Source organism: Microbacterium gawkjiense, assembly GCF_031932225.1.
In the GTDB taxonomy this organism is placed as follows: Bacteria; Actinomycetota; Actinomycetes; order Actinomycetales; family Microbacteriaceae; genus Microbacterium; species Microbacterium gawkjiense.
The window spans coordinates 1,518,399-1,575,569 of sequence record NZ_JAUZVV010000001.1; the positions used below are offsets into that span (position 1 = coordinate 1,518,399).

General features: G+C 67.3%; 54 protein-coding genes (2 of these 54 running past the window's edge). 46 read left to right on the forward strand and 8 right to left on the reverse strand.

What is annotated here, in order from left to right:
* The 3 genes from rpoB to Q9S71_RS07345 form a co-directional block, all read left to right on the forward strand.
* Nucleotides 1-3,303 carry the 3' portion of a DNA-directed RNA polymerase subunit beta gene (rpoB, locus tag Q9S71_RS07335; RefSeq protein ID WP_064003342.1) on the forward strand. Its footprint begins 195 nt before the window's first position, so only the last 3,303 of its 3,498 coding nucleotides appear in the window; its start codon lies beyond the left edge, outside the window; its stop codon occupies nt 3,301-3,303.
* A 41-nt stretch (nt 3,304-3,344) separates the two neighbouring features.
* Complete coding sequence (gene rpoC, locus Q9S71_RS07340) at nt 3,345-7,220, forward strand: DNA-directed RNA polymerase subunit beta' (protein WP_311861463.1); 3,876 nt, start codon at nt 3,345-3,347, stop codon at nt 7,218-7,220.
* 181 nt (nt 7,221-7,401) lie between these two features.
* Nucleotides 7,402-7,995 (forward strand): hypothetical protein, encoded by a 594-nt coding sequence (locus tag Q9S71_RS07345; RefSeq protein WP_311861464.1) that lies wholly within the window; start codon nt 7,402-7,404, stop codon nt 7,993-7,995.
* A 4-nt stretch (nt 7,996-7,999) separates the two neighbouring features.
* On the opposite strand, the gene Q9S71_RS07350 is transcribed toward Q9S71_RS07345, so the two are convergent.
* A complete protein-coding gene (locus tag Q9S71_RS07350; protein WP_311861466.1) occupies nt 8,000-8,608 on the reverse strand; it encodes a hypothetical protein in 609 nt (202 codons plus the stop codon).
* A 131-nt stretch (nt 8,609-8,739) separates the two neighbouring features.
* On the opposite strand from Q9S71_RS07350, the gene Q9S71_RS07355 reads away from it, so the two are divergent.
* The 11 genes from Q9S71_RS07355 to Q9S71_RS07405 all read left to right on the forward strand — a co-directional run bounded on the left by Q9S71_RS07355 (nt 8,740) and on the right by Q9S71_RS07405 (nt 19,721).
* Nucleotides 8,740-9,837 (forward strand): ABC transporter, encoded by a 1,098-nt coding sequence (locus tag Q9S71_RS07355; RefSeq protein ID WP_311861467.1) that lies wholly within the window; start codon nt 8,740-8,742, stop codon nt 9,835-9,837.
* A gap of 16 nt (nt 9,838-9,853) precedes the next feature.
* On the forward strand, nt 9,854-10,321 hold the full coding sequence (locus Q9S71_RS07360) for a DUF6121 family protein (RefSeq protein WP_311861468.1): 468 nt from the start codon (nt 9,854-9,856) through the stop codon (nt 10,319-10,321).
* Between the two features lie 65 nt (nt 10,322-10,386).
* Nucleotides 10,387-11,046: a hypothetical protein gene (locus Q9S71_RS07365; RefSeq protein ID WP_064003465.1), complete on the forward strand. Its 660-nt coding sequence runs from the start codon at nt 10,387-10,389 to the stop codon at nt 11,044-11,046.
* 53 nt (nt 11,047-11,099) lie between these two features.
* Complete coding sequence (locus Q9S71_RS07370; protein ID WP_311861470.1) at nt 11,100-12,503, forward strand: DUF5684 domain-containing protein; 1,404 nt, start codon at nt 11,100-11,102, stop codon at nt 12,501-12,503.
* A 305-nt stretch (nt 12,504-12,808) separates the two neighbouring features.
* Nucleotides 12,809-13,177, forward strand: coding sequence for a 30S ribosomal protein S12 (gene rpsL, locus Q9S71_RS07375; RefSeq protein ID WP_018171438.1), 369 nt, complete (start codon nt 12,809-12,811; stop codon nt 13,175-13,177).
* A 5-nt stretch (nt 13,178-13,182) separates the two neighbouring features.
* The gene (gene rpsG, locus Q9S71_RS07380; protein WP_018187368.1) at nt 13,183-13,653 is read left to right on the forward strand and encodes a 30S ribosomal protein S7; all 471 of its coding nucleotides are present in this window, start codon (nt 13,183-13,185) and stop codon (nt 13,651-13,653) included.
* Between the two features lie 77 nt (nt 13,654-13,730).
* Entirely contained in the window at nt 13,731-15,845 is a 2,115-nt protein-coding gene (gene fusA, locus Q9S71_RS07385; protein ID WP_064003335.1) for an elongation factor G, read from the forward strand.
* 147 nt (nt 15,846-15,992) lie between these two features.
* Nucleotides 15,993-17,186: an elongation factor Tu gene (gene tuf / locus Q9S71_RS07390; RefSeq protein WP_064003334.1), complete on the forward strand. Its 1,194-nt coding sequence runs from the start codon at nt 15,993-15,995 to the stop codon at nt 17,184-17,186.
* Nucleotides 17,187-17,323: 137 nt separating this feature from the next.
* Entirely contained in the window at nt 17,324-17,539 is a 216-nt protein-coding gene (locus Q9S71_RS07395) for an Rv0909 family putative TA system antitoxin (RefSeq protein WP_248170028.1), read from the forward strand.
* A gap of 125 nt (nt 17,540-17,664) precedes the next feature.
* Complete coding sequence (locus tag Q9S71_RS07400; protein ID WP_311861473.1) at nt 17,665-18,756, forward strand: glycosyltransferase; 1,092 nt, start codon at nt 17,665-17,667, stop codon at nt 18,754-18,756.
* Nucleotides 18,753-19,721: a glycosyltransferase gene (locus tag Q9S71_RS07405; protein ID WP_311861475.1), complete on the forward strand. Its 969-nt coding sequence runs from the start codon at nt 18,753-18,755 to the stop codon at nt 19,719-19,721. The genes Q9S71_RS07400 and Q9S71_RS07405 overlap by 4 nt, the downstream gene beginning before the upstream one ends.
* 6 nt (nt 19,722-19,727) lie before the next feature.
* On the opposite strand, the gene Q9S71_RS07410 is transcribed toward Q9S71_RS07405, so the two are convergent.
* From Q9S71_RS07410 to Q9S71_RS07430, 5 genes are all read right to left on the reverse strand, one after another.
* Nucleotides 19,728-20,801 carry a glycosyltransferase gene (locus Q9S71_RS07410; protein WP_311861477.1) on the reverse strand — a complete coding sequence of 358 codons (1,074 nt, stop codon included), beginning with the start codon at nt 20,799-20,801 and terminating at the stop codon, nt 19,728-19,730.
* On the reverse strand, nt 20,798-21,883 hold the full coding sequence (locus Q9S71_RS07415) for a hypothetical protein (protein WP_311861478.1): 1,086 nt from the start codon (nt 21,881-21,883) through the stop codon (nt 20,798-20,800). The genes Q9S71_RS07410 and Q9S71_RS07415 overlap by 4 nt, the downstream gene beginning before the upstream one ends.
* 59 nt (nt 21,884-21,942) lie before the next feature.
* Nucleotides 21,943-23,688, reverse strand: a complete 1,746-nt coding sequence (locus tag Q9S71_RS07420) for a glycosyltransferase family 61 protein (RefSeq protein ID WP_311861480.1) — start codon at nt 23,686-23,688, stop codon at nt 21,943-21,945.
* A gap of 164 nt (nt 23,689-23,852) precedes the next feature.
* Nucleotides 23,853-24,632, reverse strand: coding sequence for a CatB-related O-acetyltransferase (locus tag Q9S71_RS07425; RefSeq protein ID WP_311861482.1), 780 nt, complete (start codon nt 24,630-24,632; stop codon nt 23,853-23,855).
* A 120-nt stretch (nt 24,633-24,752) separates the two neighbouring features.
* Nucleotides 24,753-25,478: an LbetaH domain-containing protein gene (locus tag Q9S71_RS07430; RefSeq protein ID WP_311861484.1), complete on the reverse strand. Its 726-nt coding sequence runs from the start codon at nt 25,476-25,478 to the stop codon at nt 24,753-24,755.
* Between the two features lie 35 nt (nt 25,479-25,513).
* Here Q9S71_RS07430 and glf point away from each other — a divergent pair, with 35 nt between their 5' ends.
* The gene (gene glf / locus Q9S71_RS07435; protein WP_311861485.1) at nt 25,514-26,650 is read left to right on the forward strand and encodes a UDP-galactopyranose mutase; all 1,137 of its coding nucleotides are present in this window, start codon (nt 25,514-25,516) and stop codon (nt 26,648-26,650) included.
* A 22-nt stretch (nt 26,651-26,672) separates the two neighbouring features.
* Here the strand turns inward: glf and Q9S71_RS07440 are convergent, their stop codons facing one another.
* Complete coding sequence (locus Q9S71_RS07440; protein ID WP_311861486.1) at nt 26,673-27,665, reverse strand: glycosyltransferase family 2 protein; 993 nt, start codon at nt 27,663-27,665, stop codon at nt 26,673-26,675.
* Between the two features lie 545 nt (nt 27,666-28,210).
* On the opposite strand from Q9S71_RS07440, the gene Q9S71_RS07445 reads away from it, so the two are divergent.
* From Q9S71_RS07445 to Q9S71_RS07455, 3 genes are all read left to right on the forward strand, one after another.
* Nucleotides 28,211-32,644 carry a glycosyltransferase family 2 protein gene (locus Q9S71_RS07445; protein WP_311861488.1) on the forward strand — a complete coding sequence of 1,478 codons (4,434 nt, stop codon included), beginning with the start codon at nt 28,211-28,213 and terminating at the stop codon, nt 32,642-32,644.
* 61 nt (nt 32,645-32,705) lie between these two features.
* Nucleotides 32,706-33,641, forward strand: coding sequence for an ABC transporter permease (locus Q9S71_RS07450; protein WP_311861490.1), 936 nt, complete (start codon nt 32,706-32,708; stop codon nt 33,639-33,641).
* The gene (locus tag Q9S71_RS07455; protein WP_311861492.1) at nt 33,634-35,409 is read left to right on the forward strand and encodes an ABC transporter ATP-binding protein; all 1,776 of its coding nucleotides are present in this window, start codon (nt 33,634-33,636) and stop codon (nt 35,407-35,409) included. The genes Q9S71_RS07450 and Q9S71_RS07455 overlap by 8 nt, the downstream gene beginning before the upstream one ends.
* Nucleotides 35,410-35,412: 3 nt before the next feature.
* On the opposite strand, the gene Q9S71_RS07460 is transcribed toward Q9S71_RS07455, so the two are convergent.
* Nucleotides 35,413-37,752 (reverse strand): glycosyltransferase, encoded by a 2,340-nt coding sequence (locus Q9S71_RS07460; RefSeq protein ID WP_311861493.1) that lies wholly within the window; start codon nt 37,750-37,752, stop codon nt 35,413-35,415.
* A gap of 143 nt (nt 37,753-37,895) precedes the next feature.
* Between Q9S71_RS07460 and Q9S71_RS07465 the strand changes: the two genes are divergently transcribed.
* From Q9S71_RS07465 to infA, 28 genes are all read left to right on the forward strand, one after another.
* Complete coding sequence (locus tag Q9S71_RS07465) at nt 37,896-40,010, forward strand: cellulase family glycosylhydrolase (protein ID WP_311861495.1); 2,115 nt, start codon at nt 37,896-37,898, stop codon at nt 40,008-40,010.
* A 10-nt stretch (nt 40,011-40,020) separates the two neighbouring features.
* On the forward strand, nt 40,021-41,808 hold the full coding sequence (locus tag Q9S71_RS07470) for a DUF4012 domain-containing protein (RefSeq protein ID WP_311861496.1): 1,788 nt from the start codon (nt 40,021-40,023) through the stop codon (nt 41,806-41,808).
* Nucleotides 41,809-42,069: 261 nt separating this feature from the next.
* Nucleotides 42,070-43,527, forward strand: coding sequence for a sugar transferase (locus Q9S71_RS07475; RefSeq protein WP_311861498.1), 1,458 nt, complete (start codon nt 42,070-42,072; stop codon nt 43,525-43,527).
* Nucleotides 43,528-43,886: 359 nt separating this feature from the next.
* Nucleotides 43,887-44,195, forward strand: coding sequence for a 30S ribosomal protein S10 (rpsJ, locus tag Q9S71_RS07480; protein ID WP_018171443.1), 309 nt, complete (start codon nt 43,887-43,889; stop codon nt 44,193-44,195).
* 11 nt (nt 44,196-44,206) lie between these two features.
* Entirely contained in the window at nt 44,207-44,866 is a 660-nt protein-coding gene (gene rplC, locus Q9S71_RS07485) for a 50S ribosomal protein L3 (protein WP_064003332.1), read from the forward strand.
* Nucleotides 44,867-44,868: 2 nt separating this feature from the next.
* Nucleotides 44,869-45,531: a 50S ribosomal protein L4 gene (gene rplD, locus Q9S71_RS07490; protein ID WP_064003331.1), complete on the forward strand. Its 663-nt coding sequence runs from the start codon at nt 44,869-44,871 to the stop codon at nt 45,529-45,531.
* Complete coding sequence (gene rplW, locus Q9S71_RS07495; protein WP_064003330.1) at nt 45,528-45,827, forward strand: 50S ribosomal protein L23; 300 nt, start codon at nt 45,528-45,530, stop codon at nt 45,825-45,827. Before rplD ends, rplW begins: the two co-directional genes overlap by 4 nt.
* Nucleotides 45,828-45,851: 24 nt before the next feature.
* Complete coding sequence (gene rplB, locus Q9S71_RS07500; protein ID WP_036309862.1) at nt 45,852-46,691, forward strand: 50S ribosomal protein L2; 840 nt, start codon at nt 45,852-45,854, stop codon at nt 46,689-46,691.
* A 12-nt stretch (nt 46,692-46,703) separates the two neighbouring features.
* A complete protein-coding gene (gene rpsS, locus Q9S71_RS07505) occupies nt 46,704-46,985 on the forward strand; it encodes a 30S ribosomal protein S19 (protein ID WP_018187348.1) in 282 nt (93 codons plus the stop codon).
* Between the two features lie 40 nt (nt 46,986-47,025).
* Nucleotides 47,026-47,424, forward strand: coding sequence for a 50S ribosomal protein L22 (gene rplV / locus Q9S71_RS07510; protein ID WP_064003329.1), 399 nt, complete (start codon nt 47,026-47,028; stop codon nt 47,422-47,424).
* Nucleotides 47,424-48,179, forward strand: a complete 756-nt coding sequence (rpsC, locus tag Q9S71_RS07515; RefSeq protein WP_064003328.1) for a 30S ribosomal protein S3 — start codon at nt 47,424-47,426, stop codon at nt 48,177-48,179. The genes rplV and rpsC overlap by 1 nt, the downstream gene beginning before the upstream one ends.
* Nucleotides 48,179-48,598, forward strand: coding sequence for a 50S ribosomal protein L16 (gene rplP / locus Q9S71_RS07520; RefSeq protein ID WP_217528404.1), 420 nt, complete (start codon nt 48,179-48,181; stop codon nt 48,596-48,598). The genes rpsC and rplP overlap by 1 nt, the downstream gene beginning before the upstream one ends.
* Nucleotides 48,598-48,912: a 50S ribosomal protein L29 gene (rpmC, locus tag Q9S71_RS07525; protein WP_018187344.1), complete on the forward strand. Its 315-nt coding sequence runs from the start codon at nt 48,598-48,600 to the stop codon at nt 48,910-48,912. Before rplP ends, rpmC begins: the two co-directional genes overlap by 1 nt.
* Nucleotides 48,912-49,244, forward strand: coding sequence for a 30S ribosomal protein S17 (gene rpsQ, locus Q9S71_RS07530; protein ID WP_082886192.1), 333 nt, complete (start codon nt 48,912-48,914; stop codon nt 49,242-49,244). The genes rpmC and rpsQ overlap by 1 nt, the downstream gene beginning before the upstream one ends.
* 3 nt (nt 49,245-49,247) lie before the next feature.
* Complete coding sequence (gene rplN / locus Q9S71_RS07535) at nt 49,248-49,616, forward strand: 50S ribosomal protein L14 (protein WP_064003326.1); 369 nt, start codon at nt 49,248-49,250, stop codon at nt 49,614-49,616.
* A 2-nt stretch (nt 49,617-49,618) separates the two neighbouring features.
* Nucleotides 49,619-49,978 carry a 50S ribosomal protein L24 gene (gene rplX / locus Q9S71_RS07540; RefSeq protein ID WP_064003325.1) on the forward strand — a complete coding sequence of 120 codons (360 nt, stop codon included), beginning with the start codon at nt 49,619-49,621 and terminating at the stop codon, nt 49,976-49,978.
* A gap of 2 nt (nt 49,979-49,980) precedes the next feature.
* The gene (gene rplE / locus Q9S71_RS07545; protein ID WP_064003324.1) at nt 49,981-50,571 is read left to right on the forward strand and encodes a 50S ribosomal protein L5; all 591 of its coding nucleotides are present in this window, start codon (nt 49,981-49,983) and stop codon (nt 50,569-50,571) included.
* A gap of 134 nt (nt 50,572-50,705) precedes the next feature.
* Nucleotides 50,706-51,104, forward strand: coding sequence for a 30S ribosomal protein S8 (gene rpsH, locus Q9S71_RS07550; protein ID WP_064003323.1), 399 nt, complete (start codon nt 50,706-50,708; stop codon nt 51,102-51,104).
* A gap of 6 nt (nt 51,105-51,110) precedes the next feature.
* Nucleotides 51,111-51,647, forward strand: coding sequence for a 50S ribosomal protein L6 (rplF, locus tag Q9S71_RS07555; RefSeq protein ID WP_217528400.1), 537 nt, complete (start codon nt 51,111-51,113; stop codon nt 51,645-51,647).
* Nucleotides 51,648-51,649: 2 nt separating this feature from the next.
* Complete coding sequence (gene rplR, locus Q9S71_RS07560; RefSeq protein ID WP_064003321.1) at nt 51,650-52,009, forward strand: 50S ribosomal protein L18; 360 nt, start codon at nt 51,650-51,652, stop codon at nt 52,007-52,009.
* Nucleotides 52,006-52,692 carry a 30S ribosomal protein S5 gene (gene rpsE / locus Q9S71_RS07565; RefSeq protein ID WP_064003320.1) on the forward strand — a complete coding sequence of 229 codons (687 nt, stop codon included), beginning with the start codon at nt 52,006-52,008 and terminating at the stop codon, nt 52,690-52,692. Before rplR ends, rpsE begins: the two co-directional genes overlap by 4 nt.
* Nucleotides 52,692-52,877 carry a 50S ribosomal protein L30 gene (gene rpmD, locus Q9S71_RS07570; protein ID WP_020098644.1) on the forward strand — a complete coding sequence of 62 codons (186 nt, stop codon included), beginning with the start codon at nt 52,692-52,694 and terminating at the stop codon, nt 52,875-52,877. Before rpsE ends, rpmD begins: the two co-directional genes overlap by 1 nt.
* A complete protein-coding gene (gene rplO, locus Q9S71_RS07575) occupies nt 52,877-53,437 on the forward strand; it encodes a 50S ribosomal protein L15 (protein WP_311289739.1) in 561 nt (186 codons plus the stop codon). Before rpmD ends, rplO begins: the two co-directional genes overlap by 1 nt.
* Nucleotides 53,438-53,537: 100 nt before the next feature.
* Nucleotides 53,538-54,863: a preprotein translocase subunit SecY gene (gene secY / locus Q9S71_RS07580; RefSeq protein ID WP_064003319.1), complete on the forward strand. Its 1,326-nt coding sequence runs from the start codon at nt 53,538-53,540 to the stop codon at nt 54,861-54,863.
* The gene (locus Q9S71_RS07585; protein WP_311861505.1) at nt 54,860-55,453 is read left to right on the forward strand and encodes an adenylate kinase; all 594 of its coding nucleotides are present in this window, start codon (nt 54,860-54,862) and stop codon (nt 55,451-55,453) included. The genes secY and Q9S71_RS07585 overlap by 4 nt, the downstream gene beginning before the upstream one ends.
* Nucleotides 55,453-56,286, forward strand: coding sequence for a type I methionyl aminopeptidase (gene map, locus Q9S71_RS07590; RefSeq protein ID WP_311861506.1), 834 nt, complete (start codon nt 55,453-55,455; stop codon nt 56,284-56,286). Before Q9S71_RS07585 ends, map begins: the two co-directional genes overlap by 1 nt.
* A gap of 13 nt (nt 56,287-56,299) precedes the next feature.
* The gene (locus tag Q9S71_RS07595; RefSeq protein ID WP_311861507.1) at nt 56,300-56,977 is read left to right on the forward strand and encodes a DsbA family protein; all 678 of its coding nucleotides are present in this window, start codon (nt 56,300-56,302) and stop codon (nt 56,975-56,977) included.
* 139 nt (nt 56,978-57,116) lie between these two features.
* On the forward strand, nt 57,117-57,171 hold the 5' portion of the coding sequence (infA, locus tag Q9S71_RS07600) for a translation initiation factor IF-1 (protein WP_017201569.1). The gene runs 167 nt beyond the window's last position; 55 of the gene's 222 nt are visible here — the first part of the coding sequence; its start codon is at nt 57,117-57,119; its stop codon lies off the right edge, out of view.

A 57,171-nucleotide genomic window follows, 5' to 3' on the forward strand; every position in this document is an offset into this window, starting at 1 on the left:
ACCGATGTGCCCGAGATCAGCGGCCTCGAGGAGATCTTCGAGGAGATCTCGCCGATCGAGGACCTCGGCGAGACGATGCAGCTCTCGTTCACCAACCCCTACCTCGAGCCCGAGAAGTACTCCATCGAGGAGTGCAAGGAGCGCGGCAAGACCTACGCCGCCCCGCTCTACGTCGAGGCCGAGTTCATGAACCACCTCACCGGTGAGATCAAGACGCAGACGGTCTTCATGGGCGACTTCCCGCTCCAGACCGCCAAGGGCACCTTCATCATCAACGGAACCGAGCGCGTCGTCGTCTCGCAGCTCGTGCGTTCGCCGGGTGTCTACTTCGACAAGACGCCCGACAAGACCTCCGACAAGGACATCGTCTCGGCGCGCGTCATCCCGAGCCGCGGCGCCTGGCTCGAGTTCGAGATCGACAAGCGCGACCAGGTGGGCGTGCGCATCGACCGCAAGCGCAAGCAGTCCGTCACCGTCTTCCTCAAGGCCCTGGGCCTGTCGAGCGAGGACATCATGCAGGAGTTCGCGGGCTTCAGCTCGATCGAGGAGACCCTCGAGAAGGACACGATCCTCACCAAGGAGGACGCGCTCCGCGACATCTACCGCAAGCTCCGTCCGGGCGAGCAGGTCGCCGCCGAGGCCGCCCGCGCGCTGCTGGACAACTTCTACTTCAACCCGAAGCGCTACGACCTGGCCAAGGTCGGTCGGTACAAGATCAACCAGAAGCTCGGCATCGACAAGCCGCTCAGCGACTCGGTCCTGACCGTCGAGGACATCGTCGCGACGATCAAGTACCTCGTCCGCCTGCACCGCGGTGACGTCAGCTACGACGGTGTCCGCGCGGGCAAGCCCGCCGAGATCCGCCTCGACGTCGACGACATCGACAACTTCGGCAACCGTCGCATCCGCGCCGTCGGCGAGCTCATCCAGAACCAGGTCCGCACCGGTCTGTCCCGCATGGAGCGCGTCGTCCGCGAGCGCATGACCACGCAGGACATCGAGGCGATCACGCCGCAGACCCTGATCAACGTCCGCCCCGTCGTGGCCGCGATCAAGGAGTTCTTCGGAACCTCGCAGCTGTCGCAGTTCATGGACCAGAACAACCCGCTCGCGGGTCTGACCCACAAGCGTCGCCTCTCGGCGCTCGGCCCCGGCGGTCTCTCGCGTGAGCGTGCCGGCGTCGAGGTCCGCGACGTCCACCCCTCCCACTACGGCCGCATGTGCCCGATCGAGACCCCGGAAGGCCCGAACATCGGCCTGATCGGTTCGCTCGCATCGTTCGCGCGCATCAACGCGTTCGGCTTCATCGAGACGCCGTACCGCCGTGTCGTGGGCAACAAGGTCACCGACCAGATCGACTACCTGACGGCCGCCGAAGAAGCGGACTACGTCGTCGCGCAGGCCGGTGTCGAGCTCAACGCCGACGGCACGTTCGTCAACGACCGCATCCTCGCCCGTCGCGGTCAGGGTGGCGAGGTCGACCTGTTCCCGGTCGACGAGATCGGCTACATGGATGTCTCGCCGCGCCAGATGGTGTCGGTCGCGACCTCGCTCATCCCCTTCCTCGAGCACGACGACGCGAACCGCGCCCTCATGGGTGCGAACATGCAGCGTCAGGCCGTCCCGCTGCTGCGCAGCGAGTCGCCGATCGTCGGTACGGGTATGGAGGGCTACGCGGCCATCGACGCCGGTGACGTCCTCACCGCCGAGAAGGCCGGTGTCGTCTCCGAGGTCTCGGCCGACGTCGTCACCGTCCAGCTCGACGAGGGCGGCACGCAGGACTACTTCCTGCGCAAGTTCGACCGCTCCAACCAGGGCACCTCGTACAACCAGCGCGTCGTGGTCTCGGCCGGCGACCGCGTCGAGGTCGGCGAGGTCATCGCCGACGGCCCCGCCACGGAGAACGGCGAGCTCGCCCTCGGCAAGAACCTCCTCGTCGCCTTCATGACGTGGGAGGGACACAACTTCGAGGACGCCATCATCCTCAGCCAGGAGCTCGTGAAGAACGACACCCTCTCCTCGATCCACATCGAGGAGTACGAGGTCGACGCGCGCGACACCAAGCTCGGCAAGGAGGAGATCACCCGTGACCTCCCCAACGTCAGCCCCGACCTGCTGAAGGACCTCGACGAGCGCGGCATCATCCGCATCGGCGCCGAGGTGCGTCCCGGCGACATCCTCGTCGGCAAGGTCACGCCCAAGGGTGAGACCGAGCTGTCGGCTGAGGAGCGCCTGCTCCGCGCGATCTTCAACGAGAAGAGCCGCGAAGTCCGTGACACCTCGCTGAAGGTGCCCCACGGTGAGCAGGGCACGATCATCGCCGTCAAGGAGTTCAACGCCGAGGACGGCGACGACGAGCTCGGCTCGGGCGTCAACCGCCGCGTCGTGGTCTACATTGCCCAGAAGCGCAAGATCACCGCCGGTGACAAGCTCGCCGGCCGCCACGGCAACAAGGGTGTCATCGCGAAGATCCTGCCCGTCGAGGACATGCCCTTCCTCGCCGACGGCACCCCGGTCGACGTCGTCCTGAACCCCCTCGGCATCCCCGGTCGAATGAACTTCGGCCAGGTCCTCGAGACCCACCTCGGATGGGTCGCCAAGCAGGGCTGGAAGGTCGACGGTTCGCCCGAGTGGGCTGCGAAGCTGCCCGAGCAGGCCCGCGAGGCCGCGCCCGGCACGAAGGTCGCGACCCCGGTGTTCGACGGTGCGTTCGAGGAGGAGATCGCGGGTCTGCTCGACTCGACGAACCCCACCCGCGACGGCGAGCGTCTCATCGACAGCTCGGGCAAGGCGAAGCTGTTCGACGGTCGCTCCGGCGAGCCGTTCCCGGCTCCGATCTCGGTCGGCTACATGTACATCCTGAAGCTGCACCACCTCGTCGACGACAAGATCCACGCACGCTCGACGGGCCCCTACTCGATGATCACCCAGCAGCCGCTCGGCGGTAAGGCCCAGTTCGGTGGCCAGCGCTTCGGTGAGATGGAGGTCTGGGCGCTCGAGGCTTACGGTGCCGCATACGCACTGCAGGAGCTGCTGACGATCAAGTCCGACGACATCGTGGGACGCGTCAAGGTCTACGAAGCCATCGTCAAGGGCGAGAACATCCAGGAGCCCGGCATCCCGGAGTCGTTCAAGGTCCTCATGAAGGAGATGCAGTCCCTCTGCCTGAACGTCGAGGTCCTCTCGGCCGACGGCACCGAGGTCAACCTGCGCGACAGTGACGACGAGGCCTTCCGCGCAGCGGAGGAGCTCGGCATCAACATCTCCACCCGGTTCGAGTCGACGTCGATCGACGAGATCTGACCCGCACCGGCAACGAACAGAATTCCGACACAGGAGAATCAGTGCTCGAGTCACACACCTTCGATCAGCTTCGTATCGGTCTCGCCACCGCCGACGACATCCGTCGTTGGTCCTTCGGCGAGGTCAAGAAGCCCGAGACCATCAACTACCGCACGCTGAAGCCCGAGAAGGACGGCCTCTTCGGAGAGCAGATCTTCGGACCGTCCCGCGACTGGGAGTGCGCCTGCGGCAAGTACAAGCGCGTCCGCTTCAAGGGCATCGTTTGCGAGCGCTGCGGCGTGGAGGTCACCAAGTCCTCCGTCCGTCGTGAGCGCATGGGCCACATCGAGCTCGCCGCCCCCGTCACCCACATCTGGTACTTCAAGGGCGTCCCCTCGCGCCTGGGCTACCTGCTGGACATGGCGCCGAAGGACCTCGAGAAGGTCATCTACTTCGCCGCCTACATGGTGATCTCGGTCGACGAGGACGCACGCCACCGCGACCTGCCGACCCACGAGGCGAACCTCCGCCTCGAGATCAAGAACATCGCCGACCGTCGCGACGCCCGTGTCGCCGACCGCCTCCAGAAGCTGGAAGACGAGCTCGCCGCCCTCGAGGCGGAGGGCGCCAAGGCCGACCAGAAGAAGAAGGCCAAGGACGCCGCCGAGAAGGAGATGGCCACCATCCGCAAGCGCGGCGACGAGCAGGTCGCCAAGCTCGAGCGGATGTGGGACGAGTTCCGGGGCCTCGAGGTCGGTCAGCTCAAGCAGGAAGACGACATCTTCCAGGAGCTGCAGGACCGCTTCGGTCAGTACTTCGAGGCCTACATGGGCGCCGAGTCGATCAAGCGTCGCCTCGAGGCCTTCGACCTGGCCGCCGAGGCCGAGTCGCTGCACCTGCAGATCTCCGAGGGCAAGGGCCAGCGCAAGATCCGTGCGATCAAGCGCCTCAAGGTCGTCAACTCGTTCCTGTCGACCGGCATGAGCCCGGCCTCGATGGTGCTCGACGTCGTCCCGGTGATCCCGCCGGAGCTGCGTCCCATGGTCCAGCTCGACGGTGGCCGTTTCGCCACCAGCGACCTGAACGACCTGTACCGTCGCGTGATCAACCGCAACAACCGTCTCCGTCGCCTGATCGACCTCGGTGCCCCCGAGATCATCGTCAACAACGAGAAGCGGATGCTGCAGGAGGCCGTCGACGCCCTGTTCGACAACGGCCGCCGCGGTCGTCCCGTCACGGGTACCGGCAACCGCGCCCTGAAGTCCCTCAGCGACATGCTGAAGGGTAAGCAGGGTCGTTTCCGCCAGAACCTGCTCGGCAAGCGCGTCGACTACTCGGGCCGTTCGGTCATCATCGTCGGCCCGCAGCTGAAGCTGCACCAGTGCGGTCTGCCCAAGCAGATGGCGCTCGAGCTCTTCAAGCCGTTCGTGATCAAGCGCCTCATCGACCTCGGTCACTCGCAGAACATCAAGGCCGCCAAGCGTGCCGTCGAGCGCACCCGTCCCGAGGTCTGGGACGTGCTCGAGGAGATCATCCGCGAGCGTCCCGTGCTGCTGAACCGTGCGCCCACGCTGCACCGTCTCGGCATCCAGGCGTTCGAGCCGCAGCTCGTCGAGGGCAAGGCCATCCAGCTCCACCCGCTCGTCTGCGCCGCCTTCAACGCGGACTTCGACGGTGACCAGATGGCCGTGCACCTGCCGCTGTCGGTCGAGGCTCAGGCAGAGGCCCGCGTGCTGATGCTCGCCTCGAACAACATCCTCAAGCCGTCGGACGGCCGCCCGGTGACCCTGCCCTCGCAGGACATGATCATCGGTCTGCACCACCTGACGACCATCAAGGAGGGTGCTGCCGGTGAGGGCCGTGTGTTCGGCTCCGTCGGCGAGGCGATCCTGGCCAAGGACGAGGGCACCCTCGACCTGCAGGCCAAGGTCCGCATCCGCGTCCCGGGTCTGACGTTCCTCGAGGGCGAAGCGCCCGAGGGCTACGAGCGCCACGGTCTGGTGGATGCCTCGCTGGGTCAGGCGATCTTCAACGACACGCTCCCCAAGGGCTACCCGTTCGTCCGCGAGCAGGCCGACAAGGGCAAGCTGTCGCAGATCGTCAACAAGCTGGCCGAGGAGTACCCGAAGACCGAGGTCGCGGCATCCCTCGACCGGATCAAGGACGCCGGCTTCTACTGGGCCACCCGTTCGGGTGTCACCGTCGCCCTCAGCGACGTCCTCACGCCGCCGAACAAGAAGGAGATCGTCGCCGCCTACGAGAAGCAGGCCGCGAAGGTCCAGGGCCAGTTCGAGAAGGGTCTCACCACCGACGCCGAGCGTCGTCAGGAGCTCATCAAGATCTGGACCGAGGCGACCGACGAGGTCCAGAAGGCGATGCGGGACAACTTCCCGTCCGACAACACCATCAACCGCATGGTGAGCTCGGGTGCCCGTGGTAACTGGCTGCAGATCCGCAACATCGCGGGTATGCGAGGCCTGGTGAACAACCCCAAGGGTGAGATCATCCCCCGTCCGATCATCTCCTCGTACCGCGAGGGTCTGTCGGTGGCGGAGTACTTCATCGCGACGCACGGTGCCCGTAAGGGTCTGGCCGACACGGCCCTCCGTACCGCCGACTCGGGGTACCTCACCCGTCGTCTCGTCGACGTCTCGCAGGATGTCATCATCCGCGAGGAGGACTGCGGCACGACCAAGGGTCTCGAGTTCACGATCGCCGCTCCCGGCGCCGACGGCACGCTCGTGCGTGACGCCAACGTCGAGAACTCGGTGTTCGCCCGTACCCTCGCCGCCGACGTCGTCGACGCGCAGGGCACCGTCCTGGCCGAGGCCGGCGACGACGTGGGCGACGTCCTCATCGACAAGCTGGTCGCCGGTGGCATCGAGAGCATCAAGGTGCGCTCGGTCCTCACCTGTGACTCCGCTGTCGGTGTGTGCGCCAAGTGCTACGGCCGTTCGCTGGCCAGCGGCAAGCTCGTCGACATCGGCGAGGCCGTCGGCATCATCGCGGCCCAGTCGATCGGTGAGCCCGGTACCCAGCTGACGATGCGTACGTTCCACACCGGTGGTTCGGCATCGGCGGACGACATCACCCAGGGTCTGCCCCGTGTCCAGGAGCTGTTCGAGGCGCGTACCCCCAAGGGTGCGTCCCCGATCGCCGAGGCCGACGGTGTCATCAAGATCGATGAGACCGAGAAGGCCAAGAAGGTCATCCTGACCCCGGACAACGGTGACGAGCCGCACGTCTACCCGGTCCTCAAGCGCGCCACCCTCCTCGTCGAGGACGGCCAGCGTGTCGTGGTCGGTCAGCCGCTGCAGGTCGGAACGCTCGACCCCAAGGAGGTCATGCGCGTGCAGGGTGCCCGCGAGGTGCAGAAGTACCTCGTCGGCGGCGTGCAGGGCGTGTACCGCTCGCAGGGTGTGCCGATCCACGACAAGCACATCGAGGTCATCGTGCGCCAGATGCTGCGCAAGGTCACGGTCGTCGACCACGGCGAGACGGACCTGCTGCCCGGTGAGCTGGTGGACTTCAAGCGCTACCAGCAGATGAACCGCGAGGCTGTCGCGGCGGGCAAGCGTCCCGCCTCGGGTCGCCCCGAGCTGATGGGAATCACGAAGGCGTCGCTCGCGACGGAATCGTGGCTGTCGGCCGCATCGTTCCAGGAGACCACCCGCGTCCTCACGCAGGCGGCCATGGAGGGCAAGAGCGACCCGCTCGTCGGCCTCAAGGAGAACGTCATCATCGGAAAGCTCATCCCCGCCGGCACCGGCCTTGCGAAGTACCGCAACGTCGTGGTCGAGGCGACGGAGGAGGCCAAGAGCGAGCGGTACCCCAACCGCATCTTCGCCTCGGACGGCGCGTACAGCGACGCCGACCTGAGCTACGTCGACTTCGACAGCTTCTCGACCGACGACTTCACCCCCGGCAGCTACAACTGATTGAGGTGAGAGACGAGCGAGCTTGCTCGCTCGGCCGAGCCGGTTGAAGTTGTCGAGCGACGAAGTCGCGAGAACAACTGATCGAGGCGTGATCGTCTGACCGAAGGCCCCTGGGATCTCCCCAGGGGCCTTCGGCGTCGTCGGCGCGGATCGGTCGGGCCGGGCGGCTACCCTGGGACGCATGGCAGGGGTGGGAGGGCGCAACGCCGGCTTCGCGTGGTTCGTCGGCGTCGTGAGCGCGGCGATCGTCGTGACGCTGCTGGTGCTCGCCGTGCCGATGTTCCCTGCCGCCTCGCGATGGATCTCCGAGGCCGCGGGGGTGCCGCAACCCACGGCATCCGCTGCGGCGACCTCGGCCCCCGTCGGCTGCCGCGATCTCTACAACGAAGCGGCGTGGGCCGGTCTCCGGTGGACCGAGGGTGCCGAGATGGTCGCCTCGACGGATGCGCCGGTGTCGACGGCCGCCGACCTCGTGGCCGCACTCGAGCCGCAGGTGCTCGTCACGTGCACCTGGACCTCCGGGCGAGGCGAGATCTCCACGACGGTCGCGACGGTGCCGCCGGATGCCGGGGCCATCGCGACGGCTGCGTTGCCGCCGCTCGGGTTCGAGTGCGCCCCCGAGGGTGACCGCGTGCGCTGCTCGCGCACCGAGGGTGACCTGCTCGAGACGATCGAGGCCGGCGGCGGGCAGTGGGTGTCGACCTCGCAGCAGGCGTGGCATCCGACCCAGTACGCGGACGGCGTCGCCGCCGCGGTCTGGTCGCGCGCAGGCTGAGCGCTCAGCCCCAGATCGACCGGACGATCGCCGCCGTGTACCCCTGGGGTGCGAGGTTGGAGTACTGCGTGTCGATCGCCACGCCGTCGCGCCAGTAGACGGTGCGTCCGACCGGGAGCCCGAGCTCGTCGGTGCCGCTCTTCTCGCACCGCAGTCCCTCGTCCGGCTCGTAGCAGGTGTAGCCCTCATCGACGCCGAGCAGGTAGAGCGCATCGCGCGCCTCGCGTTCGGGGGAGTAGCCCACGACGGTGACGAGGCTCGTGCGGCTCGCGCCGGGGTCGGCCCACACGCACACGCGGCTGCTGTCGGGTCGGATGCCGCCGCCCATACCCGGTGCGTTGAGCGGGATGCCCTGCAGGGTGTCCAGGATGCCGGGGGCCAGGATGCTCTCGCAGTCCTTCGGCAGCGGCGTGGTCGAGGTCGACGGGCCGAACGGGAACTCCGCGATGGCGACGGGGGTGACGGTCGGGCTGGGTGTTCCGGATGCCGCATCCGTCGGCGCGGGCGGCACCGCGTCGGGCTCGGGGGCACAGGCCGTCACGGCGCCCGCGAGGGTGAGGGCGGCGAGGGCGCCGACGAGCGCACGGCGGATGCGGGGGCGTCGGCTCGACATGGGGTCCACGATACGTCTCGACCCGGACGCGGCGTCGAGACACGTCGGGGCGCCTCCGCGGCGGGTGCGGGCGCCGACGATACGCTCGCTGCAGCGGTGGCGCACGCCTCCGCGTGAGGAGTGACACCGCCATGAGCGACCCCCAGTTCGGCGAGCGGAACGAACCGACGCGCGAGCCTGCCTACGGCGAGCCCGTCGAGGAGCCCACGTCCACCGGCGAGCCCCGCGACGTCGACCACGTCGTCGGCAGCGCCAACGACAGTCTCGCCGAGGCCGAGGCCGCCTCGCGCACCACCGAGGACCGCCCGCGCGGTGACGCGGACTTCTCCGCGACCGACCGCGGTTCGGACCTGTCGATCGACTACGGCAAGTACAGCGAGCCCGACGCGCCCGTGACGGCGTCCGCCGTCGAGAGCGAGCCGCTGTACCGTCCGGCGGCGACGGAGACGGACTCCGAGGCATCCACCGCCCACACCGACGTCGTCGACGCGCCCGCGCGCCACGACGACGCCCCGGAGCCCGCCACGACCGCGGCTCCCGCCGCTGCTGCGGCGGCCCCGGCCGTCGCCACCGCGGCGTACACGCACGCCGACCAGACGCCGACGACGGTGACCTCGAGCGAGCCCGCCGCCTCAGGCGCGCCCACAGCGGTCTACTCGCAGCAGCCGATCTTCGTGCAGGCCCCCGAGGCGCCGCGCGCACGCGGCAACCGCGGTGCCGCCGGCGCGATCGGTCTCGTCGCCGCGCTGGTGTTCGCGCTCCTCTACCTGGCAGCCACGCTCGGCCTCGCAGCGCTCGACGAGCCGATCGCGGTCGCGGACCTCGGCAGCCGCACCCTCGAGATCCTCACCACCTGGGCGTTCTGGGTGCCGGTGGCGGTCTTCTTCCTGGGCTTCTGGATCCTCGGCGCCTTCATCAACCGCGGTCGTTGGGGTCTGTGGGTGGTCTTCGGGCTGCTCGTGGGCGCCGCAGCCTACGGCGGTCACCTGCTCGGCCAGCTGTTCCAGGCGCCGTTCTGGTCGATCGCGCCGTCTCAGGCTGCCCAGCTCATGGGGGAGCAGCTCCTCGCCCCGCTCGCCGTCATCGCCTTCGTCCTCGGTCGCGAGATCACGGTGTGGTTCGGTGCCTGGGTCGCGCGTCGCGGTCGTCGGGTGACCGAGCTCAACGACGAGGCCCAGCGCGAGTACGAGCGCACTCTCGAGGCCGGCCCGCAGCTCCAGCAGTACTGACAGGCGGCCGCGGCAGGTGTCGCCGTCCGCCGGTGTCGCGCCGCCGATCGCCGCGTTCTTCGCGACGATCGGATTCGCGGCGCTCGCGATCTTCGGCTTCGGCTTCACGAGCCTGCTGACCGACACCGACGTCCTGGCCGAGCCGGCGCTCGGCCAGGGCGCCGGGATCACGGCGATGCTGGTCGCGGCCCTCGTCTTCGCGGCCACCGGATACGGAGCGATCCGCCGCGGCCGCTACGTCGGGGCGCTCTGGGTGGCGGCCGCGACGCTGGCCGCCTATCTCGTCGGGATCGCGGCCGGCGGCATCCTGACGGGGGCGGACCCCGCGGTGGCGGTCGGTGCCGTCGGCGACTTCGCGGTGTCGTGGTACCTCCTCGTCCTGGCGGTGACCGCGGCCGTCGCGGCGTGGGCCGGGATCGCGCTCGGGCGCACGCGGGCGAGCAGACCGCAGTGGCCGTGGGAGCGCGCCGACGACGAGGAGTGAGGGGCGACGGCATCCGGAACGGCGGAAATGCCCCGATCGGCGCGGATCTCCGCGACAATGGAGCCGTGGAGCGCTCGCTCGAGACGCAAGTGGACCAGGCCGTCGAGGCCTGGCTGCGCTGGCTGCCGCGCTGGGAGCCGGCCACGCATCGCGGCCGGGTTGCGCCCTGCCGGCGGTGCCTCGGCTCTCCTGTCCTCTCGGCGGCGGGTCTCGGGTCCGACGTGCCGCACGGGGTGCAGCACGGTCTGTCGACCCGGATCAAGACGATCGTCGACAACGCCGTCGCGCACTACACCGCACGCAACCTCCCGATGCTGCAGGCCGAGCTGGACCAGCAGGCCGACCGCAACCGATCCCGCACCTACCGGCCCGCGGAGGGGCTCGAGCCGGAATTCGACGGCCTGCCGATGGACCCGGATCCCGTCCCCGGCGCCCCCTTCCTGTTCACGATCGCGGGTCTGGCGGATGAAGCGGATGCCGCGGTGCCCGCGCTCCCTCCGCTCACCGAGGACGCGAAGGCGGCGCTCCGTCAGGAGGTCCGCCTCGCCGACGAGTACGCGAGCATGGTGGGGCGCGAGGTCTGCACGATCCTGCTGCGGCATCGCCTCCGGATCCAGACGGCCGTGGCCCAGTACGTCGAGCCGCAGATCGCGGCACTGCTCGACGAGTTGACCCGGTCGCTCGACGCACCGTTCGATTCGGGCGACGGTCTTCCCGGGGTCTAATGCGGCTCCGCTCCCTTCCGCGGGGGCCGGTCCTGCTCACTTAGGGTGGGGGGATGATCACGGGTGTCGACAGCGGTGCGGGTGTCGTCCTGGGACTGCTCGCCTCCGTCCTCGGTGCGGCGGTGTACGTGTGGGTCGCCCTGGCACTCTCGGCCGCCTTCCGGAAGATGGGCGAGGAGCCCTGGCGTGCATGGGTGCCCCTCCTCAACATCGCCGTGCTGCTGCGCTGGGGCGGATTCTCGATGTGGCTCGCCCTCCTCGTCCTCGTGCCGGGTGTCGGCCCGATCGCCGTCTGGATCCTCCTGATCCTGACCGTGCACCGGCTGAACCCCGGTTTCGGTTACGGCGGCGGGATGACCGTCGTCGGGGCGCTCCTGTTTCCGGTCTGGGCGACGATCGTGGGGTTCGGTCCTGCCGAGTGGCGGGGCGCGCGCCCCGCCCATCTGCATCCCGATCCGGCGGCGCGGCCCGCGTCGCCTCCCTACGCGCCGTTCGGAACGCTCGGAACGGACTTCGGCGCGCCGTTGCCGCCGCCGCCCTTCCCGGCGCCCGCCCCTGCGCCGGGTGACGATGCGCGGCCGGGTCCTGCGGCCGCCCCGGCGTCACCAATTGCGCCCGAGCCCTGGGCGCCGCAGACCTCCGCGGCGGCGGCTCCCGCTGATGCGTCGACGCTCGGCGCCGATCCGGGGGCGACGGGGGAGCAGCCCGACCCGACCGCTCCGACGCCGACGATGCGTTCGGGCAGCGCGCTGCCGGAAGTCGCCGACACGTCCACGACCGCGCCGCAGGCGCCGTTCCCGCCGCAGGCCGCGCCTCACGCGCCCCGCGACGCGAGCCCTCCCGTCGCCGCCGCGCCGGGCATCATCTCGTCGGTGCCGGGGCGTGACGAGGCGCCCGTCACGCGTCTGCGCCCGCCGGCGTTCGGCGCCGACCGCGACGAACGCGACGTCTTCCCCGAGCTGACCGGCGAGGTGTCCGCCATCCCCGGCTCGCCGGCCGCGGGTGCTCCCGTGTCGGCGAGCTCCTCGGTCTCGGCGCAGGAGCGCGAGCAGCAGGAATCGGCCCCCGCGCCGTGGGGCGAGGACCTCGAGCGCACCGTCGTCGTGCGTCGGGGACACTCTCGGTGGGAACTCGTCCTCCCGGACGGCTCCACCGCCGACCTGTCGGGCGACGTCGTCATCCTGGGGCGCAACCCCGTCGCCGACCCCGCGCATCCGCGTGCCCAGCTCCTTGCGATCGCCGACCCGACGCGGACCGTGTCGAAGACCCATGCCCGCCTCGAGCGGCGCGGCGAGGTGTGGCGCATCGTAGATCTGGGCTCGACGAACGGCATCCTGCTGCCCAGTCCCCTCGGCACGGACGTCGAGGTCGAGCCGGGCGGGGCGGCGGAGGTGGCCGAGCGCTTCCTCCTCGGCGATGCGGCGCTCCGGCTGCAGCGGACGGATGCCGGTTCCTGACCGGCGGCGATCCGCACCTGAGCACTCGCGGTGAAGTCCGCCCTCGTTTGACCCGACTTCGTCATCCCGCGTATCATTGATCGGGTGTGCGCACACGCGCGCCATGCGACGTGCCCCGGCACGGGACAGGCGAGGCGAGCGCACCAGGGACAGGGCCTGCGAACAGGCCACCCCCACGGCATATCCATCACTCCCGTTCGTCGCGGTCGCGGCGTGCAGATGGATCTGTGGTGAAACCACGAACGCTGTCACCGTGCAGCACCTGTGCCCGGCGCGAGCCGCGCGCAGATCGACAAGGAGAGAACGTGCCAACCATTCAGCAGTTGGTTCGCAAGGGTCGCTCGCCCAAGGTCTCGAAGACCAAGGCGCCCGCCCTGAAGGCGAACCCGCAGCAGGCGGGTGTCTGCACCCGCGTGTACACGACCACGCCCAAGAAGCCGAACTCGGCGATGCGCAAGGTCGCCCGTGTGAAGCTCCGCAACGGGACCGAGGTCACCGCCTACATCCCCGGTGAGGGCCACAACCTGCAGGAGCACTCGCTCGTGCTCGTCCGCGGTGGTCGTGTGAAGGACCTCCCCGGTGTGCGTTACAAGATCGTCCGCGGCGCCCTGGACACCCAGGCTGTCAAGAACCGTAAGCAGGCTCGCAGCCGCTACGGCGCCAAGAAGGGTTGAGCTAGATGCCTCGTAAGGGACCCGCACCCCGCCGCGTCGTCGTCAACGACCCGGTCTACGGTGCTCCGATCGTCACCCAGCTGGTGAACAAGATCCTCGTCGACGGCAAGAAGTCCATCGCCGAGGCCATCGTCTACAACGCCCTCAAGGGCGTCGAGGCGAAGAACGGCCAGGACGCCGTCGCGACGCTCAAGAAGGCGCTCGACAACGTCCGCCCCACCCTCGAGGTCAAGAGCCGCCGCGTCGGTGGCTCGACCTACCAGGTTCCCGTCGAGGTCAAGCCGCACCGCGCGAACACGCTCGCGCTGCGCTGGCTCGTCTCGTACGCGAAGGGTCGCCGTGAGAAGACCATGACCGAGCGCCTCCAGAACGAGATCCTGGATGCCTCGAACGGCCTCGGTGCCGCGGTGAAGCGCCGCGAGGACACCCACAAGATGGCCGAGTCGAACCGCGCCTTCGCGCACTACCGCTGGTAATCAGCACCTCGGCGGCCGGCCGGGTCACCCCCGGCCGGTCGCCCCGCGACATCCGTCACTACACGTAAGGACACCCCGTGGCACAAGAAGTGCTCACCGACCTCAACAAGGTCCGCAACATCGGCATCATGGCGCACATCGATGCCGGCAAGACGACGACGACCGAGCGCATCCTCTTCTACACGGGTGTCAACCACAAGCTGGGCGAAACCCACGACGGCGCCTCGACCACCGACTGGATGGAGCAGGAGAAGGAGCGCGGCATCACGATCACGTCGGCCGCCGTCACCTGCTTCTGGAACAAGAACCAGATCAACATCATCGACACCCCCGGTCACGTGGACTTCACGGTCGAGGTGGAGCGCTCGCTCCGCGTCCTCGACGGTGCCGTCGCCGTCTTCGACGGCAAGGAGGGCGTCGAGCCCCAGTCCGAGACCGTGTGGCGTCAGGCCGACAAGTACGACGTTCCCCGTATCTGCTTCGTCAACAAGATGGACAAGCTGGGCGCCGACTTCTACTTCACCGTCGACACGATCGTGAAGCGCCTCGGCGCCAAGCCGCTCGTGCTGCAGCTGCCCATCGGTGCCGAGAACGACTTCGTCGGCGTCATCGACCTCGTCGAGATGCGCGCACTGGTGTGGCCCGGCGACGCCAAGGGTGACGTGACCATGGGCGCCAAGTACGAGGTGCAGGAGATCCCCGCCGACCTCAAGGACCGCGCCGAGGAGTACCGCCAGCAGCTGCTGGAGACCGTCGCCGAGAGCGACGAGGAGCTCCTCGAGAAGTTCTTCGGCGGTGAGGAGCTCACGATCGCCGAGATCAAGGGCGCCATCCGCAAGATGACGGTCGCCGGCGAGCTCTACCCCGTGCTCTGCGGCTCCGCGTTCAAGAACCGCGGTGTCCAGCCGATGCTCGACGCGGTCGTCGACTACCTGCCGTCGCCCCTCGACGTGCCCGCCATCGAGGCGCACGACCCGAAGGACGAGGAGAAGGTCATCGAGCGTCACCCCGACGCCAACGACCCGTTCGCCGCGCTGGCCTTCAAGGTGGCCGTGCACCCGTTCTTCGGTCGCCTGACCTACATCCGCGTCTACTCGGGTCAGCTCGACTCGGGTGCGCAGGTCATCAACTCGACCAAGGGCAAGAAGGAGCGCATCGGGAAGATCTTCCAGATGCACGCCAACAAGGAGAACCCGGTCGACGCGGTCACCGCGGGCAACATCTACGCGGTCATCGGCCTGAAGGACACCACCACCGGTGACACCCTCGCCGACCCGAGCGAGCCCGTCGTCCTCGAGTCGATGACGTTCCCCGAGCCCGTCATCGAGGTCGCGATCGAGCCGAAGACCAAGGCCGACCAGGAGAAGCTGGGTGTCGCCATCCAGAAGCTCGCCGAAGAGGACCCGACCTTCCGCACCGAGCTCAACCCCGAGACCGGTCAGACGGTCATCAAGGGCATGGGCGAGCTGCACCTCGACATCCTCGTCGACCGCATGAAGCGCGAGTTCCGCGTCGAGGCGAACGTCGGCAAGCCGCAGGTCGCGTACCGCGAGACGATCAAGAAGACCGTCGAGCGTTACGACTACACGCACAAGAAGCAGACCGGTGGTTCGGGTCAGTTCGCGAAGATCCAGTTCGCGCTCGAGCCCCTCGAGGTCACGGCCGACAAGACCTACGAGTTCGAGAACAAGGTCACCGGTGGCCGCATCCCGCGCGAGTACATCGAGCCGACCAACCAGGGCTTCCAGGACGCCATGCAGGTCGGTGTCCTCGCCGGCTTCCCCATGGTGGGCGTGAAGGCGATCCTCATGGACGGCGCGTCGCACGACGTCGACTCGTCCGAGATGGCGTTCAAGATCGCGGGTTCGATGGGCTTCAAGGAGGCTGTCCGCAAGGCCAGCCCCGTGCTGCTCGAGCCGCTGATGGCCGTCGAGGTCCGTACTCCCGAGGAGTACATGGGCGACGTCATCGGCGACCTGAACTCGCGTCGTGGCCAGATCCAGTCGATGGAGGACGGAGCGGGCATCAAGATCGTCCGCGCCCTCGTCCCCCTGTCGGAGATGTTCGGCTACATCGGTGACCTGCGCTCGAAGACCTCGGGCCGCGCGGTCTACGCGATGGAGTTCGACAGCTACTCCGAGGTCCCGCGCGCGGTGGCCGACGAGATCGTCCAGAAGACCAAGGGCGAGTAACACTCGTTCTTCGGATGCCGGGGGCCCGGCCCCCGGCATCCGCCCAAACTGAATATCGTCACGTCAACTACACTGACAACATCCCCGTAGAAACCCGGTCGCAATCCAGCGCCCGGATGACTACACGACAGTCCTGAGGAGGACCCAGTGGCCAAGGCCAAGTTCGAGCGGACCAAGCCGCACGTCAACATCGGAACGATCGGTCACGTCGACCACGGCAAGACCACGCTCACCGCTGCCATCTCGAAGGTGCTCGCCGACAAGTTCCCGTCGGCCACCAACGTGCAGCGTGACTTCGCGTCGATCGACTCCGCTCCCGAAGAGCGCCAGCGTGGTATCACGATCAACATCTCGCACGTCGAGTACGAGACCCCGAAGCGTCACTACGCACACGTCGACGCCCCGGGTCACGCTGACTACATCAAGAACATGATCACCGGTGCCGCTCAGATGGACGGCGCGATCCTCGTGGTCGCCGCCACCGACGGCCCGATGGCTCAGACGCGTGAGCACGTTCTGCTCGCCAAGCAGGTCGGCGTTCCCTACCTGATGGTCGCGCTGAACAAGTCGGACATGGTCGACGACGAGGAGATCCTGGAGCTCGTCGAGCTCGAGGTCCGCGAGCTGCTGTCCAGCCAGGGCTTCCCCGGCGACGACGCTCCGGTCGTCCGCGTCTCGGGCCTCAAGGCTCTCGAGGGCGACGAGACCTGGGTCCAGTCGATCCTCGACCTGATGGACGCCGCCGACGAGTCGATCCCCGACCCGGTCCGCGACAAGGACAAGCCCTTCCTCATGCCGATCGAGGACGTCTTCACGATCACCGGTCGTGGCACGGTCGTCACCGGTCGCGCCGAGCGTGGCACCCTCGCCATCAACTCCGAGGTCGAGATCGTCGGCATCCGCCCGACGCAGAAGACCACGGTCACGGGTATCGAGATGTTCCACAAGCAGCTCGACGAGGCCTGGGCCGGCGAGAACTGTGGTCTGCTCCTCCGTGGTCTCAAGCGCGACGACGTCGAGCGTGGCCAGGTCGTCGTGAAGCCGGGTTCGGTTACGCCGCACACCAACTTCGAGGGCACTGCCTACATCCTTTCGAAGGAGGAGGGTGGCCGTCACAACCCCTTCTACACGAACTACCGCCCGCAGTTCTACTTCCGTACCACGGACGTGACCGGCGTCATCACGCTGCCCGAGGGCACCGAGATGGTCATGCCCGGTGACACCACGGACATGACGGTGGAGCTCATCCAGCCCATCGCCATGGAAGATGGACTCGGCTTCGCGATCCGTGAGGGTGGCCGCACCGTCGGCGCCGGCACGGTGACCAAGATCATCAAGTAAGTCCTTCGGACTCACCGACAGGGGTCGGGCCTTCGGGCCCGGCCCCTTCGTCGTTCCTGCAAGGGGGTGCGATCGGGTGGGGGCGGTCTTAGACTGACCGCGCCGCGGCATCCGCGGTCGGAGACGGAAGGGATCCCATGGGTATCGACGATGTGGTCAACAAGGGCAAGCAGTTCCTCGAGCAGCACAAGGAGGAGATCGACCGGAACCTGAAGTCGGACAAGGCCGAGGACGTCAGCGACAAGGTCCTCGACGCCGCGGCCGAGTTCGTGAAGAAGGTCGCTCCCGACTCGGTCGACGCGAAGGTCGACGAGGTCCGCGACAACGTGGATCGGCGTATCGGGAACGAGTGATCCCTGCGAGGGGTCGGATGCTGCGGCATCCGGCCCCTCTGCTGTGCCCGGCCGGGGGTGGCGCGTCTGACAGAATGAACGTCGGACGGTGAGGATCGGATGACGCAGGTGAAGCGGGTCGCATCGTGAGCGGCATCCTGGTCCACGAGTGGCTGTCGCCGCGGGGCGGGTCCGAGAACGTCTTCGCCGTGCTGGGCGAGGTGTTCCCCGACGCGGAGCGCTGGTGCCTGTGGGACGAGAGCGGCGGGCGTTTCGAGGGCGTCGAAGAGACGCTGCTGGCTCGTACGCCGTTGCGCGGCCGCAAGGCGGCCGCTCTTCCGCTCATGCCGTTCGCGTGGCGGATGCTGCCGCAGCGGAATGCCGACTGGGTGCTCTGCAGCAGCCACCTCTTCTCCCATCATGCCCGTTTCGGCGGGCGCGCCGCCGAGGCGCCGAAGCTCGTGTACGCGCACACGCCGGCGCGGTACATCTGGGTGCCCGAGCTCGACGGGCGCGGACAGGGGCCGCTCGCGCGCGCGGCGTCGGCGATGCTCAAGCCGCTCGACCGGCGGCGGGCGGCCGAGCCCGTCGCGATCGCCGCGAACAGCGCGTTCATCGCGGAGCGCGTCGGCTGGGCGTGGGACCGCGAGGCGACCGTGATCCACCCGCCGATCGACGTGCCGAGGTTCGCGCAGGCGCGTGCCACGGACGAGACCGAGCGTGTGCTGGCGACGCTGCCGGCGGACTACCTGCTCGGTGTGTCCCGGTTCGTGCCGTACAAGCGGCTCGAGCTCGTCATCGACGCCGGGGTGGCGTCAGGGCTTCCGGTGGTCCTCGCGGGCGGCGGAGCCGACGAGGCCCGACTGCGTGCGTACGCGGAGGACCGCGGGCACCCGGTGACGATCGTCCGGGATCCGTCGTCGACCCTGCTGGCGGCGGTGTACCGCGCCGCCGTCGCGCTCGTGTTCCCGGCCGTCGAGGACTTCGGCATCATGCCCGTCGAGGCGATGGCGACCGGGACTCCCGTCGTCGGCAACGCGGTCGGGGGAGTGGCGGAGAGCGTCGTCGACGGCGTCACCGGGGCGCTGGTGCACGAGTGGTCGGCGACGGAGCTGGCTGCAGCCGTCGAGCGGGCCGCGGCGGCCGACCGCGACGCCTGCGTCCGCCGGGCATACGAGTTCGATCGGCCGGTGTTCGAGGCCGAGATCGCCGCGTGGGTCGCACGGGAGGTCGGATGACCGCGCTCTTCGTCGACGACCGCTACCGGGGCGCCCACGGGATCGGCCGGTACGCACGCGAGGTGCTCGGGCGCCTCGACGTGCCGTGGCGGGACCTCGGCCTCGACGGGACACCCTACGCGCCGCTCGACGCCTTCCGGCGCGTCCCCGGGCCCGGCGCGGCGGACGTCGTCTATTCGCCCGGGTACGGTGCGCTCCTGCGCGCCCCGCGTCAGGTGCTCACCGTGCACGACCTCATCCAGCTGCAGACGGCCTGGCCGGGTCGGGCGAAGTTCCTCGCCTACTACAACGGTCCGGTGCGTCGGGTGGTCCGCCGGGCGGGGGTCGTCCTCACGGTCTCCGAGACGTCCGCCGAGGCGATCCGGGCCTGGCTCCGGGACGACAGCGTGCGCGTCGTGAACGCCGGCAACGGGTGCTCGGCGGCGTTCACGCCCGACGGGCCGCGGGAAGCAGCATCCGATCCGTACGTCCTGTTCGTCGGGAACACGCGGGCGCACAAGAACCTCGATGTCGTGCTGCGTGCGGCGGCGGTGGCCCCCGGCATCCGGGTTCGGACGGTCGTCCCTGCGGCCGAGGCGGCCGAGGTGCGTCGGCTCGCGGCGGCGCGGGGCGTGGCCGAGCGGGTGGAGGTGACGACGGGGGTCGACGACGCGCGCCTGGCCGAGCTGTACCGCGGCGCGGTGGCGACCGTCATGCCGTCGCTGCTCGAGGGGTTCGGTCTGCCCGCGCTCGAGTCGGTGGCCAGCGGGACGCCGGTGATCCACTGGAGCGGCTGCCGTGCTGTCGCCGAGATCGTGGCGGGGCGGGGGTGGGCGGTGTCCGATGCGCACGACGCGCACGAGTGGGCGGCGGCGATGACCGAGGCGGCCCGCTCTTCGCGGACCGTGGCGGCACCGTCCGACGCGTACGACTGGGACCGGACGGCGCGGGTCGTGTCTGAGACCCTGAGCGACGTGCTCGGCTGAGGGCGATCAGTCCGCGACGAGGCCGCTGAGGAACGTCGCGAGCTCGCCGGTCTTCGCCGCCCAGGTGTGGTTCTCCGCCGCGCGGCGACCCGCGAGGTTGGGGGAGGGATGCCGCAGCGCGGCCGCGAGCGCCGCGTCGGCCGTCTCGGGTGAGGCGTAGGTGTGGACGCCGGCGTCGGTGTCGCTGCGGATGCCGGGGGTCTCGCGGGAGACCACGGCGAGACCGGCGGCGAGGTACTCGTGCAGCTTCATGGGGCTGCGGCCGGCGTTCGAGGGGTCGTCGGAGAGGGGGAGGAGCCCGACGCGGGCGCCGCGGAGGAGTGCGGGGAGGTCGGCGTAGGGGACGGGGCCGGCGAGCTCGACGTTCGCGGGCAGGGGCGCCGGTGGGGTGGGGCGGGGTCCGGCGATGACGAAGCGCGCCTCGGGGTGGGCGCTCGCCCAGGCGTGCAGCTGCTGCCAGTCGAAGCGGGCGTCGAGCGCGCCGACGTACACGCAGGTCGCCGGGCGGGTGTCGGCATCCGTCGGCGGATCGGCGAACGCCGCGAGGTCCACGCCGTTCTCGATGACGAGCGAGGGGAGGGTGAGGTGGCCGAGGCCGCGCAGGACGGCGCCGGAGGTCGCGACGACGGCGTCCGCGGACGCGAGGATGCGGTCCTGCAGTGTGTGCTTGAGTCCGTCGGGGTAGAGGTCCGTGGGGCGGTAGACGAGGGTGTCGCTGAGGCCGCGCACGCTGCCGTCCCAGAGCAGCGGCTGGTCGATGAGGACCGCGTCGAATCGTGGCTCGATCCCGGCGCGGGTCAGAGCCCGCGCGACGCGGAAGGTTCCCCAGGGGCGGGGGAGTACCGTGCGGGGGACGAGGTGCGTGACGCCGTCGTCGTCGCGGTGCGTGTGGCGGGGGACGGCCGTCGAGACGGCGCGGGGAATGCGTCCGGTGAGGCGGTGGGCGAGCGAGATCGGGGTGGAGAGGTGGACGACCTCGGCGCTGAAGTGGGCGAGTTCGCGGGCGTAGTGGTGGCTGCCGACGCGGAAGTCGCCGAAGACGTGCGTGTGCGAGAGGAAGAGGATGCGGGCGCCGGTCACGCCCGTGCCGTCCGGATCGCGGTGCGGATCTCGTCTTCGATGCGGGCGAGGTCGGCGGAGGCGGCCGCGATGCGCGCGGTGATCTCGTCGGTGCGGTCGGTCTGGCGACGCATCCGTTCCTGCATCTCGCTCGCCGTCATCGTCGCGGCGTCCGCGGTGGTGTCGGCGAGACCGATCGTGGCGAACGCGGCCGTGATCTTGTGCGTCGGCGAGGGGACGAGCTCGAGCGGAGCCGCGCCCGACAGTGCGGCCAGGACGAGGACGTGCATGCGGTCGCTGATGACGAGGCGGGCCTCGTCGTAGCGTTCGCGGAGCCGCGTCTCGTGCGTGATCGCGTCGGTGTCGGCCCAGGGCTCGAACGTTCCACCGAGGGCGTCGGCGAGGTCGCGGGAATGTTTCTCGTCTTCGCGGACCTGGACGACGGTGCGGATGCGGAGACCCTCGGATGCCGCGAACCCGCGGACCGCCTCGATCCAGTCCCCGTTCGGCATCGGTCGCGTCCCGCGCAGGCTGACGACGAGTTCGCGGCGGTTCTCCCACGGGACACCGGGACGGATGCCGGCGCCGAACCCGATGTCGGGGACGACGCGGCTGCCGCCGGCGAGGGCCGCGCTCGCGGCATCCCTCCAGAGGGCGAACTGCGACAGGCGGGCCGCGAACGCATGGATGGCGGTGGCCGGTTGGGTGGGGGCACGGATGCCGCGGGGCGGCCGGACCACGACGCCGCCCTTGAGGCGGACGAGGAGCGTCTCGGCGAGGAAGACGAGCTCACGCAGGACGTTGCCGCGGTCGAGCGGGATCTCGCCCGATTCGAAGACGAGGACCGGGCGGCGCGGCGCCGTCGCGATCAGCCAGAGCCACCGTGCGACGCTCCGCTTGGAGCGGAGGACACGGGTGCCCGTGGGCAGGCCGAGCTGGCGCAGCCAGGTGTCCGGCGCCTCACCGACGTAGACGACGAGCTCGTCGGATGTGCCCACGGCCCAGCGGACCGCCTCGCGCCGGATGAGGGCGTCGCCGATGTTTCCGGCCGGGCCCGTCGCGGAGACGAGGGTGCGGGTGGGGGGATGTCCTCTTCGTGCCACCTCAGTCGCTCACCAATCCGCGGCTGCTTACCGCAGCGCCGAGGAGGCGGCCGAAGACGTCACAGTCGTGCGAGCATCGATTCCAGCTGCCGCCCGTCGCGCTCAAAGTTGAATGAATAATTTGAGAAGTACGCATCGCTTGACCATCCGCTCACCGGCTGCTCGATCTCGGGGTCGCACATCGCGTATCGAATAGGATCCTCGTGCAGATTTGCCAGAAGGTACTCCGTGGTTGCCGTGTATGAGCGCGATCCGATCACGATCCACGTGGGGTGATTTTGCGAATAGGCCATGGTGAACATGCCTGACCCCGCATATCCTGCCACTGCCTCGGCCTGGCTGAAGAGTGCGATCTGGTCAGCGATTCCGAGATTTTCTGGGTAGACGATCTCGAACCCGTGAGATCTGAAGACAGATTCGACCTCATCACTGTTCAAGCACCTTCTACGAAGCTGCCGGCTTCGCCCGATGAAGACACGCTTGGGGAGGTCCCTTGCTGCTTCAGCCATCAAACGATCCCGAATCTTCCCCCAGATCTCGAGACAGACGGGGCTCGCGAAGTACGGATTCTGCAGTGCGAAAGTGGAAACGATGAGTTTTTCAACCCGCATCGGGGCGGACAACAGAGTGACCTGGTCCCGGGAGATCCCGAATGCGCGCAGCAGGTCATACTGATAGGGGTTGAGATCCGGTTTTTGCGGGGGTGGACTGATGAGGATCTTGCAGTTGGGGTCGTACCGAAGCGCGTCATCCCACGCCCAAAGTTTGGTTAGATCCTGAGACGTGAAATGGCCGTAATGGCCGGGGTACTCATTGTCCAAATAGAAATAGGTTCCGCTTAGCATTCCAGGCTCTTCCTCGAGCCTAGGGTCCCATGCGAAATCGGGCCCGGCATCTGTTATGAATCTGTTGGTCATCGGACGGACTAGTGGTTGCATAGACGATTCGGGGAGAAGTAGCCCGTCCATTGTTATCACTTGACGTGGAGCAACCACCGGCCCTCGATAGACCTTCGCTACCAGCTCGCGAACGCTGTAGGAGTCCTTCAGGTAGCGTGCCGCGTAGTCGGCGTCCGTCGTCTCAAAATCAGAGTTCGCATTCCACGAATGCCCTGGTATCGATGCGATGCGTTCGACGGCGCCCTGGCCGCTTCGCCGGTTAACGCAACCCTCCACCCTGGACTCGCCGCCTTCGCGATGCAGCAGGTTGTTGATTTTTGTGAGGTGCCGACCTCTTTTGGTGATGACGAGATGGGGACCGACGGATCGAGATTCGTCGATCGCTTTCGAGACTGCCGAAGCCCAAGGATCTTTTGTGATCCCAGTGTTCGGCTCCCGAAGCTCGCTGAGCCAGTGTTGCGTCGAATTATTCGAGCCTTCGGCCTGAGCTGCCAAGTGTTCAACATCAGCATCCAAAGCGACGTACCTGCCGCCGTCGTTGAGCGCCAAGAAAAGCCTCTTGAACAGGCCGAACTCGCCGAAAGATCTACTCGCTGCGTCATCCACAATGATGTCGGGGGCGGGCCCCGCCGCGATCGCGTTGAACACGTCATCGATGCTGCTGACCGGAGTCTTCACGACACCCGGGAGCCCCGCAGACACGGGCGGGGTCGACAGAAGGCGAACCTTCGCGTTCTGCCACCGTTCCGCGATGATCGCGGCCATGTGGCGCATGTCGTCCGAGTCGGAAATGATCGCAATGACAGAGGCGCTGCTCCCGAGCGCGCCCGCGATCATCATCGCGATTGAGAAGTCATAGCGTTTCGCTTCGGGCACGTTCGCACCCACCTCGTGCGAGCCATCCATGTATGTTCAGTCCTTCACAAGTGCATCTTCACGGACGACCGGATGCGAGTCCGAAGCCTGGCTCATGGTACACCGATGGCCTTGCTGCGCCCCACCCAGAGTCCGGTTGGAACGGGGGTCTTCGAAGTCAGCGCTCGGGATGAGCAAGGCGCCGCAGCCTGGCTTCAACCAAGAGAGCGCGTGGCTTCGATCTCATCAAAGCTGATGGCTGGTGGTCTGAAGGGACGCAGGTCGCCGTCTGCAACGAGTTGGTCAATCTGGTCCAGGAAAGCCTCGGGATGCTCGCTCGTACGGATGCCGTCGAATTCGGTGTACGCGTAGTCCCACCAGCGTGACTTGAGCATCCGGTCAGCTAGGTGCTCTGGGAACCTCTGTCGTAGCACCCTGGCAGGCACCCCGCCAACGATCGTATAGGGGGGCACGTCCTTGGTCACCAGCGCTCCCTGGGCCACGACAGCCCCGTCCCCTATGGAGACTCCATCTTTGATCACTACGTCTGTCCCGATCCAGACGTCGTTCCCGATGATGATGGGCTTCCGCCGCAGTGTGTGGTGCCACTCCTCCTTTATGAACGCAGACGCTTCATCCGCAATTGGGTTCGCGGCGAACGGGTAGGGCGATCGCTTGTAGAAGACAGGGGATGTGCTGAAGTGCTCGATTGGATGACCTTCGCCCATTGTTCTGACGTCCCGCGCGATCGAGCAGTATCGCCCGACGCGAGTGTCGGGAGGAAGAGCTGACTGAACGTAGGAGAAGGACCCGATCTGGCAAAGATTCCCTCCGGTGTTCACCTGAAGTGTGTGTGGCTCTATTCGCACATTCATGTCATAACTGACACGGCCACTCCAGCGATCGAAACCCTTGTCCCACTGCACATAGGCCTCGCGTTCACGAAACAGAGCTCTCAGAGCGTCGTTGACAGCGAGACCCCAGAGTCGACTCATGTCCGTGATGGTAGCTCAGCGTCCGGTCGTCGACGGCGCTGAGGGGGCAACCGCTCTCCCGGTCTTGCGGGGGTTCTTCAAGCTGTGACGCGCAGGGCCCAGAGGCGCGGGCCGCGCGGCCTAGACCCGAGGCGACGCCCCGTTGTCCACGGGGAATTCGTTCGCCCAGGCGACATTCCGGCGCCGGACAATCGCTGGGGCTCCGACTAGCAAAGTGTTCTCTTCCGCGAAAGCCTTGTTGACGACGCTCCGGGCGCCCACGACGGACCCGGAAGGAATGACGGCCCTATTGAGGACGACCACGCCGTCCCCGAGCCAGACACGATCCCCGATAGCGATGCCGACTTCTGGGTTGAGTAGGGCGCCGGTCTCGAGGTCCCAAAGAGCGTGATGGCTAGATCCTCGGATCGACACGTTGGTTGCGAACAAGCCATTCTCGCCCAGGCTGACGCTGAGTCCCGGCGTGAGCGGACCGATGATGTGCATCGAACCGTTGAAAATGCTTCCGCGTCCCACTGAAACGGTCGTGCCCGTTGAACAGCGCCCCCCGTTGGCCACGAAAGAGATCCGTAGCCCGCCGGACTGAACCTTGATCGCACCGATTTCGACTACGCAGTCGATCGCCGCCGAGAGATCGATGACGACGTTGCGCCACCTGCCGCCGTCGCTGAGCCGGACGATGTTCCCGATCGAGCGGTCATGGAAGTCGACGGTTACACCAGTGGGTAAGTCCTCAGCAGCCGACAGCCTGACAGAGCCGACCCACACTTGATTTCGGCGGTAGTGGTCGGAAACGGCGACAGGCGCCTTCGATCGTCTTCTCAGTCGCATGATCCGCCCCAGCATAGGGCGCGCGAAGTCCGCCGCTAGGCTCTTGGAATATGGACCTCCTCATCGTCGGGTCAGGCTTCTTCGGTCTGACCATCGCGGAGCGGGCTGCTGCAGCCGGCCGCAAAGTCACCGTCATCGACCGTCGTCACCACATCGGGGGGAACGCGTTCTCCGAGAACGAGGCGCAGACCGGCATCGAGGTTCACCGCTACGGAGCCCACCTGTTCCACACGTCGAACGCGACGGTGTGGGAGTACGTGAACCGCTTCACCCAGTTCACCGACTACGTCCACCGCGTCTACACCAACCACAAGGGTGTGGTGTACCCGCTGCCGATCAACCTGGCAACGATCAACCAGTTCTTCCAGGCGGCCTATTCGCCGGCTGATGCGCGGGCGCTGGTGAACGAGCTCGCGGGCGAGTTCGATGCCAAGTCCGCAGCGAACCTCGAGGAGAAGGCGATCGCCTTGATCGGGCGGCCGTTGTACGAAGCCTTCATACGCGATTACACCGCGAAGCAGTGGCAGACCGACCCGAAGGATCTTCCCGCCGAGGTGATCAGCCGGCTCCCCGTCCGCTACAACTACGACAACCGCTACTTCAACGACACGTGGGAGGGGCTTCCGGTCGACGGGTACACCGCATGGCTCGAGCGCATGGCGGATCACGCGAACATCGAGGTGAAGCTGGACACCGACTTCTTCGACGCCGCGCAGCCGCTGAACAAGGCCGCCACCGTCGGTCAGGTACCGATCGTCTACACGGGTCCCGTGGACCGATACTTCGACTTCGCCGAAGGGGAGTTGGGCTGGCGCACCCTCGACTTCGAGGAGGAGGTCGTCGACGTCGCCGATTTCCAGGGCACGAGCGTCATGAACTATGCGGATGCCGACGTGCCGTACACCCGCATCCATGAGTTCAAGCACTTCCACCCGGAACGCGCCGACCGCTATCCGGCGGAAAAGACCGTCATCATGCGGGAGTACTCCCGATTCGCGGGCCGCGATGACGAGCCTTATTACCCGGTCAACACGCCCGAGGACCGTGCGCGACTCCTCGCGTACCGGGACCTCTCCAAGGGTGAAGCCGACGTGCACTTCGGGGGTCGACTCGGCACCTACCAGTACCTCGACATGCACATGGCGATCGGTGCCGCCCTGTCGATGTGGAACAACACGCTCCGTTGATCAGACGGCGTCGCCGCGCCCTTCAGCGGCGCGGCGGCGAGGCGTGTGCTTTCGTCAGGATCTGCAGGGCGATCTGCGCATCGGGAGAAGTCGCGAGACTGTGTAGTTCGGCGACCGCCTCCCTCGGCAGCGACGCGAACTTCTTGTGCGCGCCCTCGAACGTGCCGTAGACGACCTCGGCCAGGGTCGAGGTGAGACCCGGCTCGGGGGACCAGTTCCGGAGCTCCTCGCTCATGTCGAGGAAGCTCAGAAGGTAGCCCTTGACGGAGTTGGCGTCCGCGAGTGCGGTTATCGTCGATCCCGCTCGGATGCGGCGGGCGTAGATGTCGTCACGCCGGTGCGCCGTCCGCTGCGCTCTCAGCATCAGGGCGAACGTGTACGGGTTGTCTTGGTGGACGATACCGGGGATGAAGGTCACGCCGGCCCCGCGTGCGAAGTCGGTTCGGGTGAGATACATGCCGACGTGAGGCCGATAGTCCCGGTTGCGGCGCATATCGACGATCATCTGCGCGCCGGAGCGTGGCTCGCGGTACTCACGGCTTCGCTGGTAGTAGTGCGCGTAGCGGGTCCAGACGGCCTCGGGGACAGCGCCGTCGCGAAAGGAGAAGCAGTCGAAGAGCAGCATGTCCAGGTTCTCGGCGTCAGCGTCAGCCACGAGAGTCGCAAGTGAATCCGACGGCCAGAAATCGTCGCTGTCGAGGAAGACGACGTAGCGACCCTTCGCCTCGTCGAGACCGCGATTTCGAGCCACGGATTGGCCGCTGTTCGGCTGGTGTACCACGGTGACGCGCGGATCGAGGCGAGCGTAACGGTCCAGGACCTCCGAGGAAGAGTCCGTCGACCCGTCGTCTATGCAGACCACTTCGAGTGACGGCCCCGTCTGTGCCAGGACGCTCGACAGGCAATCGTCGAGCCAGCTCTCCGAGTTGTAGACGGGAATCACGACGGTGACATCGGGCTCCGTCTCGCGCCGTGGTGCCGGCGTCGGCTCACGCTCCGTGAAGAAGCGCGGCACGGCGCTCGTCATCTCAGCGACCGGCGCCGCGGGTCGAGCGTCCGGTCGCTTCGTCGTCCGACGTGCGATCCGTCGGGCGAGCGAACGCGCTCGGGTTTCGACCGTCTCGACGAAGCTCGTCAACGCGGACCTGCTCGAGCGGGCTCGCTGCAGCTTGCTCCTCAACTCAGCGACCTCACGCTCGAGTCTCGCAATCTGGTCGTTCGGCTCCTGGGTCACATGATCTCCTCGACGACGGCGTGGTCGCGGCTCTGGGGCGGGCGACTCTCCGGCCGCGTCGGGGCGAGGGAGAGCGACAGAGTAGGCTCGAGCTTATGCGTGACCTGGGGGATACGACGTCGAATCGGACGTGGCATGAGGACGATTTTCTCGTTCGGATGTCCGCAGATGACATCCGCGGATCGGATGACGTAGGGCGGGATCCGAGTCCCAGCGACCTCATCACCGACCCGACTGAGATGAAGTTCGGCGCGGTGACACTCGGTCTCGTCTCCTCGGATGTGGCACGTCATGAGCGGCTTGCGCTGCTGCGATCACGGTCTTTCGTGGACCGCGATCTTCACTCGTTCGGCGCACGCGTGCGGTCCCGGTGGGCCTTCGACGCGCTGGCCGGACGCCTCACCCGCCAGGCGCACGACTGGGAGTCATTCCGAGCACTCCTGCTGGCGCACGCCGAGAGTGTCGCAGACGCCGAGCCGGTTCTGGATGCGATCTCCCTGGACCGGCTGTTCGCTCTCGCCGAGATGCTGCACGAGCGGAATCAGGACGAACAGGCCGAGCGTGCCCTCGTCTCCTTCATCGCGCACCGCGTCGACGCGGGCGGCGCGGCGTCGAGAACGACACGACAGCGCCTGGCAGAGCGCGCGCTGCATTTCGGTTACGCGGACGACGCCCGGCGTATCGCGGAAGCTCTCGGCGGCCGCAGCTGGGCGCGGTTGGCATTGCGACTGGAACTGAGTCACCCCAGGTTCGGCGGCACATTCGACGGTCTCCTCCACCGATTCAATGAGCCGTTCCGGCGACTGGGTCTCGAGACGGTGCGTCTCAGCGAGGCCGCCGGCGCGCCCTTCGACAGGCTGGAGGCCGCGGCCGAGAGCACCGTCGGGCAGGGTCCTCTCGTGAGTGTCATCCTCGAGGTCCTCCCCGGAGCCGACCATGTCGAAACAGCGATCCGTTCGATCGTCGCTCAGACCTACGCGAACTGGGAGCTCCTGATCGTCGATGGCGATCCCGTCGGAGAAGTCCGTGACATCGCTGCGCGATTCGATGCGGACGCTCGCATCAGCGTGATCTCGGCTGAACCCGGCAAGAACGCAATGGAGTACCGGAACGAGGGGATCGCTGCCGCGCGCGGTGATGTCATCACGTTCCAGAACGCTCTCTCATGGTCGCATCCTCGTCGTCTCGAAACGCAGCTCTCAGACCTGCTGCTGCACCCTGGTCGAGTGGCGAACCTCGTCCACGAGGTGCACGTCGGTCGGGAGCTCTCCTTCGTCACGGATCGCGGCGTCAAACTCTCCAAGGCCGAGTCGACCCTCATGATCCGCTCGGACGTCCTGCGGACGATGGGCGGCTTCGACCCGGTGCCCCGAGGCGCTGAACGCGAGCTGCGCAAGCGTCTCGAGCTCAACGCTCATCGGCCGATGCCTGCCCTGGTGTCCGGTGCACCCCTGGTCCTGACACTCGCGCCGGACGAAGAGACTCGCGGTCGGGACTACGGCGTCAGGGCGTGGGAGCCGGCGGCTCTGACCGCCTACCGCAGTGCGGCACGACTGCGTCGTGCAGTCCCCCTCGAAGAGGAAGTCGGATATGGCATCCCCATGCCCCACACCGGGCACGTGGACGTGCTCGTCGTCCTCGACGCGCGAGAGTCCCCGCGATGGGAAGCCTTCCACGGGACGGTCGCAGATGAGATCCGGAGAGCGGCCGAGGTCGGCCTGACAGTCGGACTGTTGCACTCCGACGCGCTCTTGGGGCCTCACGGAACGGTGAGGTATGCGGTCGTCCTCGAAGAACTGCTCGCGGGTGGTCTGGCCGTACGCGTCGACGGCCTGCGAGAGGTCGATGCTCCTCTCGTCGTTGTGCGTCACGCCGGAGCGGCGCAGGGCCACCTAGGCAGCTCGCTTCCGATCCGTGCCGACCGCGTCGTCGTCGTCGAAGACCCCGAAGCAGGAGACGCGCGGGGGAAGACGATCGCCGCGGCCGACGTCGAACACGTCGTGGAGGGGTGGTTCGGTAATCGACCCACCTGGACGCGCGCTCTCCCCGCGCTGCCGACACCCACCGTGAGCGCAGTCTCCATCGATGACACGGGTCTGCGCGTCACGCTTCAGAGCGCGGTCAGCCAGCTCATCCGCGGCGTTCGGATCTCGAACGGTTCGGCCGGGATCGACCTCCGAGTCATGGCCGGCACGAGTGACATCGTGGCGTCCGCCGACGTGGACGTCGTCGAGCCCGGACGGTGGGAGGTCACCGTCGATCACGCCGCCGACGATGGCGAAGTGGTTTCGCGCCGTGCTGCGGTCTCCGCTGATGCGTTCGTCTGGAACCACGGTCGCCACCTCGTCGTCAAGACGGGCGACGGAGCGTTCCAGGTGTTGCCGCAGGACGGCACCAATGGCGTGGATGACCTCACAGCCCACTACCTGTCGGCGAAGGTCTCGTCCGTGCGTGTGAACGGCGAGCGAGCGGATGTCGTGGTCGAGACGAGCGGTGCGTCGTTCCTCTTGGAAGTCTTCGCTCAGAGGGAGGTCGAAAGCGGCGCCATTCGTCGACGGGACTTCACCGTCACCACGACGGGCGGGCGCCGAGTGTGGTCGAGGCCGCTGACGAAGTTCGCGGACTCCCGCTGGCGCCTCTTCGGGGCATTCCGCACGAGTCTGGGCGTCATCCACTACCCCATCAGCGTCGGCCCCGAGGCGATCGTCGAGGGGACGTCGCTGTGGACGCCGCGGATCCTCCCAGGCGATCGGATCCTCATCACCCCGCCCCAGCCGAGCAAGCTGCAGCGTGCAGCGCGCCGTATCGGAGCAGGGGCTCGGGTCGAAGCACTGCGCCGCTCGCTCTCGCGTGATGGGCGGGCAGAGGAAGTCCGGTTCGATTCCCGGCACTCGCAGCCGCGTGTCGCCGAAAAGCCGACGGTGTCCGTGGTGATGCCGGTCTACAACGTCGAGCCTTTCCTCGACGCAGCCATCTCCTCCGTCCTGGATCAGGACTTCCGCGATCTCGAGCTGATCCTCGTGGATGACGCGTCGAAGGACGGTGGACGCCGGATCATTCAGAAATACTGGAAGAAGGATCCTCGGGTCCGCGTCTTCGGCCTGGACCACAACACGCTGGGCGGAGCCGGCATCCCGAGCAACGTCGGCATCCGGGCCGCACGTGGCGAGTACGTGGCTTTCGCTGACAGCGACGATCAGGTGACGAGCGCGGGCCTGGCCCGGCTGGTGGAGGCCGCCGAGACGCACGACGCCGAACTCGTCATCGGAGACTTCAAGACGTTCACCGACAAGCTGACCGAGGGTACGGAGTCCTACGATCGGCACGTCTGGAGCAGCCTCCCCACGGGGACGCCCCTCTCCGCGGTGGAGGACATCGACCTGTTCCGACTCTCGCCCGTGCCGTGGCGCAAGCTCTATCGTCGAGCGTTCCTCGAAGAGCACGCGATCCTCTACCCGGAAGGCGACTACTTCTACGAGGACAACCCTCTTCACTGGTTCGTGCTTTCGCGCGCACGGCGGGTCGTCCTCTGCGACGAGGTCATCAGCTTCCACCGGATGGAGCGCGAGGGCCAGACGATGAGCGCCCAGACGTACAAGCTCGGCGCGTTCGTCAATCACATGAACACGGTGCTCAACTCGCTATTGGGCGCAGAGCCCGCGTACCGCGAGAAGCTGATCGAATCCTTCGCGAACTACCTCGACCGCACGTTGTGGGTCGCAACCAAACAGACCCAGCCCGCGGCGGCCGCGATGATCCGTCGCGGCTTCGCGGAGATCTACGAGCGCGCGATCGAGGCCGAGCCGAACGCCACCATTCCGGAGAAGACTCGCGCGAAGCTGACGACGTTCCGTTCCGCGTATCCCGACCTCGATCTCACGATCGTGGTGCCGGTCTACAACAGCTCCGGCCTGCTCAAGCCCACGCTCGATTCGCTCCTGTCCATCCGGGGGCTCCGTTTCGACGTGCTGCTCGTGGACGACGGGTCGACCGACGACTCGCTCGCGATCATGGAGGACTACGAGAAGCGGTACTCCAACGTCCACGTCTTCGCGCAGGGTAACCGCGGAGCAGGGCGCGCCCGCAACTCGGTGATCCCACTCGCATCCGGCCGCTACACCTACTTCCTCGACGCTGACGACGTCATCGACGCCAAGGCACTCGTCGCTGCGGTGGCCCAGGCGGATGAGGAGGCTTCTGACCTGCTTTTCATGAAGTACCGGATCGAGTACACCGATGAGGGACGTTCCCGCGGGATGTTCGATGCAGATCTCGAGGCGTGGGGCAGAGCGACCCGGGCGGCGAGCAGTGCGAGTCGGCAGCGGGCAGTCGCCCAGCTCATCAACTACCCGTGGAACCGCATCATCCGCACGCGCCTCCTCCATGACGGGAACGTCTTCTTCGGGCCGACCGTGGTCCACAACGACGTGCTGTTCCACTGGCACTCGATCGCACGCGCGTCTCGCATCAGTCTCTTCGACGGTGAAGTGGTCACGCATCGGAAGTTCACGTCGCGAGATCAGATCACCAACATCAACGACGCCAGACGTCTCGCCGTGCTCGAAGCCTTGCGGGGCACCCACGAGCGCATCTCGCCGTTGGACTCGTTCGCAGACCTGAGAGAGGAATGGATCCACTTCGCTCAGCACCTGCTTTCGTGGGCGGCGAGCAGGATCCCTGAGGAACTTCGACCGATGTACGAGCTGCGCCGCCGCGAGCTGGGTCAGGCGTTCGACCAGGTCGCGGGCTTCGCCGAGTGAGAGGCAACCTCGACATCCCCGCGTTCGAAGGTCGGACAGTGCCCAGGGGTCGAGAGGGGGCATGCGACCGGCGGAGCGTAGGCTTTCGGGTGCTGCCCCGCACGGGCAGCGGGATCAGAGGAGTACGGTGACGACGTCATCTGTTGCCGGCGGCGATGCCGCCGGCGCATATGCGGGCCTGTCGGTCGTCGGCAAGCGGCCACCGCTGAGCGCGTATCTGACGGATGCCTGGCGCAGGAGAAGCTTCGGCGTGACGCTCGCCTCGAACAAGCTGATTGCGAGCCTGCTCCCCAACCGTTTGGGCGTTCTCTGGATCGTCATCAAGCCGCTCTCACTGGCATTGATCTACGGAGCGATCTTCCATTTCGTGATCGCGGGCCCGGCACGGCCGGCGGATTTCGTGCTGTACGTCATCGTGGGCGTCTTCGTCCTCGAGTTCTTCACGAACTGCTTCGGGGCAGGCGCGAAGGCGATCACGGGGAACTCGAAACTCGTTCAGAGCATCGGTTTCCCCCGCATCCTCCTCCCCTTCTCCGTCGTCATCGAGCAGGCGATGAGGATGGTGCCCGTCGTGGTGCTGATGGTTCTTCTGCTCATCGTCTTCGGCGAGACGCCTCGGTGGTCGTGGCTGCTTATCGTTCCCATCCTCCTTGTCATGGGCATCTTCAACTTCGGGGTGGCGCTCGTCGTGGCGCGACTGTCCGTGCACGCGAGAGACGTCCAGCAGGTGATCCCGATCATCACCCGCGTGCTGTTCTACGTCAGCGGCATCTTCTTCGACGTCGATGGCGCGTTGAGGGATTTCCCGACTCTCTTGACGATCGCCCATCTCATCCCGACCTACGACTTCATCTCGCTTTCGCGTGCGGTGCTGCTCGATTCCTACACGGCACCGACTCTCGCGGTGGTTGCTGCGCCGGTGTGGGCCGTCGTCGCGCTGGTCTTCGGTGTGGTGTTCTTCTGGCGCGCGGAGGCGAGGTACGGGCTCAGTGACTGATCATTCGGCCGACCGCCCGCTTCAGAGCCCGGTGGACCGGGCCGCGCGACGACCCATGGTCATCGCGAACGACGCGCACGTGACGTACCAGGTGTACGCGTCCGGAAAGCGCGTGGGAACCCGGGACAAGCTGCTGAGCCTCGACGCGATCCGCGGAGGCCGGGGCATGACGACGGTTCCCGCCTTGCGAGGTGTCAGCTTCAGCGCGACCGAGGGTGAGACGATCGGCGTCGTCGGGCACAACGGCTCCGGCAAGTCGACGCTCTTCAAGGCGATGACCGGACTCATCCCGACATCCCGCGGCGAGATCTGGGCGAGGGACCGTCCCGTCCTCCTCGGAGTCAACGCCGCACTCGTGCCCGAGCTTTCCGGCGAGGACAACATCAAGCTCGGACTCCTCGCGATGGGGTTCTCGAAGGCAGAAGCCGCAGCGCACGTCGACGAGATCGCCGACTTCGCCGAGCTGAACGAGTTCATCCATCACCCGATGAAGACGTACTCCTCGGGGATGGGTGCGCGACTGAGGTTCGCGATCGCGTCGGCCAAAGCGCACTCCATCCTCCTCATCGATGAGGCACTCGCGGTCGGTGACCGGAAGTTCCGGATCAAGAGCGAGGAGCGTATCCGCAACCTGCGCGACACCGCCGGTCTCGTGATGATCGTCAGCCACTCGGTCGGGTCTCTCAAGGATTCGTGCGAACGCGTGCTGTGGATCCACAAGGGTGAGCTGCGCGAGGACGGTCCCACCGACGCCGTCATCGATGACTACGTGAAGTGGACGAAGGATCCGAAGAGCGTCGCGGTGGGGGCCGCGGCTCATCGGCCGGCGCCGGTCCCGCCGCCTCCGGGAGCCGCGACGACCGAAGAGACCACCCGTACCGCACCGTCCGCATCGGGCGTGACCGCGCTCGAGGCGCTCCTCACGTCCGCAGGGAGGACCGACGGGGAGACCATCGTTCCCACGCAGTCTTCGGGACGTGCGCGCACGGTCGCGCGACGAGAACGATTCCGTGAGGCCGCGCGGGCACGCCGTCGCCGTCGCCTCCTCGCCGTCGTGGGGACCATCGCAGTCCTTCTGCTCGCTGTGGCCGCCGGTGCCTCCCTCGCGTTCCTCGCCGGTCTCTCGAGCTCCGACAGCAGCGCTCCCGCTGGGATGACGCCGGCCGGCGACGAAACGACCGACGCGCTTGCGATCATGTCCTTCTCGGCCGCGTCGGACGTCGTGCGATGCGAGTCGGAGGAGGGCACCGCGACCGTGAACGTCTCTTGGCAGACTCACGCCGCCGAGAAGGTCGCTCTCGGGAGAGGGGCGGATGAGGTCGAGGCCGTGGAGGCCCCGATCGTCTCCGACCTCGCTGGCGCAGGCGCCGAACTCGCGGTCGCCTACCCGTGCTGGACGACCTCGCAAACGTACAGCCTGATCGCTCAGGATGCGGTGGGGGAGCAGGTCAGTGCTCATGTCGTCGTCGCTCGCGAGTACGCGCAGCCCGAGGAGGAGACGGTCGAGTCCCCCGATGCCGGCTCGAGGACCTCGCCGTCCCGACCCGCTCCGCAGCCGACGTCGCCGGCTCCCGGGCCGTCGCCCACTCCGGATCCGGCCACCCCTGCCCCTCAGCCGACGGATGCCGAAGAGGTGCCCGAGCCCGTCGTGACGGCGCCGGTCATCCCCGAGCCGACTGACATCCCTGAGCCGACGGATCTCCCCGTCGCGCCGTCACCCGATCCGGTCGTCACCACCGCGCCGGAGGAAGACGGGGTCGCCCCCTGAGCGTCAGTCGGCGCCGATCCGCTTCTTGAGGCGATGAACGAAGGGGCGTAGGCCGGGGAACCGTGCGATCGCTCGTCGTCCGGCGGGCGCCATCGTGGCCCAGAGTCGGGTGCCGAGGGCTGACTGGCCGTGAGGCGCGGCCCGGAGAGCCGGTCGGTTCGCGTGCTCAGCGTAGAAGCGCAGGAGCCCCAGGAGCTGTTGCGCATCCTGCAGCGTCGGGTCGGGCGACGACGACGGATGCACACGTCCGGTGACGATTCGGCGGTAGAGATCCGCGAAGTCCTCGCCGCGCGCCCGTTGCGCGGCCTGGAGGGATCCGCGGGACATCCGTCCGTAGGAATCGGGGTCGCGGGACACCTGCGCGAGTGCTCTGGCCAGCCGTCCCGCATCTCCCTGCGGAGCGGATACCAGGCCCTCGTTGTCCTTCACAAGGACGAGCCAGGGGAGCTCGTACATGAAGACCGGGAGCCCGAAGGACTGCGCTTCTGCGATGGTGAGCTGATAACCCTCGATGATGCTCGTCGACACGAACACGTCGGCAGCGTCGATCTCGCGCGCCAAGTCGCGCCCATGGCGTGGCCCCACTGCGCGGATGGCGTCGTGCAGGCCGCGGCGTTTGGCCAAGGCGTTGAACTTCTTGGCGGTCATGTCGTCCCAGTCGGGCCCGATGAGCGTCATCCGGAAGTCGACCCCGACGGATCGGAGTTCTGCGCCGACGGCGATGAGCTCGGTCACGCGCTTGGTCTTCTCTTCGAGGCGCCCCCACCAGATCAGTCGAAGCGGCCCCGCCGCGCGCTTCCGAGGCTCGCGAGGATCGGCCCGCTCCGTGAGGAGTGCGGACGGGGGGTTGGGGGCGAAAGAGGTGTGCGTGATGCCTCGCAGCTTGAGGTACGCGACGTCCAGCGGCGAGAGCGTGACGAGGTGTGCGAGGAGCGTCGCCCGCTGCTCGATGATCGCGAGCCGATCGTCACCGTCGTAGATCGGACGCGCCACGAAGTTGTGCAGCCATCCCACGGTGGCGGCGCCTGCTGCCCGCGTCATGATGGCGAACTCCGGCCAATAGCGCGTGTAGAGCACCTGGTGATCGATCACGATGTCGACCGAACGTTCACGCAGGATCGTGCGCCATGCCCTCATCCGGGCGACGATGTCGCCCCCGGGGAGCTCCACGAAATCCACGCCGGAGGGAACGGCTCGTGGGTCGCTGCCACCGTTCCGGGCGACGATGGTCACGGTGTATCCCGCGTCGTGGAAGATACGGGCCTGTGCAGCGATGACCGCGGACACACCGCCGGTGCGGAAAGTGGATGTGGCGAGCATGACGTGACGCGGGTCGTGCACGCCGATCTCCTGACGCCCGGCGCCATCCATCAGGGCGAGGAGCGATCGGGGCGAGTGGAGACCTGCCGCGGCGAGAAGATCCTGCTCGTCGACCTTGCTGCGTAAGAGCTCCACCGCGTCCTCGCGGATGGTGCGGGCGCCTTTCTCGAGGAGTTGTGTGCAGACGTAGCCGATGATCCACATCCGCACCCCGTCATACGTCTCCGTGACGCGGGACGGATCCGGGCTCGACGCGGCGATCGTGTCGACGGCGTCTCCGATCGCACCGATGGAGTCGATAGCCGACGCGTAGAACCGTGCCCGCTCGAGGGATTCCACCCGGTGACCGCTTCCTCCGCGGCCGAGGTGGTAGCGGTAGAGCTGGTCGTCGATCGAGGCGACACTCGCGGCGAGCGATGCGACCAGGAACATCACCGGCAGGTCGTTCACGCGCTGCAGGGAGAGCGATTCCGGGATGTGGCTGTATGCGGCGCGAAGCAGATCCGTCCGGAACAGATACCGCCACAGTTGACCCTGAGCGGCGATGTCGACGGGGAAGAGCCCAGGGAGCACATCGCTGCCGTCCAACCTCCGGAACCGCGGCCGCAGACGCCGCTCGTACGATCCACCCACCTGGCCGTGCGCGTCGACGACGGTGACGCCGAACTGCAGCACCTCTGCGTCGGCGGCCACGATCGCGCGACACGCCGTCTCTGCTGCCCGGGGGTCCAGCTCGTCGTCGCCGTCCAGGAAGAGAAGGTAGGGAGCGCGCGCGGCTTCGACACCGGTGCGACGGGCGTTCAGGGCGGAACGGTTCTCGGAGTGACGGAGGATGCGTACTCGGTCATCGTCCTCCTGGATCCGTTCGACGACCGCCAGGGTGGCGTCCGTCGACGCGTCGTCGACGCAGATCACTTCGATGTCCCGGAGGGTCTGGTCGAGCGCTGTTCGGAGTGCGGCCGCGACGGTTCCGGAATCGTTGTGGAGCGGCATGACGATCGAGACCGCAGGTGAAGGTGACATCGCCCAGATCCTATGCGGTGGGCCGCGTCCCGGGCCGTCGGAAGGTCGACTGGCGCGCGCTGCTCGGTCCTGCGGATTCTGCGCTCGCAGCCTCGTCTGTGATGATGGACGCTCACTTCCCACACCCTTGGAGGGGCATCTCCATGCAGATCCGCCGGCGAACCATCTACATCGGCGCGGCCATCGTCCTCGTCGGTGCGCTCACCGCGACCGCCGTCGCGTTGACGGCCAGCGGCTCGTCGACGCCCCCCGCGGCACGGCCGACACCGTCCACCTCGAGCGCGACGCCGACGCCGTCCGCCACGCCGGAGCCCGCACCCGTGTCGGCGCCGCTCTCCGTCCCTGCAGCGGGTCAATTCGACTCCTGGAAGCGCGCCTCGACGACCAAGGTCGCCCGGGTCGTCCCGCAGGTCGGTCAGGGCGCGGATGGATCCGTGGCTGCCTACATCGATGCGCCGGTCATCGACGGGAAGACATCCGCCCTCGCTGTGGACGCCGCGGTCGTCGCGGGTGCGTCGTACGAATTCTCCGCACAGGTGCGGTCCCTCTCGCCCCTCCCCGAGGCGGTTGACGCCGCCATCGAAATCGGCACTGAAAGGATCGGTCTTCCTGAGCTGAGCGCGGCCTGGACCACGGTGACGGGAACCTTCACCGCGCCGGCGGATGCGGACACCGCTCAGATCCGCGTGGTCCTCGACGGCCCCGTCGCCGGGCTCGGCATCGACGATGTCTCCTTGGTGGGCGCCGACGGTGAGAACGTCGTCCCCAACCCATCATTCGAGAAGGTCGGCGGCAAGGACACGATCGTCAACCGGTCCCTCATCCTGCCGGCGTCGAACCCGATGCTCGCGGTCCGCGCGCCGGCCGGGCAGATCTCCTGGACCGCGACGGATGCCGGCGGCAAGGTCGCAGCGAAGGGTGCGGTCGACGCGTCCCACGTGCTCGAAGCGGTCCCGCTGACGGGCCTGGATGAGGGGTACTACAGCGTGGCCGTGAAGACGGGCGCAGGCACCGTCAAGACCCTGCTCGGCGTCATCGACTACGAGGGCACGACCATCGCCGCCGACCCTCGGTTCGGTGTGGGCCTCCACGTCGAGAACGACCTCTACAGCGATGCCGCCGACCTCACGGCATCCCTCGGAATCGGCTTGGCCCGCAACGACGTCCTCTGGCGGTTCAACGAGACCTCGAAGGGCAAGTACGACTGGGCCGACCACTACGTGAACGGCTTCGACCGACTCCACGCCCACGGCATCCACCTGCTCGGAATCGTCAACTACGGCAACGAGCTGTACGGCAACGGCAAGGTGCCGACGAGCAAGGCGGCGATCGCGGCCTACGGCGACTATGCAGCCGCCATGGCGGAGCGGTTCGACCTCGTCGGCCTCGAGGTCTTCAACGAGTTCAACCACACACGCTTCAATAAGACGGCATGCGGCACGAAGCCCTCGTGCTACGTCCCTCTTCTGGATTCCGTCCACAGCGCGGTGGAGAAGGTGGACCCTGATCTGCCGATCATCGCCGGCTCGACCGCCCGCTACGACGCCCCCTGGTTCGACGGTCTGTGGCGTGCCGGTGGTCTGAAGTACTCCGACGCGATCAGCTTCCACCCCTACGAAGTGTCCAGCAAGCCCGAGTCGCTCGCCGGGATCGTCGACGAGGCGAACCGCTCCATGAAGGAGAACGGGAAGACGACCCGCCCGATCTGGATCACGGAGCTCGGCAGCTCGTCCAAGACCGGCGGCCGGACCGTCTCGGCGCAGGCCGACTACCTGGTGCGGACCTCGATCACGGCGCTTGCGAGCGGGGCTGAGAAGTTCTTCTGGTACGACCTCATCAACGACGACCCGAGCCCCGCGAAGCACGAGGGCAACTTCGGCATGTACTACCAGAAGGCGTCCGGCGTGGCAGCCTTCCAGCCGAAGCCCGTCGGGTACGCCCAAGCCCTGATGATCGCCCGCCTCGGTGGACGTGCTCTGGCGGCGGACGAGTCGGCGAAGGGAGTCCACTCGGTGCGCTTCGGTGACGAGAAGGATGCCGTGCGCGTCGTGTGGGCTCCGAAGGGGAAAGCGGAGATGACCGTCCGCAGCGATGTCGCAGTGACGGTGACCACCATGACGGGCGCCACGAAGACCATCGAGCCCGTCGACGGGGTGGCGACCATTCCGGTGACGGTTCGGCCGCAGTTCGTCGAGAGTTCACTCGAGCCCGCCGGCGCAACGCCCGCCCCGACGGTCTCCCAGACACCCGCTGGCTAGGATGTGAGCCATGCCTCCCGAGACCCGACGCGCCGCGCGTGAAGCGGCCGAGCGGGCCGCGGCCGGACGTTCCGCCGCGCCCGATGACCACGACGACAGCGACGAGACCCAGAGGACGTCACGCGGTCGCATCGTCGGCCGCGTGATCCTGATCGTCGTCGTCCTGCTCCTCGCCCTCGCGGTGTGGCTCGTGATCAAGGTCGTGATCGCCAAGAACGGTCTCGAGTCGGCGCAGGAGGCCGTCACCTCCATCCAGGACGGCGGGAACGTTTCCGACGCCATCCCGAAGTTGTCGTCCGGTGCGGCGGATGCGGCGGGTGCCGCAGCCGATCCGGTCTGGCGCATGGCGGAGCTGATCCCGGGGGCGGGCGACAACCTGCGCGGCGTGCGGCTGGCGGCGGAGACCCTCGACGTGTTCGCAAACGACGTCGGCGCGCCGGTCTTCAAGATGCAGGATGACGGCCAGGGGAAGATCCTCGCCCGTGCCCTGCCGCTCATCGAAGCGGCCGCTCCCGAGATCTCCAAGCTGAGCTCCGAGTTGAAGGGTGTCGCCGCATCCGATGCCCTCATCGGCCCGGTCCGTTCGGGCGTGGACCAGGTGGCCGAGGTCGCCGGAGCCGCCGGTCCGATGTTCACCCTTCTTCCGAAGCTCCTCGGCGCGGAAGAGAAGCAGAACTACCTGCTCGTGTTCCAGAACAACGCCGAGGCGCTCCCGCTCGGGGGCAGCTCGGCATCGCAGACGCTCATCACCGCAGACAAGGGCGACCTCGAGATCGCGGGACAGGCCAGCAGCGCTTCCTTCGTCGAGGGCGAGACGGTCGACCTCGACATCTCAGAGTCGGCGAAGGCGCTGTACGGCAGCCGCTACGGCAGCTACATCAACCTCGCGCCCTCCCAGCCCGACTGGCCGGGGGTCGCGGAGATGGTGAAGGCGTTCTGGAACCGCGACATCGACGACACGCACATCGACGGCGTCATCTCGGTCGATCCCATCGCCCTCCAGCGCATGCTTCTTGCGACCGGTCCCATCGAGGTCGACGGCAAGACGCTCGACAACAAGAACGCCGTCAAGACTCTCCTCAGTGACGTCTACCGGTGGTGGGACCCGTACACCGACCCTGACCTCAAGTCCGACGCGTTCTTCGCCGGTGTGGCGAGCGCGGTCTTCGACAAGATCGCCGGCGGCGACTTCAACATCAAAGACATGGCCTGGGCTGTGGGCGAGAGCATCGACGCAGGCAGCATCCTGGCCTGGAGCGAAGACACCGACACGCAGAAGATCATCGCGGGCTCGGGGCGCCTCTCCGGCATCCTTCCCACCGATAACTCCGCGGAGACGGTGAACGGCGTCTTCTTCCGCAACGTGTCGGCCTCGAAGATCGACTACTACACGAAGACCGCTGTCGAATCCACGATGTCGTGCGCCGATGGCGTGACGACCCTGACGACGACCGCGACGGTCTCGCTCGACATCAGTCAGGCGGACGCCGAGGATCTCCCGCGATACGTCCAGAGTCGGAGCCAGCGGGCGGCGTACTTCGGGACCCAGGTCTACATGTACGCCCCTCCGGGGATGGAACTCGCCTCCGCCGAGACCACGGGCGGCGCGTCGGCCTTCCGCACCGGCAACGTCGATCTCGGCCGGGTCGTCGAACCCTTCCAGGCGCGGTTGCGTCCGGACGGCAGCTTCAGCGTGACGGCGACGTTCACCGGAACCGGGGACTTCGGTCCGCTCGCGCTGTGGACGACACCGATGATCAACGAGACGAAGACGACGGTCACCGACACCTGCCATTGATCCAACGCCTGGCCGAAAGCGCTCGGTTTGGTAGCATCCTCAAAGATCTGCAGCAGACGTCGTCGATGGCGCGACTTCCCGCGACGAGGGGTGCGACCTGGCTGCGTCGACAGGAAGGCTGACCTCCGTGATCCGAACCGCACTGCGGCTGCCGTCGGCTCGGTCGTCGGCACCGCGTGTGGGTCAGGGCGGGAGGATCGCGTGCTGAGGCGCGCTGCTGTCACTCGGACCGCCCCCCGCGTCCGACGCGCGGATCGTCGGGTGAACCGCGCGCCCGTCGTCGTCCCGGCGCGACGCTCCTCGCGTGATTGGCCCGCACGGTTCGCCGGTCGCCTCGTCTACAGCGACATCGTGGTCGTCGCGGCCGTGCTCACCGGGTTCTTCACCCTGGTCCTGCCCGATGAGCGGCGCGATGTCACCTGGGACGGCGGACCCCGCATCCCCTACGTCGCGGCGTTGATCCTCCTCGGCCTCGTCTGGCTCGTCGCGCTCGGGGTCTTCGAGACGCGCGACCGCAACATCGTCGGTGCGGGGGAGCAGGAGTACCGCCGGATCGTCAACGCGACGGTGGCCGTGTTCGCGCTGTTCGTCGCGGTCGCGTTCTTCCTCCGCATCGAGGTGTCGCGCAGCCTCTTCCTCGTCGCCATGCCGGTCGGCCTGGTCGCCCTCATCTTCAGCCGGTGGCTGTGGCGGCTCTGGCTCCGCGGCCAGCAGCGTCGGTCGAAGTACGTCTACCGTGCCCTCGTCCTGGGCGAGCCGGCCAAGGTCGGCTCCATCATCCGCGCCATCCGCCGAGCGGAGTCCTCCGGCTTCGACATCGTGGGTGTCGTGACCGACGTCCGTGGCCGTCAGGCGATCGCGGACGTCCCGGTCGTCGGCGGATTCGCCTACGCGGTGGAGGCGATGGATGCCACCGACGCCGACACGATCATCGTCGCCGGGGCGGACGAGGTGCACCCCGAGATGATGCGTCAGCTCGGCTGGGACGTCGCGGACCGCAGCGGCAACCTCGTCGTCGCCCCCGCGTTGACCGACGTGGCGGGGCCCCGCATCCATTCCCGACCGGCGGCGGGGCTGCCGCTCGTGCACGTGGAGTTCCCGCGACTGGACGGCGTGCGCCGCTTCGCGAAGCGCACATTCGACCTGCTCGGCTCGGTCGTCCTCATCCTGGTCTTCTCGCCGGTGATGCTGGTGACGGCCATCGCGATCCGATCCGAGACGCCGGGCCCCGTGATCTACCGTCAGCCGAGGGTCGGTCTGGGCGGTGACGAGTTCGGCATGCTGAAGTTCCGCTCGATGGTGGCGGATGCCGACGATCAGCTCGCGAGCCTCCTCGACCTGCAGGGGACCAGCGACAGTCCGCTCTTCAAGGTGACGGACGATCCGCGGATCACGAAGGTCGGGCGCGTCATCCGCAAGCATTCGATCGACGAGCTGCCCCAGCTGTTCAATGTGCTCGTGGGGACCATGAGTCTGGTGGGCCCCCGGCCGCAGCGCGCGGCGGAGGTGGCACTGTACGACGACGCCGCCCACCGCCGGCTGCGGGTGAAGCCGGGAATGAGCGGCCTGTGGCAGGTGAGCGGACGCTCCACACTGTCGTGGGAGGACGCCCTGCGCCTGGACCTCTACTACGTCGAGAACTGGTCGTTCATGCAGGACATCCAGATCCTCTTCCGCACCCTCAGCGCCGTCGTGGCGCCCGGACGCACGGCGCACTGACGACGGCGGGGGAGCGTACCCGGCGGCGCGACACGCCCGGGTTTGCGACACGCCCGAACGGCACGTAGACTGTACAGGTTCCACATTCCTGCGCTCTGCGCGGGATCACTGCCAGGGCAGTGCATAGGCGAGAAGCCTAGGCCGCGGGCAGCAGAACATCACATCCCCACACCCACTCCGGAAACGGATCCGCACGCGTGCGTGCGAGGGGAAGCGGATGCCGCAGGTCTCCTGCGGACTGACATCAGAACAGCGGTGACGGATCCCCCACCTCCGGGCGGGGAGAAGTGCCCGGCGCGCAAGCGCCCCGTGCGTCCAATGCCCTCGAGGTACGACGCGAGAAAGAGAGTGAGCAGACAATGGCGGGACAGAAGATCCGCATTCGCCTGAAGTCGTATGACCACGAGGTCATCGACTCGTCGGCACGCAAAATCGTCGACACCGTGACCCGTGCGGGCGCGACGGTCGTGGGCCCGGTGCCCCTTCCGACCGAGAAGAACGTGATCGCAGTCATCCGTTCGCCGCACAAGTACAAGGACAGCCGCGAGCACTTCGAGATGCGCACCCACAAGCGCCTCATCGACATCATCGACCCGACGCCCAAGGCCGTCGACTCGCTGATGCGTCTCGACCTCCCGGCCGACGTCAACATCGAGATCAAGCTCTGAGGTCGATCATCATGGCTGACATCAACTCCAAGGTTTCCAAGGGCCTGCTGGGCACCAAGCTTGGCATGACCCAGGTCTGGGACGAGAACGGCAAGGTCGTTCCCGTCACCGTCATCGAAGTCGCCCCCAACGTGGTGACCCAGGTGCGCACGCCCGAGCGCGACGGCTACAACGCCGTGCAGATCGCTTACGGCCAGATCGACCCCCGCAAGGTCAACAAGCCGCAGACGGCCCACTTCGAGGCTGCCGGTGTGACCCCGCGTCGTCACCTCACCGAGGTGCGCACGGCGGATGCCGCTGACTACTCACTCGGTCAGGAGCTCACCGTCGACGCCACCTTCGAGGCCGGCCAGCTGGTCGACGTCGTCGGCACCAGCAAGGGCAAGGGCTTCGCCGGTGTCATGAAGCGTCACAACTTCAAGGGTGTCTCCGCTTCGCACGGTGCGCACCGCAACCACCGCAAGCCCGGTTCGATCGGCGCCTCGTCGACCCCGAGCCGCGTCTTCAAGGGCATGCGCATGGCCGGCCGTATGGGTGGCGAGCGCGTGACCGTCCTCAACCTCACGGTGCACGCCGTCGACGCCGAGAAGGGTCTGCTGCTCGTCAAGGGCGCCGTCCCCGGTGCTCGTGGCCGCATCGTCTACGTCCGCAACGCAGTGAAGGGTGCCTGAACATGGCTGACTCGACTCTCGCGCTCGACGTCGTGAAGGCAGACGGCAAGAAGGCCGGCTCCGTGGAGCTGCCCGCCGCGCTGTTCGACGTCAAGACGAACATCCCCCTCATCCACCAGGTCGTCGTCGCGCAGCTCGCGGCGGCTCGCCAGGGCACCCACTCGACCAAGCGTCGCGGTGAGGTCTCCGGTGCCGGCCGCAAGCCCTTCAAGCAGAAGGGCACGGGTAACGCCCGTCAGGGCTCGATCCGCGCGCCGCACATGACCGGTGGTGGCATCGTCCACGGACCGAAGCCGCGCAACTACTCGCAGCGCACCCCCAAGAAGATGGTCGCCGCCGCCCTCCTGGGCGCGCTCAGCGACCGGGCTCGCGGCGGGCGTCTGCACGTCATCGACTCGTTCGGCATCGAGGGTGCGCCCTCGACGAAGGCTGCTGCCGCGGTTCTGGCTCAGCTCGCGCCGACGAAGAACGTCATGGTCGTCATCACGCGTGATGACGAGCTGAGCGTCAAGAGCGTCCGCAACCTCGCGTACGTCCACGTGCTCACGTTCGACCAGCTCAACGCCTACGACGTGCTCGTCTCCGACGACATCGTCTTCACCAAGGCCGCCTACGACGCGTTCGTCGCTGCGAAGGCCGGCTCCACCGAGGAGGTCTCGGCATGACCGCCGTCAACAAGGACCCGCGCGACATCATCCTGAAGCCGGTCGTCTCCGAGAAGAGCTACGGGCTCATCGACGAGGGCAAGTACACGTTCCTCGTGGACCCGCGCGCCACCAAGACCGAGATCAAGCTCGCCATCGAGAAGATCTTCGGCGTCAAGGTCGCGTCGGTGAACACGCTCAACCGCCCGGGCAAGTCCCGCCGCACCCGTTTCGGCACCGGTAAGCGCAAGGACACCAAGCGCGCCATCGTGAGCCTGAAGTCGGGCACCATCGACATCTTCACGGCCGTCGGCTGACAGCTGGGATAGAGGACTAGAGACATGGCTATTCGCAAGTACAAGCCCACGACCCCCGGTCGTCGCGGTTCGTCGGTCGCCGACTTCGCTGAGATCACGCGGTCGACGCCCGAGAAGTCGCTCCTTCGCCCGCTGGCGAAGACCGGTGGTCGCAACAACCAGGGCCGCATCACGACCCGTCACATCGGTGGTGGCCACAAGCGCCAGTACCGCGTGATCGACTTCCGTCGTAACGACAAGGACGGCATCAACGCCAAGGTCGCTCACATCGAGTACGACCCCAACCGCACTGCGCGCATCGCGCTGCTGCACTACTTCGACGGTGAGAAGCGGTACATCCTCGCCCCGAACAAGCTGTCGCAGGGTGACATCGTCGAGTCGGGTGCCGGCGCCGACATCAAGCCCGGCAACAACCTGCCGCTGCGCAACATCCCCACCGGTACGGTCATCCACGCCATCGAGCTCCGCCCCGGCGGCGGCGCGAAGATGGCTCGCTCGGCCGGTGCGTCCGTCCGCCTCGTGGCGAAGGACGGCCCGTACGCGCAGCTGCGTCTGCCCTCGGGTGAGATCCGCAACGTCGACGCGCGCTGCCGCGCCACCATCGGCGAGGTCGGCAACGCCGAGCAGTCCAACATCAACTGGGGCAAGGCCGGCCGCAACCGCTGGAAGGGCATCCGCCCGACCGTCCGCGGTGTCGCCATGAACCCGGTCGACCACCCGCACGGTGGTGGTGAGGGTAAGACCTCCGGTGGACGTCACCCCGTCACTCCTTGGGGCCAGGCCGAGGGTCGTACCCGGCACCCCAACAAGGAAAGCGACAAGTTGATCGTTCGCCGTCGCAACGCCGGCAAGAAGCGGAAGTAGGAGTAGAGGAAGATGCCTCGCAGCCTTAAGAAGGGCCCCTTCGTCGACGAGCACCTGCTTCGCAAGGTCGTCTCGCAGAACGAAGCCGGTACCAAGAACGTCATCAAGACCTGGTCGCGTCGTTCGATGATCATCCCGGCCATGCTGGGTCACACGATCGCCGTGCACGACGGACGCAAGCACATCCCCGTGTTCGTGTCCGAGACCATGGTCGGTCACAAGCTGGGCGAGTTCGCGCCCACCCGCACCTTCCGCGGCCACGAGAAGGACGACAAGAAGGGCCGTCGCCGCTGACGCGGCGACGCTCTCAGAGAGAGGAAGAGGAGGAGTACAAATGGTGGAATCCATCGCACGCGTGAAGCACATCCGCGTGACCCCTCAGAAGGCTCGTCGTGTCGTCGCGCTCATCAAGGGCAAGCAGGCTCAGGAGGCTCTCGCCATCCTGAAGTTCGCTCCCCAGGGTGCCAGCGAGCCCATCTACAAGCTCGTGGCCGCTGCGGTCGCGAATGCTCGTGTGAAGGCCGACAAGGACAACGAGTTCCTGGACGAGCAGGACCTGTACGTGAAGAACGCGTACGTGGACGAGGGCACGACGCTCAAGCGTTTCCAGCCCCGCGCCCAGGGTCGCGCGTTCCAGATCAAGAAGCGCACCAGCCACATCACGGTCGTGCTCTCGACCCCCGAGGTCGCCGAGTCCGCCCCGGCTGCCCAGACCAAGAAGGCGAGCAAGTAATGGGACAGAAGGTCAACCCGTACGGCTTCCGCCTCGGCATCACCACCGACCACGTGTCGCGTTGGTTCTCGGACTCCACCAAGCCCGGGCAGCGCTACGCCGACTACGTGGCGGAGGACGTCAAGATCCGTCGCCTCCTGACGACGTCGCTGGACCGTGCCGGCGTGAGCAACATCGAGATCGAGCGCACGCGTGACCGCGTCCGCGTCGACATCCACACCGCCCGTCCGGGCATCGTGATCGGCCGCCGCGGAGCCGAGGCCGAGCGCATCCGCGCCGACCTCGAGAAGCTCACCGGCAAGCAGATCCAGCTGAACATCCTCGAGGTGAAGAACCCCGAGGCCGACGCTCAGCTGGTCGCGCAGGGCATCGCCGAGCAGCTCTCCGCCCGTGTGGCCTTCCGCCGCGCGATGCGCAAGGGTCTGCAGGGTGCGCAGCGCGCCGGTGCCAAGGGCGTCCGCATCCAGGTCTCCGGCCGCCTCGGCGGCGCCGAGATGAGCCGTTCGGAGTTCTACCGCGAAGGCCGTGTGCCCCTGCACACCCTCCGCGCGAACATCGACTACGGCTTCTACGAGGCGAAGACCACCTTCGGCCGCATCGGCGTGAAGGTCTGGATCTACAAGGGCGACCTCACCAACAAGGAGCTCGCTCGCGAGCAGGCCAACGCGCCGAAGTCACGTCGTGACGACCGCGGTGGCGACCGTCGTCGTGGCCCGCGCAGCGAGGCCCCCGTCGCAGAAGGAGCGTCTGCCTGATGCTTATTCCCCGCAAGGTCAAGTACCGCAAGCAGCACCACCCGAAGCGTGACGGCGCCGCCACCGGCGGCACGACGGTCAGCTTCGGTGAGTTCGGCATCCAGGCCCTCACGCCCGCTTACGTGACGAACCGTCAGATCGAGTCCGCTCGTATCGCCATGACGCGTCACATCAAGCGTGGCGGAAAGGTGTGGATCAACATCTACCCCGACCGTCCGCTCACCAAGAAGCCGGCCGAAACCCGCATGGGTTCCGGTAAGGGTTCGCCCGAGTGGTGGGTCGCCAACGTCAAGCCGGGTCGCGTCCTCTTCGAGGTCGCGGGTGTCAACGAGCAGCTCGCTCGTGAGGCCCTGACCCGTGCCATCCACAAGCTGCCGCTCAAGGCACGCATCATCAAGCGCGAGGAGGGCGACGCGTAATGGCCGTCGGCACCAAGACGCTCGCCCCGAGCGAGCTGGACACGTTCGAAGACCAGCGCCTCGTGGAGGAGCTGCGCAAGGCCAAGGAAGAGCTGTTCAACCTGCGCTTCCAGTCGGCCACCGGCCAGCTCGAGAGCCACGGCCGCATCCGTGCGGTCAAGCGCGACATCGCGCGGCTCTACACCGTCATCCGCGAGCGGGAGCTCGGCATTCGTGCCACCCCCGCCCCGGTCGAGACGGCCACCAAGGCGAAGAAGAGCAAGGCCAAGAAGGCGGACGAGTCCGCTGAGGCCGCGAAGGAAGAGGCCGAGTGATGGCTGAGAAGAAGGATGCCGCTACGGCGCCCGTGACCGCTGGTCACGAGTCGGCCGAGCACGACGTCCGCGACGTCAACGCCCGTGGGTACCGCAAGGCCCGTCGCGGCTACGTCGTCAGCGACAAGATGGACAAGACGATCGTCGTCGAGGTCGAGGACCGCGTGAAGCACCCCCTCTACGGCAAGGTCATCCGCCGCACGTCGAAGGTGAAGGCTCACGACGAGCAGAACACCGCCGGCATCGGCGACCTCGTCCTCATCAACGAGACCCGTCCGCTCAGCGCCACCAAGCGCTGGCGCCTGGTCGAGATTCTCGAGAAGGCGAAGTAAGCAATGATCCAGAACGAGTCTCGCCTCAAGGTCGCCGACAACACCGGCGCCAAGGAGCTCCTCACGATCCGCGTCCTCGGTGGTTCCAACCGCCGTTACGCCGGTGTCGGGGATGTCATCGTGGCGACCGTCAAGGACGCGATCCCGGGCGGCAACGTCAAGAAGGGCGATGTGGTCAAGGCCGTCATCGTCCGCACCGTCAAGTCGACCCGTCGTCCCGACGGCTCGTACATCAAGTTCGACGAGAACGCCGCCGTCATCCTGAAGAACGACGGGGAGCCCCGCGGCACCCGCATCTTCGGCCCGGTCGGTCGTGAGCTTCGCGACAAGAAGTTCATGAAGATCGTCTCGCTGGCACCGGAGGTCATCTGATCATGGCGCACATCAAGAAGGGTGACCTGGTTCAGGTCATCAGTGGCCGCAAGCAGGACAAGGGCGGCGACCGCGGCAAGCAGGGCAAGGTCCTCGAGGTCCTCGTCGAGCAGAACCGCGTCGTGGTGGAGGGCGTGAACTACGTCACCAAGCACACCCGCGTCGGCCAGTCGCAGCGCGGCACCAAGACGGGCGGCATCGAGACGATGGAAGCCCCGATCCACATCTCCAACGTGGCGCTGGTCGACCCGTCGACCAAGAAGCCGACCCGTGTCGGCCACCGCGTCGAGGAGCAGACGAAGGACGGCGTCAAGCGCACCGTCCGCGTCCGCTACGCCAAGAAGAGCGGCAAGGACCTCTGAACATGAGCAACGCAACTGCCGCGGAGGCTGGCAAGATCCAGCCCCGCCTGAAGCAGAAGTACCAGACCGAGATCAAGAAGGCTCTGCAGGACGAGTTCGGCTACGCCAACGTCATGCAGATCCCCGGTCTCGTGAAGGTCGTCGTCAACACCGGTGTCGGTGAAGCTGCGCGTGACAGCAAGGTGATCGATGGTGCGGTCGACGACCTCACCAAGATCACCGGCCAGAAGCCGGTCGTCACCAAGGCCCGCAAGTCCATCGCGCAGTTCAAGCTGCGTGAGGGTCAGGCCATCGGCGCCCACGTCACCCTCCGCGGTGACCGTGCGTGGGAGTTCGTCGACCGTCTCGTCAACCTCGCCCTGCCCCGCATCCGCGACTTCCGCGGACTGTCGGCGACGCAGTTCGACGGCAACGGCAACTACACCTTCGGTCTCCAGGAGCAGTCCGTGTTCCACGAGATCAACCAGGACAAGATCGACCGCGTCCGCGGTTTCGACATCACCATCGTCACGACGGCGAAGACGGATGACGAGGGTCGGGCGCTGCTCAAGCACCTGGGCTTCCCGTTCAAGTCGGCGGACGCTCAGGCGTGATCCGATAAGATCGATCGTTCGGCCTCGGGGCGTGCTCCGGGGCCGAACGACTGCACAACTGAATATCGCTCATTCATAGAAGGTCGCCTGTCGTGTAACGGCAGTCGAAACCTCATGACTAAAGGAAAACACTTATGACGATGACAGACCCGGTCGCAGACATGCTGACCCGTCTGCGCAACGCGAACTCCGCGCACCACGACACCGTCGCGCTGCCGAGCTCGAAGCTCAAGACGCACATCGCCGAGATCCTCCAGCAGGAGGGCTACATCTCCGGCTGGGAGGTCTCCGACGCCCGTGTCGGCCAGACCCTCACCCTGACCCTGAAGTACGGCCCGAACCGCGAGCGGTCGATCGCCGGCATCAAGCGCGTCTCCAAGCCCGGTCTCCGCGTGTACGCGAAGTCGAACGAGCTTCCCAAGGTCCTCGGTGGCCTCGGGGTCGCGATCCTGTCCACCTCCTCTGGCCTCCTCACGGACCGCCAGGCCGAGCAGAAGGGCGTCGGCGGGGAAGTCCTCGCCTACGTGTGGTGATCTGACATGTCGCGTATTGGACGTCTTCCCATCGACATCCCCGCCGGTGTGACCGTCACGGTCTCCGGCCAGGACGTCGCCGTCAAGGGCCCCAAGGGCGAGCTCTCGCTCACCGTGGCACAGCCCATCGAGGTCAAGGTCGAGGAGAACCAGGTCCTGGTCTCCCGCCCCGATGACGAGCGCGAGTCGCGTGCTCTCCACGGGCTCACCCGCACCCTCATCAACAACAACATCATCGGCGTGACGCAGGGCTACACCAAGGGCCTCGAGGTCGTCGGCACCGGTTACCGCGTCGCTCAGAAGGGCACGGCGGTCGAGTTCGCACTCGGCTTCTCGCACCCCGTCCTGGTCGAGGCGCCGGAGGGCATCACGCTCACCGTCGAGGGCAACAACAAGCTCACCGTCGCCGGTATCTCGAAGCAGGCCGTCGGCGAGGCAGCCGCCAACATCCGCAAGATCCGCAAGCCGGAGCCCTACAAGGGCAAGGGTGTGCGGTACGCGGGCGAGGTCGTTCGCCGCAAGGCCGGAAAGAGTGGTAAGTAACCATGGCTCTCAAGTCGAAGTCCGACGCACGTTCGCGTCGCCACGCCCGTCTTCGCAAGAAGATCGTGGGCACCGAGGCGCGTCCGCGTCTCGTCGTGACCCGTTCCGCCCGCCACGTCTTCGTCCAGCTGGTCGACGACAGCAAGGGCTTCACCGTCGCATCGGCCTCCACCCTCGAGGCCGACCTGCGCACGTTCGATGGTGACAAGACCGCCAAGGCCCGCAAGGTCGGCGAGCTCGTCGCTGAGCGTGCGAAGGCTGCCGGCATCGAGACGGTCGTGTTCGACCGCGGCGGCAACCGCTACGCGGGCCGCGTCGCTGCGATCGCCGACGGCGCTCGCGAAGGAGGTCTGAACCTGTGACCGAGAACAAGGAGAACGAAGTGACCGCGACCGAGCAGCCCGCTGCGGCTGCGGCTACGGCCGAGGCGCCCGCCGAGCGCGAGCGCGAGCCGCGCCGCGGTGGCCGCGAGCGCAGCCAGACCCGCGACCGCAACTCGCGCGACCGCGGCGACAACCAGTTCCTGGAGCGCGTCGTCACGATCAACCGCGTGTCGAAGGTCGTCAAGGGCGGTCGTCGCTTCAGCTTCACGGCGCTCGTCGTCGTGGGTGACGGCAACGGTCTCGTCGGTGTCGGCTACGGCAAGGCGCGTGAGGTCCCCCTCGCCATCTCGAAGGGTGTCGAAGAGGCCAAGCGCAACTTCTTCCGCGTGCCGCGTGTCGCCTCCAGCATCCCGCACCCCGTCCAGGGTGAGGCTGCTGCCGGTGTCGTGCTGCTGCGTCCGGCCGCTGCCGGTACCGGTGTCATCGCCGGTGGTCCGGTCCGCGCCGTCCTCGAGTGCGCCGGCATCCACGATGTGCTGTCGAAGTCGCTGGGTTCGTCGAACACGATCAACATCGTGCACGCGACCGTCGCAGCGCTGAAGCAGCTCGAGGAGCCGCGCGCCGTCGCTGCGCGTCGTGGTCTCGACTTCGACCAGGTCGCCCCCGCGCGTCTGGTCCGTGCCGAGGCTGACGCCGCCAAGGCTGCAAAGGTGGGTGCATGATGGCTGCTCGTCTGAAGGTGACCCAGGTCAAGTCCAAGGTGAGCGAGAAGCAGAACCAGCGTGACACGCTGCGTTCGCTCGGTCTGAAGCGGATCAACGACTCCGTCGTTCGTCCCGATGACGCGCAGACGCGCGGGTACATCAAGACCGTCGCGCACCTCGTGAAGGTTGAGGAGATCGACTGATGGCTGAGAAGAAGGACGAGACGGTCGAGGCCGTCGAGCCCAAGGCCAAGAAGCCGGCAACCCGGAAGGCTGCGGCCAAGCCCGCTGCCGACAAGGCTGCCCCGAAGAAGGATGCGGCGCGCCCCGGCGTGCTGAAGGTCCACCACCTGCGTCCGGTCCCCGGTGCCAACGTCGCGAAGACCCGTGTCGGTCGCGGTGAGGGCTCGAAGGGTAAGACGTCGGGCCGCGGTACCAAGGGTACGAAGGCTCGTTACCAGGTCAAGGTGGGCTTCGAGGGTGGGCAGATGCCCCTCCACATGCGTACGCCGAAGCTGCGCGGGTTCAAGAACCCGTTCCGCGTCGAGTACCAGGTGGTCAACCTCGACAAGCTCGCGGAGCTGTACCCCAACGGTGGCGACGTCACCGTGACGGACCTCGTCGCCAAGGGCGCCGTGCGCAAGAACGAGAAGGTCAAGGTGCTCGGCACCGGCGACATCTCGGTCGCGCTGACGGTCTCCGTCGACAAGGTCTCGGGTTCGGCCGAGCAGAAGATCGTTGCCGCCGGCGGCTCGATCAAGTAGTCACGTGCCAGGGGCCGGAGGATAACCTCCGGCCCCTGTTGCCGTATGTTGGAATGCGGCGAGCTCCGGCGCGCCCGGCATCCCACTGGAGGAAATCCCTTTGTTCAGCGCCATCGCGCGGGTCTTCCGCACTCCGGATCTCCGTCGGAAGATCGGTTTCACGCTCGGCATCATCGCCATCTACCGGTTCGGCGCGCACATCCCGGCCCCGTTCGTGGACTTCCCGAACGTGAAGACCTGCCTCGACCAGTCCGGATCGACCGAGGGCCTGCTCTCGCTCGTGAACCTCTTCTCGGGCGGCGCGCTGCTGCAGCTGTCGATCTTCGCGCTCGGCGTCATGCCCTACATCACCGGCACGATCATCGTGCAGCTCCTCCGCGTGGTGATCCCGCACTTCGAGACCCTGTACAAGGAGGGCCAGGCCGGTCAGGCCAAGCTCACCCAGTACACCCGCTACCTGACGATCGCGCTGGCGCTGCTGCAGTCGACGACGCTCGTCACCGTCGCCCGTTCGGGCCAGCTCTTCGGCATCACCGGCGTGGCCGAGTGCCAGCAGCTCCTCACCGACGAGGCCTGGTGGGCGCAGCTGCTCATGATCGTCACACTGACCGCCGGCACCGGCCTCATCATGTGGATGGCCGAGCTCGTCACCGAGCGCGGGATCGGCAACGGCATGTCGCTCCTCATCTTCACCTCCATCGCGGCGACCTTCCCGTCGGCGCTGTGGAGCATCGCGGTCGCCCGCAGCTTCGAGATCTTCCTGCTGGTCCTGGCCGTCGGCATCGCGACCGTCGCGCTGGTCGTGTTCGTCGAGCAGTCGCAGCGCCGCATCCCGGTCCAGTACGCGAAGCGCATGGTCGGGCGGCGGACGCTCGGCGGCAGCAACACGTACATCCCGATCAAGGTCAACATGGCCGGCGTCGTGCCCGTCATCTTCGCCTCGTCGCTGCTGTACATTCCGGCCCTCATCGCGCAGTTCAACGCGAACCCCGCCGCCGACGGCAGCGTGCCGGGCTGGGTGTCGTGGATCCAGGCGAACTTCGTCAACGGCGACCACCCGCTCTACATGGCGGTGTACTTCCTGCTCATCATCGGCTTCACCTACTTCTACGTCGCGATCACGTTCAACCCGGTCGAGGTCGCCGACAACATGAAGAAGTACGGCGGGTTCATCCCCGGCATCCGTGCGGGGCGTCCCACGGCGGAGTACCTCGACTACGTCCTCACCCGCATCACCCTGCCGGGTTCCATCTACCTGGGCCTCATCGCCCTGCTCCCGCTCCTGGCCCTCGCGACGGTGGGCGCCAACCAGAACTTCCCGTTCGGTGGCGCGTCGATCCTCATCATCGTCGGTGTCGGTCTCGAGACGGTGAAGCAGATCGACGCCCAGCTCCAGCAGCGCCACTACGAAGGACTCCTCCGATGACGCAGACCCCCGCCCGCCTCCTGATCATCGGCCCGCAGGGCTCGGGCAAGGGGACGCAGGGGGCCCGCATCGCCGAACGGCTCGGCATCCCCACCGTCTCGACGGGCGACGTCTTCCGCGCGAACGTCAAGGACGGCACCGACCTCGGGCTCAAGGTGAAGGCGATCATCGACGCCGGCGACCTCGTCCCCGACGAGCTGACGAGCGAGATCGTCCGCGACCGACTGTCGCAGCAGGATGCCGCGCACGGCTTCCTGCTCGACGGCTACCCGCGCAACCTGACGCAGGTCGGCCACCTCGACGGCTTCCTCGAGCAGCGGGGCGAACCGCTCACCGCGGTCATCGAGCTCTCGGTGCCGCGCGACGAGTCGATCGCCCGCCTTTCGCGTCGTGCGGCCGAGCAGGGCCGCGCCGACGACAACGAGGAGTCGATCGCGAAGCGCCTGTCGATCTACGAGTCCGAGACCGCGCCGATCCTCGACGTGTACCGCGAGCGCGGCATCGTCGACGAGATCGACGGCGTCGGGTCGCTCGACGAGATCACCGAGCGCATCACGGCGGCCCTCGCGGCACGCGGCATCACCGCCTGATGGTCTTCCGCCGCTCCATCTACAAGACGCCCGCGCAGCTGCGCGCGATGGTCGAACCGGGTCTCATCACCGCGGCGGCATTGGATGCCGTGCGTCCGGCGGTTCGCGCGGGTGCGACGACCGCGGAGCTCGATGCCATCGCCGAGCGCACGATCCTCGCCCGCGGGGCGGAATCGAACTTCCAGCTGGTGCGCGGCTACCACCACACGACGTGCATCTCGGTCAACCAGGAGGTCGTCCACGGCATCCCGGGTGACCGGGTCCTGCAGCCGGGCGACATCGTCTCGATCGACTGCGGCGCGCAGTTCGAAGGATGGAACGGGGACTCGGCGATCACGATCGTCGTGCCCGACCCGGACCGTCCCGAGCTCGTCGAACGTCGTCAGCGACTGTCGGACGTGACCGAGGGTTCGCTGTGGGCCGGCATCGCCGCGCTCGCCTCGGCCTCGCGCGTCGGCGAGATCGGCGACGCCGTGCAGTCCTACGTCGAGGCGTCGGGGGAGGGCTACGGCATCCTCCGCGATTACGTCGGACACGGGATCGGCCGCAAGATGCACGAGGGCCCGACGGTCTTCAACTACCGCGTCGCCGACCTCGGACCCGAGGTGCGGCCGGGGCTGTGCGTCGCGATCGAGCCCATGATCGTCGCGGGGGACGAGGCGACCCTCGTCGAGGACGACGACTGGACCGTCAGCACGGTCGACGGCCAGGACGGCTCTCATTGGGAACATAGCGTCGCGGTGCACGATGGAGGTATCTGGGTGCTGACGGCCCCCGACGGCGGCGCCGCGGGACTCGCAGCCTTCGGCATCACCCCCACCCCCATCTCCTGAGGAGGACACGCACATGGCGACGGCCACGGGTAAGACCAACTGGTTCGCGATCTGGATCAGCGTCGCGGTGGTGGCGGTCCTGGTGGGTGTCGTCGCCGTTGTCGCTGTGTTGAACTCGCAGGCGTCGGACCCCGGACCCGTCCCGCAGGCCAGCGGCATCAACCGCGAGACCGGTGCGATCACCTTCGGCGACGGGCCCGACACCGTCGCCACCTACGTGGACTTCATGTGCCCGTACTGCGGCCAGTTCGAGGAGACCGAGGGCAAGACGATCTCGGGCCTCGTGGACGACGGCAGCATCACCCTCGAGGTGCACCCGGTCACGATCCTCGACCGGCTGTCGCAGGGCACCGAGTACTCGAGCCGTGCGGCATCCGCCATGTACGCCGTGGCCGAAGCCGACCCCGACAACGCCTACGCCTTCTTCCGTGCGCTCTGGGACAAGCGGCCCCAGGAGCAGACGCCGGGCCTGACCGACGACGAACTCATCCAGATCGCGAAGGATGCCGGCGTGAACGTGACCGCTGACCTCGAGAAGTCGATCAAGGACCATGAGTACAAGAGCTTCGCCCAGTCGCAGGAGCTGCCCGAAGGCGCCACCGGGACCCCGACGCTCGTCGTGAACGACGAGGTCGTCCCCGTCACGTACGACCCGCAGGCCGACATCCTCTCGCGACTGTCCGCTCGCTGATCTCGGCGGCGACACGCCGAGTGGCGGGTCGCCTCGATATCACGTACACTAAATCTTTGGTGCGTTGCGCCTGTTTCGGCGTGTCACCACAATCCCCACTCACCGCAGACCGACCGGTCTGCCAACTGTAAGCGAGCGTATGGCGAAGAAAGACGGTGTCATCGAGATCGAGGGTGTGATCTCCGAGGCTCTGC

What these genes read in the sequence shown, in the direction of transcription:
- rpmD (WP_020098644.1), top strand. Translation starts at nt 52,692, where the DNA reads ATGGCTGCTCGTCTGAAGGTGACCCAGGTCAAGTCCAAGGTGAGCGAG.
- Q9S71_RS07585 (WP_311861505.1), top strand. Translation starts at nt 54,860, where the DNA reads ATGACGCAGACCCCCGCCCGCCTCCTGATCATCGGCCCGCAGGGCTCG.
- rplE (WP_064003324.1), top strand. Translation starts at nt 49,981, where the DNA reads ATGAGCAACGCAACTGCCGCGGAGGCTGGCAAGATCCAGCCCCGCCTG.
- Q9S71_RS07425 (WP_311861482.1), bottom strand. Translation starts at nt 24,632, where the DNA reads ATGAGTCGACTCTGGGGTCTCGCTGTCAACGACGCTCTGAGAGCTCTG.
- Q9S71_RS07370 (WP_311861470.1), top strand. Translation starts at nt 11,100, where the DNA reads ATGATCACGGGTGTCGACAGCGGTGCGGGTGTCGTCCTGGGACTGCTC.
- Q9S71_RS07460 (WP_311861493.1), bottom strand. Translation starts at nt 37,752, where the DNA reads ATGTCACCTTCACCTGCGGTCTCGATCGTCATGCCGCTCCACAACGAT.
- Q9S71_RS07595 (WP_311861507.1), top strand. Translation starts at nt 56,300, where the DNA reads ATGGCGACGGCCACGGGTAAGACCAACTGGTTCGCGATCTGGATCAGC.
- rplC (WP_064003332.1), top strand. Translation starts at nt 44,207, where the DNA reads ATGGCTGACATCAACTCCAAGGTTTCCAAGGGCCTGCTGGGCACCAAG.
- Q9S71_RS07465 (WP_311861495.1), top strand. Translation starts at nt 37,896, where the DNA reads ATGCAGATCCGCCGGCGAACCATCTACATCGGCGCGGCCATCGTCCTC.
- Q9S71_RS07450 (WP_311861490.1), top strand. Translation starts at nt 32,706, where the DNA reads ATGCGACCGGCGGAGCGTAGGCTTTCGGGTGCTGCCCCGCACGGGCAG.
- Q9S71_RS07355 (WP_311861467.1), top strand. Translation starts at nt 8,740, where the DNA reads ATGAGCGACCCCCAGTTCGGCGAGCGGAACGAACCGACGCGCGAGCCT.
- rplP (WP_217528404.1), top strand. Translation starts at nt 48,179, where the DNA reads ATGCTTATTCCCCGCAAGGTCAAGTACCGCAAGCAGCACCACCCGAAG.
- rplF (WP_217528400.1), top strand. Translation starts at nt 51,111, where the DNA reads ATGTCGCGTATTGGACGTCTTCCCATCGACATCCCCGCCGGTGTGACC.
- rplB (WP_036309862.1), top strand. Translation starts at nt 45,852, where the DNA reads ATGGCTATTCGCAAGTACAAGCCCACGACCCCCGGTCGTCGCGGTTCG.
- rpsQ (WP_082886192.1), top strand. Translation starts at nt 48,912, where the DNA reads ATGGCTGAGAAGAAGGATGCCGCTACGGCGCCCGTGACCGCTGGTCAC.
- Q9S71_RS07395 (WP_248170028.1), top strand. Translation starts at nt 17,324, where the DNA reads ATGGGTATCGACGATGTGGTCAACAAGGGCAAGCAGTTCCTCGAGCAG.
- rplN (WP_064003326.1), top strand. Translation starts at nt 49,248, where the DNA reads ATGATCCAGAACGAGTCTCGCCTCAAGGTCGCCGACAACACCGGCGCC.
- rplX (WP_064003325.1), top strand. Translation starts at nt 49,619, where the DNA reads ATGGCGCACATCAAGAAGGGTGACCTGGTTCAGGTCATCAGTGGCCGC.
- glf (WP_311861485.1), top strand. Translation starts at nt 25,514, where the DNA reads ATGGACCTCCTCATCGTCGGGTCAGGCTTCTTCGGTCTGACCATCGCG.
- rpsH (WP_064003323.1), top strand. Translation starts at nt 50,706, where the DNA reads ATGACGATGACAGACCCGGTCGCAGACATGCTGACCCGTCTGCGCAAC.
- Q9S71_RS07345 (WP_311861464.1), top strand. Translation starts at nt 7,402, where the DNA reads ATGGCAGGGGTGGGAGGGCGCAACGCCGGCTTCGCGTGGTTCGTCGGC.
- Q9S71_RS07420 (WP_311861480.1), bottom strand. Translation starts at nt 23,688, where the DNA reads ATGGATGGCTCGCACGAGGTGGGTGCGAACGTGCCCGAAGCGAAACGC.
- rplW (WP_064003330.1), top strand. Translation starts at nt 45,528, where the DNA reads ATGACCGCCGTCAACAAGGACCCGCGCGACATCATCCTGAAGCCGGTC.
- rpsS (WP_018187348.1), top strand. Translation starts at nt 46,704, where the DNA reads ATGCCTCGCAGCCTTAAGAAGGGCCCCTTCGTCGACGAGCACCTGCTT.
- rplV (WP_064003329.1), top strand. Translation starts at nt 47,026, where the DNA reads ATGGTGGAATCCATCGCACGCGTGAAGCACATCCGCGTGACCCCTCAG.
- rpsJ (WP_018171443.1), top strand. Translation starts at nt 43,887, where the DNA reads ATGGCGGGACAGAAGATCCGCATTCGCCTGAAGTCGTATGACCACGAG.
- Q9S71_RS07405 (WP_311861475.1), top strand. Translation starts at nt 18,753, where the DNA reads ATGACCGCGCTCTTCGTCGACGACCGCTACCGGGGCGCCCACGGGATC.
- Q9S71_RS07350 (WP_311861466.1), bottom strand. Translation starts at nt 8,608, where the DNA reads ATGTCGAGCCGACGCCCCCGCATCCGCCGTGCGCTCGTCGGCGCCCTC.
- rpsG (WP_018187368.1), top strand. Translation starts at nt 13,183, where the DNA reads ATGCCTCGTAAGGGACCCGCACCCCGCCGCGTCGTCGTCAACGACCCG.
- rplD (WP_064003331.1), top strand. Translation starts at nt 44,869, where the DNA reads ATGGCTGACTCGACTCTCGCGCTCGACGTCGTGAAGGCAGACGGCAAG.
- rpsC (WP_064003328.1), top strand. Translation starts at nt 47,424, where the DNA reads ATGGGACAGAAGGTCAACCCGTACGGCTTCCGCCTCGGCATCACCACC.
- Q9S71_RS07430 (WP_311861484.1), bottom strand. Translation starts at nt 25,478, where the DNA reads ATGCTGGGGCGGATCATGCGACTGAGAAGACGATCGAAGGCGCCTGTC.
- map (WP_311861506.1), top strand. Translation starts at nt 55,453, where the DNA reads ATGGTCTTCCGCCGCTCCATCTACAAGACGCCCGCGCAGCTGCGCGCG.
- rpmC (WP_018187344.1), top strand. Translation starts at nt 48,598, where the DNA reads ATGGCCGTCGGCACCAAGACGCTCGCCCCGAGCGAGCTGGACACGTTC.
- Q9S71_RS07470 (WP_311861496.1), top strand. Translation starts at nt 40,021, where the DNA reads ATGCCTCCCGAGACCCGACGCGCCGCGCGTGAAGCGGCCGAGCGGGCC.
- rplO (WP_311289739.1), top strand. Translation starts at nt 52,877, where the DNA reads ATGGCTGAGAAGAAGGACGAGACGGTCGAGGCCGTCGAGCCCAAGGCC.
- rplR (WP_064003321.1), top strand. Translation starts at nt 51,650, where the DNA reads ATGGCTCTCAAGTCGAAGTCCGACGCACGTTCGCGTCGCCACGCCCGT.